Below are 56,750 nucleotides of genomic sequence, written 5' to 3' on the forward strand. Positions count from 1 at the left end.
GTCGAAGTGGTCATCTGATCGCGATACGGTAACGTTCCGCGCGATGCGGCGGCATTCGAACAGCCCCCGCACAGCAAGAGGCGGGACGGGAGCCGAGCCGGAAGCCGCGTGACCGCCGCCTCGCGGCTCTAGGGGATCGATGACTGAGTATGGCCGGGGCCAAGGCTCCGAACCGTGGCATCCGGAGGACCCGTTGTACGGGGACGGCGGATGGGATGGACAGCAGGCCCATCAAGGTCAGCAGTCCGCCTACGACGGCCAGCCGCAGCACTACCCGCAGCAGCCGCAGCAGCCGCAGTACGGCGACTGGGGCACCGGTGAGCAGGCCGGTTACGGTCACCCGCAGCAGCAGTACCCGTACGACCAGCAGCAGTACGCGGCACAGCCCCACGGCCATCAGCAGTACCCCGGGCAGCAGGGCCACGGGCAGCCGCACGACCAGGGCTACCACCAGCAGCAGTACGGCGACGGCGGCTGGTCCGACGATCCCCACCAGCAGGTCTCCTACCCCGGCGACCCGTCGGACCCCTACGGCCAGCAGCAGGCCGGAGCGTACGGCGGGGGCCAGCAGGACTACTACGGGACCCCCGAGGCCTATCCGCCGCCGGAGCCGCCCGGCCGCCGGCAGGCCGAGCCCGAGCCGGAGACCGACTGGGACCCCGGCCCCGACCAGGGCGAACACGCGTTCTTCGCGGGCGGCGACGACGAGGACGAGGAGCCGCCGAGCCGCCGCGGGCGCGACGACCAGCGGGGGCGCGGCGGCAAACCCAAGAAGCGCCGCAACGGCATGGCCTGCCTGCTGGTCGTCCTGGTCCTCGGCGGCGGCCTGGCGGGCGTGAGCTACGTCGGCTACCAGTTCTACCAGGATCGTTTCGGCGACGCCCCGGACTTCGCGGGCGACGGCAGCGGCCAGGAGGTGTCCGTCGAGATCCCCGAGGGCTCCGACGGCTATGCCATCGGCCGGGCGCTCAAGGCCGCCGGGGTCGTCAAGAGCGTCGACGCCTTCGTCTCGGCCCAGGCCGGCAACCCCGACGGCCGGAACATCCAGGCCGGCGTGTACACGCTGCAGAAGCAAATGTCGGCCGAGAGCGCGGTCGAACTGATGCTCAGCCCCGAGAGCCGCGACAACCTGATCATCGCCGAGGGCAAGCGCAACGTCGACATCTACCGCCTCATCGACAAGCGGCTGAAGGTCAAGGAGGGCACCACCGCCGCCGTCGCCGAGAAGGACCACGACAAGCTCGGACTGCCCGAGTGGGCCCAGGACCACCCGGACGTCAAGGACCCGCTGGAAGGCTTCCTCTTCCCCTCCAGCTACGGCGTCAGCGAGGGCCAGAAGCCCGAGGACGTCCTCAAGCAGATGGTCCAGCGGGCGACGCGTACGTACGAGAAGCTCGGCGTGGAGAAGAAGGCCCAGAGCCTCGGCTTGGAGAACCCCTGGCAGCTGATCACCGCCGCCAGCCTCGTCCAGGCCGAGGGCACCAGCCACAGCGACTTCCGCAAGATGGCCGAGGTCGTCTACAACCGCATGAAGCCCGGCAATCCGCAGACCAACGGCATGCTGGAGTTCGACTCCACGTACAACTACATCAAGAACCAGAGCAAGATCGACCTGAGCCTGAGCGAGCTGCGGAACTACGACAACCCGTACAACACGTACTTCCACAAGGGCCTGCCGCCGGGTCCGATCGACAACCCGGGCGAGGACGCCCTCAAGGGCGCCCTGAACCCGACGGACGACGGCTGGTACTACTTCATCTCGCTCGACGGCAAGACGAGCAAGTTCACGAAGACGAACGCGGAACACCAGAAGCTGGTCGACCAGTTCAACGCCTCGCGGAACAACTGAGGAACCCTTCGATGGCCACATCACGCCGTGCCGCCGTACTCGGCTCCCCGATCGCCCACTCGCTCTCCCCGGTCCTGCACCGCACGGCCTACCGGGAACTGGGACTGGACGGCTGGAGCTACGACCGGTTCGAGGTCGACGAGGCCGGACTGCCCGGCTTCTTCGACACGCTCGGCTCCGAGTGGGCGGGGCTGTCGCTGACCATGCCGCTGAAGCGGGCCGTGATCCCACTGCTCGACGGCATCAGCGAGACCGCGGCGTCGGTCGACGCCGTCAACACGGTCGTCTTCACCGAGGACGGCCGCCGGACCGGCGACAACACCGACATCCCCGGCATGGTCGCGGCGCTGCGCGAGCACGGCATCGACAAGGTCGAGGCCGCCGCGATCCTCGGCGCGGGCGCGACCGCCTCGTCCGCGCTGGCCGCGCTCGCCCGGGTCTGCCCCGGTGAGATCGCCGTGTACGTGCGCAGCGAGGCCCGCGCCGCCGAGATGCGCCGCTGGGCCGAGCGGCTGGACGTGACGGTGCGCATCGCCGACTGGGCGGACGCCGAGCAGGCCCTGCGCGCCCCGCTGGTGATCAGCACCACGCCGGCCGGAGTCACCGACGCCCTCGCCCGGTCCGTGCCGGACCGCCCGGCGGCCCTCTTCGACGTGCTCTACGACCCCTGGCCCACGGTCCTCGCCGCCCGCTGGTCGGCGTACGGCGGCGCCGTCGTCAGCGGCCTCGACCTGCTGGTGCACCAGGCCGTGCTCCAGGTCGAGCAGATGACGGGGCTGGCCCCGGCGCCGCTGGACGCCATGCGAAAAGCGGGGGAGCGCGCTCTCGCGGACCGCTAAGATCCGCTCTCGGTTCCGCAGGGGGCGGAACAGGGGAGGGGTCACCGCATCATGTCCGCAGGCCTGCCACAGGCGTCCGTCAAGTCCCAGATATTCGAGTCCGTGCTGGGCTTCCTGCCCGACTGGGTGCAGATCACGGTGCTCGCCCTGATCGTGCTCGCCGTCGTCGCGTCCTGGGTCGTGAAGATCAAGCGGAAGATCGCCTATCGGCGGGCCGTCCGCACCGGGCAGCCCGTACACGCCGCGGCGCAGTACGGGCAGGGCAGGGGCGCCGACCACCTGGGCGCCTACGCCCCGCAGCAGGCGCAACCCGCCGCCGGGCCGAGCGGGGCGGACTTCCTCGGGGCGTACGCCCCGCAGCAGCGACGGACCGACGGTCCGTCCACGGGCTCGTCCGCCTGATGGACCGGCGGCCGGACACCCGGCCCGGACGTGGGAGGATCGGAGACGGCGGACCGGGGCCGCGCACCCGGTCGGGCCGTCGCCGTACGCGAGGACGTGCGTACGCAGGGCAGTACCGGGGCGCGAGCATGGAGGAGCACCGTTGAGCAGGTTGCGCTGGCTGACCGCGGGTGAGTCCCACGGTCCCGCACTCGTGGCGACGCTGGAGGGTCTTCCCGCCGGCGTGCCGATCACCACGGACATGGTGGCGGACCATCTCGCGAGGCGGCGGCTGGGCTATGGCCGCGGTGCCCGGATGAAGTTCGAGCGGGACGAGGTCACTTTCCTGGGCGGGGTCCGGCACGGCCTCACCCTCGGTTCCCCGGTGGCGATCATGGTGGGCAACACCGAGTGGCCCAAGTGGGAGCAGGTCATGGCGGCCGATCCGGTCGATGCGGAGGTGCTGGCGGGTCTGGCCCGCAATGCCCCGCTGACCCGTCCGCGGCCCGGGCACGCCGATCTGGCGGGCATGCAGAAGTACGGCTTCGACGAGGCCCGGCCGATCCTGGAGCGGGCCTCGGCGCGGGAGACGGCGGCCCGGGTGGCGCTGGGGGCGGTGGCCCGCTCCTACCTGAAGGAGACCACCGGTGTCGAGATCGTCTCCCACGTCGTCGAGCTGGCGTCGGCGAAGGCACCCAAGGGCGTGTACCCGAGGCCGGGGGACGTGGAGCGGCTGGACGCGGATCCGGTGCGCTGTCTGGACGCGGACGCCTCGAAGGCGATGGTCGCCGAGATCGACCAGGCCCACAAGGACGGCGACACCCTGGGTGGTGTGGTGGAGGTCCTGGCCTACGGTGTGCCGGTGGGGCTGGGTTCGCACGTGCACTGGGACCGCAAGCTCGACGCCCGCCTCGCGGGCGCGCTCATGGGCATCCAGGCGATCAAGGGCGTCGAGATCGGCGACGGCTTCGAACTGGCCCGCGTTCCCGGGTCCAAGGCGCACGACGAGATCGTGAAGACCGACGAGGGCATCCGCCGCACCTCCGGCCGCTCCGGCGGCACCGAGGGCGGTCTGACCACCGGCGAACTGCTCCGCGTGCGCGCCGCGATGAAGCCCATCGCCACCGTCCCGCGTGCCCTGCAGACCGTCGACGTCACCACCGGTGAGGCCGCACAGGCCCACCACCAGCGCTCCGACGTCTCCGCGGTCCCGGCCGCCGGGATCGTGGCGGAGGCGATGGTGGCGCTGGTGCTGGCGGACGCGGTGGCGGAGAAGTTCGGTGGTGACAGCGTGGCCGAGACCCGCCGGAACGTCACCTCGTACCTCGACCACCTCGCCGTGCGATGAGCGGCCCGCTGGTCGTGCTGGTGGGCCCGATGGGCGTGGGCAAGTCCACCGTCGGACGGCTGCTGGCCGAGCGGCTCGGCGTGGCCTACCGGGACACCGACGACGACATCGTCGCCGCACAGGGCCGGACCATCGCCGAGATCTTCGTCGACGAGGGCGAGGACGCCTTCCGGACCGTCGAGAAGGCGGCCGTGCACAAGGCGCTCGCCGAGCACGACGGTGTGCTCGCCCTCGGCGGCGGCGCGATCCTCGACGCCGGCACACGCGCCCTGCTCGCCGGGCAGCGGGTGGCGTACCTGTCGATGGACGTCGAGGAGGCGGTCAAGCGCACCGGCCTCAACGCGGCCCGCCCGCTGCTCGCGGTCAACCCGCGCAAGCAGTGGCGCGAGCTGATGGAGGCCCGCCGGCACCTCTACGAGGAGGTCGCCACGGTCGTCGTCGCCACCGACGGCCGCACGCCCGAAGAGGTGACCCAAGTCGCCCTCGACGCACTGGAGTTGAAGGAAGCATGAGCGAGGCAGTGACGCGGATCCAGGTCGGCGGCACCGCGGGCACCGACCCCTACGAGGTCCTGGTGGGCCGCCGGCTCCTGGGCGAGCTCGGCGGACTGATCGGGGACAGGGCCAAGCGGGTCGCGATCGTCCACCCCGAGGCCCTGGCCGAGACCGGCGAGGCGCTCCGCGCCGACCTGGCCGAGCAGGGCTTCGAGGCCGTCGCCATCCAGGTGCCCAACGCGGAGGAGGCCAAGACCGCCGAGGTCGCCGCCTACTGCTGGAAGGCGCTCGGCCAGTCCGGCTTCACGCGCACCGACGTCATCGTCGGCGTCGGCGGCGGCGCCACCACGGACCTCGCCGGCTTCGTGGCCGCGACCTGGCTGCGCGGCGTGCGCTGGATCGCCATCCCGACCACCGTGCTCGCCATGGTGGACGCGGCCGTCGGCGGCAAGACCGGCATCAACACCGCCGAGGGCAAGAACCTCGTCGGCGCGTTCCACCCGCCCGCCGGTGTGCTCTGCGACCTGGCCGCGCTGGACTCCCTCCCGGTCAACGACTACGTCTCCGGGCTCGCCGAGGTCATCAAGGCCGGCTTCATCGCCGACCCGGTCATCCTCGACCTCATCGAGTCCGACCCGCAGGCCGCCCGCAGCCCGGAGGGCCCGCACACCGCCGAGCTCGTCGAGCGCTCCATCCGGGTCAAGGCCGACGTCGTGTCGTCGGACCTGAAGGAATCGGGCCTGCGCGAGATCCTCAACTACGGCCACACCCTCGGCCACGCCATCGAGAAGAACGAGCGCTACAAGTGGCGCCACGGCGCGGCGGTCTCGGTCGGCATGCACTTCGCCGCCGAACTCGGCCGCCTGGCGGGCCGGCTGGACGACGCCACGGCCGACCGCCACCGCACCATCCTCGAATCGGTCGGGCTGCCCCTGCACTACCGCCACGACCAGTGGCCCAAACTGCTGGAGACCATGAAGGTCGACAAGAAGTCCCGCGGCGACCTGCTGCGCTTCATCGTCCTCGACGGTCTGGCCAGGCCCACCGTCCTGGAGGGACCCGACCCGGCCGTGCTGCTCGCCGCGTACGGCGAAGTCGGCCAGTAAGTACCCCGGCGCGCCTTCCGCCCGAAATCGCCTTACGGGGCCGGGCACTTCGGACCGCCCCCGGCCGTTCACACATCGACGACCGGGGGCGGTACCGTTCGGTAGCAGCGGGTTCCGCCCCCGCTGTCAGCGCCCATCGCCTGTACGAGACGGAGTGGCACCGGATGCAGCACGCAGTGGGTTCTCCGCTGCCGCCGCCCCCTCAGCCGGGGCACGGACCGGCCGGCGGCTGGTCACCGGCCGCACACCACCCGGGCCCGCACCCCCCGGGCGCACACCAGGGCTCCGCGCCCGTGCCCCCGCCGCCCCCGGCGCCGGGGTATCCCGTGCCCCCGCCCGGCCCGGTCGCGCACCCGCCCGCCCCGGTCGCGCCGTCGCCGGGCCCCGCCGCGCCGCCGGCGCAGGCCTCCGTCCCGCCGCCGGACACCACCGGCCATGTGCCCCTGCCGCCGGGCGGCCCGGTCGCCATGCCGAGCGTGCCCCCGGCCGCCGCGGCACCCGACCCCTCCGGTACGACGCTCGCCGTGCTGCTCATCGGCCCCGCCGGCGCGGGCAAGACCAGCGTCGCCAAGTACTGGGCGGACCATCGCCGCGTGCCCACGGCGCACATCAGCCTCGACGACGTGCGCGAGTGGGTCCGCTCCGGGTTCGCCGACCCGCAGTCCGGGTGGAACGACAACTCGGAGGCGCAGTACCGCCTGGCCCGCCGCACGTGTGGCTTCGCCGCGCGGAACTTCCTGGCCAACGGCATCTCGTGCATCCTCGACGACGCGGTCTTCCCCGACCGGCCGGTCGTCGGCCTCGGCGGCTGGAAGCGCCACGTGGGGCCCGGCCTGCTGCCGGTCGTGCTCCTGCCCGGGCTGGACATCGTCCTCGAACGCAACGCGGAGCGCTCGGGGAACCGGCGGCTGTCGGACGAGGAGGTCGCCCGCATCCACGGCCGTATGGCCGGCTGGTACGGATCCGGCCTGCCGATCATCGACAACTCCCACATGGACGTCCCCGAGACGGCGCGCATCCTGGACGACGTCCTGGCCCGCTCCATCGCCAGCCCACCCCAGTGGTGAGCGCCCCGTAGGGCCGCGGGGAACTGACGCGACAAACCCCCGTGCAGGCGCGGACGGCACGCAACCCGGAACGACACCCCCCGGACATCTGGGGCACCGCCCACTCAGACGCCCTCGACCGGCGCCGAACCGGCGGAGCTCATAGGCTCGGGTCATGTCAGAGGTGTACGCGGCCCGCCGGACGCGTCTGAAGGAATACTGCAACGCGGGCGGCAGCGCGGCGGCGCTGGTCTCCCGCCCCGCCAACGTGCGCTATCTCGCGGGCGCCGCCCCGCCCGGCGCCGTCCTGCTGCTCGGCAGGACCGAGGATCTCCTGGTGTGCGGCCCGTCCGCGGACCGCCCGCCGCAGGAGCGCCCGGACGAGGCCCTGCGCGTCCAGACCCTGCCCGGAGCCGCCGGCGGCGACCCGGCCGTCGCGGCAGCCGACCTCGCCCAGGGCCAGGGCGCCGATTCCCTCGCCATCGAGGAGCACCACCTCACCGTGGCCCGGCACAGAGCCCTCGGCTCCGTCGCCCCCCGGCTCCGCCTCGCCAACCTCGGCGGCGCGGTCGAGCAGCTCAGGGTCGTCAAGGACGAGGAGGAGATCTCCTGCATGCGCATCGGCGCGGAGATCACCGACCAGGCCCTCGGCGAGCTGCTGGAATCCATCCTCGTCGGCCGCACCGAGCGCCACCTCGCCCTGGAGCTGGAGAGACGCCTGGTCGACCACGGAGCCGACGGACCGGCCTTCCCGACCTCCGTCGCCACCGGGCCGAACGCCGGGCGCCCCGGCCACCGCCCCACCGACCGCCGCGTCGAGGAGGGCGACTTCCTCTCCGTCTGCCTCGGCGCGACCTACCGCGGCTACCGCTGCGAGATCGGCCGCACGTTCGTCATCGGCACCGCTCCGGCGGACTGGCAGATCGAGCTGTACGACCTGGTCTTCGCCGCCCAGCGGGCCGGGCGTGAGAGCCTGGTGCCCGGCGCCGCCTGCCGGGACGTCGACCGTGCCGCCCGCCAGGTCCTGGACTCCGCGGGGTACACGGAGGGCCTCACGGCCCTGACCGGACACGGGGTCGGGCTCGAAATCGACGAGGACCCTCAGTTGAGTCCCGCGGCCATGGGTAAACTGGACGCTTGCGTGCCGGTCACCGTCGAACCGGGGGTCCACCTCCCGGGCCGGGGCGGTGTCCGGATCGATGACACGCTCGTCGTCCGCCCCGAGGCGGACGGCGGACCCGAGCTACTCACCATCACGACCAAGGAGCTGCTCGCCCTCTAGGAAGGTGCGTGCACCGGGGTCGTACGTCAGTCCAGGAGATTCCGCAACCGTGGCTTCCACGAACGACCTCAAGAACGGCATGGTGCTCAAGCTCGAAGGCGGCCAGCTCTGGTCCGTCGTCGAGTTCCAGCACGTCAAGCCCGGCAAGGGCCCGGCCTTCGTGCGCACCAAGCTCAAGAACGTGCTCTCCGGCAAGGTCGTCGACAAGACCTTCAACGCCGGCGTCAAGGTCGAAACGGCCACCGTCGACAAGCGCGACATGCAGTTCTCCTACATGGACGGCGAGTACTTCGTCTTCATGGACATGGAGACCTACGACCAGCTCATGGTCGACCGCAAGGCCGTCGGCGACGCCGCCAACTTCCTGATCGAGGGCTTCACCGCCACCGTCGCCCAGCACGAGGGCGAGGTGCTCTTCGTCGAGCTGCCCGCCGCCGTCGAGCTCGTCGTCCAGGAGACCGAGCCGGGCGTCCAGGGCGACCGCTCCACCGGTGGCACCAAGCCCGCCACGCTGGAGACCGGCCACCAGATCCAGGTCCCGCTCTTCATCACCACCGGTGAGAAGATCAAGGTCGACACGCGCACCAGCGACTACCTCGGCCGGGTGAACAGCTAACCGTGGCTGCCCGCAACACGGCCCGCAAGCGCGCCTTCCAGATCCTCTTCGAGGGGGACCAGCGCGGCGCCGAGGTCCTGACGGTCCTCGCGGACTGGGTCCGGCTCTCCCGGACGGACACCCGGCAGCCGCCGGTCAGCGAGTACACGATGGAGCTGGTCGAGGGCTACGCGAAGCACGCGAAGCGCATCGACGAGCTGATCGCCCAGTACTCGGTCGGCTGGACGCTGGACCGGATGCCGGTGGTCGACCGCAACATCCTGCGGCTCGGCGCGTACGAGCTGATCTGGGTCGACGGCACCCCGGACGCGGTCGTCCTGGACGAGATGGTGCAGCTGGCCAAGGAGTTCTCCACGGACGAGTCGCCCGCCTTCGTGAACGGCCTGCTCGGCCGGCTGAAGGAGCTCAAGCCCTCGCTGCGCCGCGACGAGGCCTGAGAGACCGAACAGACGGAACGCCGGAGGGCCCGCAGCGGGAGCGCTGCGGGCCCTCCGGCGTTCAGGTGCACCGGCGAGGGCCGCCCGCCTCCCGGAACGCCGCCGGGGGTGGCTGGAACCGTCTGGTTCCAGCCACCCCCGGCGGCACGTTTCTGCTGGCTCCGCGGGCGGTCCCGCGGAGCGGTCAGCCCTCCTCGTGGGAGGCCACCGCGCGGCGCGCGTCCGCGTCCAGGACACCCCAGCTGATCAGCTGCTCGGTGAGCACCGAGGGCGACTGGTCGTAGATGACGGCCAGTGTGCGCAGGTCGTCCTGGCGGATCGAGAGCACCTTGCCGTTGTAGTCACCGCGCTGCGACTGGATCGTGGCCGCGTAGCGCTGCAGGGGGCCCGCCTTCTCGGCCGGCACCGTGGCCAGGCGCTCCAGGTCCAGGACCAGCTTCGGCGGCGGCTCGGCGGCGCCGCCCGGGGTCGTGCCCGGGAGCAGCTCCTGCACCGGAACGCCGTAGAAATCCGCCAGCTCGGCAAGGCGCTGCACGGTCACGGCACGGTCGCCGCGCTCGTACGAACCGACCACGACCGCCTTCCAGCGTCCCTGGGACTTCTCCTCGACACCGTGGAGGGAAAGGCCCTGCTGGGTGCGGATCGCCCGGAGCTTGGCCCCGAGCTGTTTGGCGTATTCGCTGGACATATAGCTCCCCGGCACTGTGTCGACGCGTCTGGCGTGGGTGCCAGCCCGCGCGGCTGGTAACTCACTGTGAGGTTACGCAGCGTTACTCTGCCGCGTCAAGCCGAATGGTCCGCACCGACTCTTCCGTGGTATCGGCACCCCGTTGGGCCGAATAGGTGATCCGAGGGGGCCGTCCGGGCGATCCCGAGGGCCTGCTACCGTGGATGGCGCAATCCCGACGTCCTTTAAGGTCCGTCCCGTGAGGCGGAGAAGGAGGTCCGTTTCGTATGGACACGCACGACGCACCGTCCGATGCCCGGCCCGTTCTCGAAGGGCCCGACATCGCGCGGGTACTGACCCGCATCGCCCACGAGATCGTCGAACGCGCCAAGGGCGCCGACGACGTGGTGCTCCTCGGCATCCCGACCCGGGGCGTCTTCCTCGCCCGGCGGATCGCCGACAAGCTGGAGCAGATCACCGAGCGCAAGGTCCCCTGCGGCTCGCTCGACATCACCATGTACCGCGACGACCTGCGCATGCACCCGCCGCGTGCGCTGGCCCGCACCGAGATCCCCGGTGACGGCATCGACGGCAAGCTGGTCGTCCTCGTCGACGACGTGCTCTTCTCCGGCCGCACCATCCGCGCCGCCCTCGACGCCCTGAACGACATCGGGCGCCCCCGCGCGGTGCAGCTCGCCGTGCTCGTCGACCGCGGCCACCGCGAACTGCCCATTCGCGCCGACTACGTCGGCAAGAACCTCCCCACGTCGTTGCGGGAGACGGTCAAGGTCCAGCTCGCCGAGGAGGACGGTCGCGACACCGTGCTGCTCGGCGCCAAGCCGGACGCCCAGTAGCGCCTCGGGCGTACGCCGCTGTCGTACGCCGGCTCAGTGCGCGCGCCTGCGCGCCCGTCTGCCCCGAATCTCCCGTTTGAACTGCCTTACGGAGCCTGACAGATGCAGCGTCATCTCATCTCGGCCGCCGACCTCACCCGCGACGACGCCGTCCTGATCCTCGACACCGCCGAGGAGATGGCCCGGGTCGCCGACCGGCCGATCAAGAAGCTGCCGACCCTGCGCGGCCGCACGATCGTCAACCTCTTCTTCGAGGACTCCACCCGCACCCGGATCTCCTTCGAGGCCGCCGAGAAGCGGCTCTCCGCGGACGTCATCAACTTCTCCGCCAAGGGCTCCAGCGTCTCCAAGGGCGAATCCCTGAAGGACACCGCCCAGACCCTGGAGGCCATGGGCGTCGACGCCGTGGTCATCCGGCACGGTGCCTCGGGCGCCCCGTACCGGCTGGCGAACTCCGGCTGGATCGACGCGGTCGTGGTCAACGCCGGTGACGGCACCCACCAGCACCCCACCCAGGCCCTGCTGGACGCCTTCACCATGCGCCGCCGTCTGATCGGCCCGGACGCCGGACTCGGCCAGGACCTCGAAGGCCGGCGCATCACGATCGTCGGCGACGTGCTGCACAGCAGGGTCGCCCGCTCCAACGTGGACCTGCTGCACACCCTGGGGGCCGAGGTCACCCTCGTCGCCCCGCCGACCCTGCTGCCCGTCGGCATCGAGACCTGGCCCTGCGAGGTCTCCTACGACCTCGACAGCACCCTGACCAAGTCGGACGCGGTGATGATGCTGCGCGTGCAGCGCGAGCGGATGAACGCCGCGTTCTTCCCGACCGAGCGCGAGTACTCCCGCCGCTACGGCCTCGACGGCGACCGCATGGCGCGGATGCCCGAGCACGCCGTCGTGATGCACCCCGGCCCGATGGTCCGCGGCATGGAGATCACCGCCGAGGTCGCCGACTCCGACCGCTGCACCGTCGTCGAGCAGGTCGCCAACGGCGTGTCCATCCGGATGGCCGTGCTGTACCTGCTGCTCGGTGGAAACGAGCCCGCCGTCACCCACCCCCGTACCGAGGAGAAGTAAGACAGATGAGCAAGACCCTGATCCGTGGTGCGAAGGTGCTCGGCGGCGAGCCGCAGGACGTGCTGATCGACGGCGGGACCATCGCCGAGGTGGGTGGCGGGCTCTCCGCCGAGGGCGCGGAGGTCGTCGAGGCCGAGGGCAAGGTGCTGCTGCCGGGCCTGGTCGACCTGCACACCCATCTGCGCGAGCCCGGCCGGGAGGACTCCGAGACCGTCCTCACCGGCACCCGGGCCGCGGCCTCCGGCGGCTACACCACCGTCTTCGCCATGGCCAACACCTTCCCGGTGGCCGACACGGCCGGCGTCGTCGAGCAGGTCTGGCGGCTCGGCAAGGAGCACGGCTACTGCGACGTCCAGCCGATCGGCGCCGTCACCGTCGGCCTCGACGGCAGGAAGCTCGCCGAGCTGGGCGCCATGCACGAGTCGGCCGCCGGCGTCACCGTCTTCTCCGACGACGGCAAGTGCGTCCACGACGCCGTGATCATGCGCCGGGCCCTGGAGTACGTGAAGGCCTTCGGCGGTGTCGTCGCGCAGCACGCGCAGGAGCCGCGGCTCACCGAGGGCGCCCAGATGAACGAGGGCGTCGTCTCCGCCGAGCTGGGACTCGGCGGCTGGCCCGCGGTGGCCGAAGAATCGATCATCGCCCGGGATGTCCTGCTCGCCGAGCACGTCGGCTCCCGCGTCCACATCTGCCACCTGTCGACCGCCGGCTCCGTCGAGATCGTCCGCTGGGCCAAGTCCCGCGGCATCGCCGTGACCGCCGAGGTCACCCCGCACCACCTGCTCCTCACCGACGAGCTGGTCCGCACGTACAACCCGGTCTTCAAGGTCAACCCGCCGCTGCGCACCGAGCGGGACGTGATGGCCCTGCGCGAGGCGCTCGCCGACGGCACGATCGACATCGTCGCCACCGACCACGCCCCGCACCCGCACGAGGACAAGGACTGCGAGTGGGCCGCGGCCGCCATGGGCATGGTCGGCCTGGAGACCGCGCTGTCGGTGGTGCAGGAGACCATGGTCGACACGGGCCTGCTGGACTGGGCCGGCGTCGCCGACCGGATGTCCGTCAAGCCCGCGCAGATCGGACAGGCCACGGGCCACGGCCGTCCCGTCTCGGCAGGTGAGCCCGCCAACCTCACCCTGGTCGACACGGCATACCGTGGGCTGGTGGAACCCGCGGGCTTCGCCTCGCGCAGCCGCAACACCCCCTACGAGGGCCGCGAGCTGCCGGGCCGTGTGACGCACACGTGGCTGCGGGGCAAGGCCACGCTCGTCGACGGGAAGCTCACGTGACACCTGTACTCCTGCTGGCCGCCGAGAAGGAATCGGCGGAAGTGACCGACTGGGCCGCCCGCATCGGCTGGGTCGTCGGCCTCGCCCTGTTCGTCGCGCTCGTCTACTGGCTGATGCGCGAGGGCTGGAAGTGGCGCGGCACCCTCCAGGGCGACCTGCCCGAGCTGCCCGTCACCCCGGACGACCCGGGCCCGGCGCGCCTGAGCATGAGCGGCCGGTACCACGGCTCCACCACCGCCGGGCAGTGGCTCGACCGCATCGTCGCCCACGGCCTGGGCACCCGCAGCCGCGCCGAGCTCACGCTGACCGACGCCGGCCTGGACGTCGTACGCCCAGGGGCGAGCGACTTCTTCGTGCCGGTGGCGCAGCTGCGTGAGGCCCGGCTCGACAAGGGCATCGCCGGCAAGGTGCTCACCGAGGGCGGCCTGCTGGTCGTCACGTGGGCGCACGGCGAGCGGCTGATCGACTCCGGCTTCCGCTCGGACCACGCGGCCGAGCACACCGAGTGGGTCGACACCATCAATTCCATGATCGAGAAGAACACCAGGGAAGGCGCCGAACGATGACCACCTCCACCAGGGGAGCCGCCAAAACTCCCGCCGTACTCGTCCTGGAGGACGGCCGGGTCTTCCGCGGCCGCGCCTACGGGGCCGTGGGGGAGACCTTCGGCGAAGCGGTGTTCTCCACCGGCATGACCGGCTACCAGGAGACCCTCACCGACCCCTCGTACCACCGCCAGGTCGTGGTGATGACGGCCCCGCACGTCGGCAACACCGGCGTCAACGACGAGGACATGGAGTCCAAGCGCATCTGGGTCTCCGGCTACGTCGTGCGCGACCCCGCGCGCGTGCCCTCCAGCTGGCGCTCCCGGCGCACGCTGGACGAGGAGCTGGCCGCGCAGGGCGTCGTCGGGATCTCCGGCATCGACACCCGCGCCCTCACCCGCCATCTGCGCGAGCGCGGCGCCATGCGCGTCGGCATCTTCAGCGGCGACGCCGTCCAGGACGACGCCGCTCTCCTGGCGCGCGTGCAGGAAGCGCCGCAGATGAAGGGCGCGAACCTCTCCGCCGAGGTCGCCACCACAGAGCCGTACGTCGTGCCCGCGATCGGCGAGAAGAAGTTCACCGTCGCCGCCGTCGACCTCGGCATCAAGGGCATGACCCCGCACCGCATGGCCGAGCGCGGCATCGAGGTGCACGTGCTCCCGGCCACCGCCACCGTCGAGGACGTCTACGCGGTGAACCCGGACGGCGTGTTCTTCTCCAACGGACCGGGCGACCCGGCCACCGCCGACCACGCCGTCTCCGTCATGCAGGGCGTCCTGGAGCGGAGCACGCCGCTGTTCGGCATCTGCTTCGGCAACCAGATCCTCGGCCGCGCCCTCGGCTTCGGCACCTACAAGCTGAAGTACGGCCACCGCGGCATCAACCAGCCGGTGCAGGACCGCACGACCGGCAAGGTCGAGGTCACCGCGCACAACCACGGCTTCGCCGTCGACGCCCCGCTCGACGAGGTCTCCGACACCCCGTTCGGCCGCGCCGAGGTGTCGCACGTCTGCCTGAACGACAACGTGGTGGAGGGGCTCCAGCTCCTCGACCGCCCCGCCTTCAGCGTCCAGTACCACCCCGAAGCGGCAGCGGGCCCGCACGACGCCGCCTACCTGTTCGACCGCTTCGTTTCCCTGATGGAGGGCCAGCGTGCCTAAGCGCACCGATATCCAGTCCGTCCTGGTCATCGGCTCCGGCCCGATCGTCATCGGCCAGGCCGCCGAGTTCGACTACTCCGGCACCCAGGCGTGCCGCGTGCTGAAGTCCGAGGGCCTCAGGGTCGTCCTCGTGAACTCCAACCCGGCGACGATCATGACCGACCCGGAGATCGCCGACGCCACCTACGTCGAGCCGATCACCCCCGAGTTCGTCGAGAAGATCATCGCCAAGGAGCGCCCCGACGCGCTGCTGCCCACCCTGGGCGGCCAGACGGCCCTGAACACCGCCATCTCGCTGCACGAGAACGGCGTCCTCGACAAGTACGGCGTCGAGCTGATCGGCGCCAACGTGGAGGCGATCCACAAGGGCGAGGACCGCGACCTGTTCAAGGAGGTCGTGGAGGAGGTCCGCAAGAAGATCGGGCACGGCGAGTCCGCCCGGTCCTACATCTGCCACTCCATGGACGACGTCCTCAAGGGCGTCGAGGAGCTCGGCGGCTACCCGGTCGTGGTCCGCCCGTCCTTCACCATGGGCGGCGCCGGCTCCGGCTTCGCCCACGACGAGGAGGAGCTGCGCCGCATCGCCGGCCAGGGCCTCACCCTCTCGCCGACCACCGAGGTGCTCCTGGAGGAGTCCATCCTCGGCTGGAAGGAGTACGAGCTGGAGCTGATGCGCGACAAGCACGACAACGTCGTGGTCGTCTGCTCCATCGAGAACTTCGACCCCATGGGCGTGCACACCGGCGACTCGATCACCGTGGCGCCCGCGATGACGCTGACCGACCGCGAGTACCAGGTGCTGCGCGACGTCGGCATCGCGATCATCCGCGAGGTCGGCGTCGACACCGGCGGCTGCAACATCCAGTTCGCGGTGAACCCCGAGGACGGCCGGGTCATCGTCATCGAGATGAACCCGCGCGTCTCCCGCTCCTCGGCCCTGGCCTCCAAGGCGACCGGCTTCCCGATCGCCAAGATCGCCGCCAAGCTGGCCGTCGGCTACACGCTGGACGAGATCCCGAACGACATCACCCAGGAGACCCCGGCCTCCTTCGAGCCGACGCTCGACTACGTGGTCGTGAAGGCCCCGCGTTTCGCCTTCGAGAAGTTCCCGAGCGCCGACTCCACCCTCACCACCACCATGAAGTCGGTCGGCGAGGCCATGGCCATCGGCCGGAACTTCACCGAGGCCTTCCAGAAGGCGCTGCGCTCGCTGGAGAAGAAGGGCAGCCAGTTCACCTTCGTCGGCGAGCCGGGCGACAAGACGCAGCTGCTGGAGCAGGCCGTCCGCCCCACCGACGGCCGCATCAACACCGTCATGCAGGCCATCCGCGCCGGCGCCACGCCCCAGGAGGTCTTCGACTACACGAAGATCGACCCCTGGTTCGTCGACCAGCTCTTCCTGATCAAGGAGATCGCCGACGAACTGGCCGAGGCACCCGAGCTGACGACCGACCTGCTCGCCGAGGCCAAGCGGCACGGCTTCTCCGACCAGCAGATCGGCGAGATCCGCGGCCTGCGCGAGGACGTCGTCCGCGAGGTCCGGCACGCCCTCGGCATCCGCCCCGTCTACAAGACGGTCGACACCTGCGCCGCCGAGTTCGCCGCCAAGACGCCGTACTTCTACTCCTCATACGACGAGGAGACCGAGGTCGCGCCCCGGACCAAGCCGGCCGTCATCATCCTGGGCTCCGGCCCGAACCGCATCGGCCAGGGCATCGAGTTCGACTACTCCTGCGTCCACGCCTCCTTCGCGCTGAGCGACGCGGGCTACGAGACGGTGATGGTCAACTGCAACCCGGAGACCGTCTCCACGGACTACGACACCTCCGACCGCCTCTACTTCGAGCCGCTGACGCTGGAGGACGTGCTGGAGATCGTGCACGCCGAGCAGCAGGCGGGACCGGTCGCGGGCGTCGTCGTGCAGCTCGGCGGGCAGACCCCGCTGGGCCTGTCGCAGGCGCTGAAGGACAACGGCGTGCCGATCGTCGGCACCTCCCCGGAGGCCATCCACGCCGCCGAGGACCGCGGCGCCTTCGGTCAGGTCCTCAAGGAGGCCGGCCTGCCGGCCCCCAAGCACGGCACCGCCACCACCTTCGCCGAGGCCAAGGCCATCGCCGACGAGATCGGCTACCCGGTCCTGGTGCGCCCCTCCTACGTCCTCGGCGGACGCGGCATGGAGATCGTCTACGACGAGACCCGGCTGGAGTCCTACATCGCCGAGTCCACCGAGATCAGCCCCTCCCGGCCGGTCCTGGTCGACCGCTTCCTCGACGACGCCATCGAGATCGACGTCGACGCCCTCTACGACGGCGAGGAGCTGTACCTCGGCGGCGTCATGGAGCACATCGAGGAGGCCGGCATCCACTCCGGCGACTCGGCGTGCGCCCTGCCCCCGATCACCCTCGGCGGCTTCGACATCAAGCGGCTGCGCGCCTCCACGGAGGGCATCGCCAAGGGCGTCGGCGTGCGCGGCCTGATCAACATCCAGTTCGCGCTCGCGGGCGACATCCTCTACGTCCTGGAGGCCAACCCGCGCGCCTCCCGGACCGTCCCCTTCACCTCGAAGGCGACGGCGGTGCCGCTGGCCAAGGCCGCCGCCCGGATCTCGCTGGGCGCGACCATCGCCGAACTGCGCGAGGAGGGCCTGCTGCCGAGGAACGGCGACGGCGGCGAGCTCCCGCTCGACGCGCCGATCTCCGTCAAGGAGGCCGTCATGCCGTGGTCGCGCTTCCGCGACATCCACGGCCGCGGCGTCGACACGGTTCTCGGCCCGGAGATGCGCTCCACGGGCGAGGTCATGGGCATCGACTCCGTCTTCGGCACGGCGTACGCCAAGTCGCAGGCGGGCGCCTACGGGCCGCTGCCCACCAAGGGCCGCGCGTTCATCTCGGTCGCCAACCGCGACAAGCGCTCGATGATCTTCCCGGCCCGTGAGCTGGTCGCGCACGGCTTCGAGCTGCTGGCCACCTCCGGCACGGCCGAGGTCCTCAAGCGCAACGGCATCAACGCCACGGTCGTGCGCAAGCAGTCCGAGGGCGTGGGCCCGAACGGCGAGAAGACCATCGTCCAGCTCATCCACGACGGCGAGGTCGACCTCATCGTCAACACCCCGTACGGCACCGGCGGCCGCCTCGACGGCTACGACATCCGGACGGCGGCCGTGGCGCGCTCCGTGCCCTGCCTGACGACGGTCCAGGCGCTCGCCGCCGCGGTCCAGGGCATCGACGCCCTCAACCGCGGCGACGTGAGCGTCCGCTCGCTCCAGGAACACGCGGAACACCTGACCGCGGCCCGCGACTAGCAGCCCCGAGGGGGACACCGGAAACGGTGTCCCCCTCTTCGTGAGGACACCACGTCCTCGTGAGGACACCATGTACAAGATCTTCTTCCGTCTCGTCTTCAAACGGCTGGACCCCGAGCAGGCCCACCACCTGGCCTTCCGCTGGATCCGCCTGGCCGCCCGGGTGCCCGTGCTGCGCACCTTCCTCGCCGCCGCCCTCGCGCCCCGCCACAAGGAGCTGCGCACCGAGGCCCTCGGCCTGCGCATGCACGGCCCCTTCGGACTCGCGGCCGGCTTCGACAAGAACGCCGTCGGCATCGACGGCATGGCCATGCTCGGCTTCGACCACGTCGAGATCGGCACGGTCACCGGCGAACCGCAGCCCGGCAACCCCAAGCAGCGGCTGTTCCGCCTGGTCCAGGACCGGGCACTGATCAACCGCATGGGCTTCAACAACGACGGCTCCCTGCGCGTCGCCGCCCGCCTGGCCTCCCGTACGCCGGTCTTCAAGACGGTCGTCGGCGTCAACATCGGCAAGACCAAGGTCGTACCCGAGGAGGAGGCCGTCGCCGACTACGTGAAGTCCGCCGAGCGCCTCGCGCCGTACGCCGACTACCTGGTCGTCAACGTCTCCTCCCCGAACACGCCCGGCCTGCGCAACCTCCAGGCCGCCGAGGCGCTGCGCCCGCTGCTGAGCGCGGTCCGCGAGGCCGCCGACCGCACGGTGTCCGCGCGACGCGTGCCGCTCCTGGTCAAGATCGCGCCGGACCTCGCCGACGAGGACGTCGACGCCGTCGCCGACCTCGCCGTGGAGCTCGGTCTGGACGGGATCATCGCCACGAACACCACCATCGCGCGCGAGGGACTCGGCCTGAGGTCCGACCCGGCGCTGGTCAAGGAGACCGGCGGTCTGTCCGGCGCACCTCTGAAGGACCGCTCCCTGGAGGTCCTGCGCCGCCTCTACGCGCGCGTGGGCGACCGGATCACCCTGGTGGGCGTCGGCGGCGTCGAGAACGCCGAGGACGCCTGGCAGCGCATCCTGGCCGGCGCCACCTTGGTCCAGGGCTACAGCGCCTTCGTCTACGAAGGACCCTTCTACGCCCGCGCGATCCACAAGGGGCTCGCCGCGCGCCTGCGCACCAGCCCGTACGCCACGCTCGCCGACGCGGTGGGCGCCGACGTGAGGAAGACGGCATGAGTGGACTCGAACCCTTCGGCGCGCGCCTGCGCCGGGCCATGGACGAGCGCGGCCCGCTGTGCGTCGGCATCGACCCGCACGCCTCCCTGCTCGCCGAGTGGGGCCTCAACGACGACGTGGCGGGTCTGGAGCGGTTCAGCCGCACGGTCGTCGAGGCGGTCGCCGAGCGGGTCGCCGTGCTCAAGCCGCAGAGCGCGTTCTTCGAGCGCTTCGGCTCGCGCGGCGTCGCGGTGCTGGAGAAGTCCGTCGCCGAGGCCCGGGCGGCGGGCGCGCTGGTCGTGATGGACGCCAAGCGGGGCGACATCGGCTCCACCATGGCCGCCTACGCGGAGTCCTTCCTGCACAAGGACGCGCCGCTGTTCTCCGACGCGCTGACCGTCTCGCCCTACCTCGGCTACGGCTCGCTCGCCCCGGCGGTCGCGCTGGCCCGGGAGAACGGCGCCGGCCTGTTCGTGCTGGCGCTGACGTCCAACCCGGAGGGCGGCGAGGTGCAGCACGCGGTGCGCCCCGACGGGCGGAACGTCGGAGCGACGATGCTGGCGCACCTGGCCGCCGAGAACGCGGGGGAGGGGCCCCTGGGCTCCTTCGGAGCGGTCGTCGGCGCCACCCTCGGTGACCTCTCGACGTACGACCTCGCCATCGACGGCCCGCTCCTCGCGCCCGGCATCGGCGCTCAGGGGGCGACGCCGGCGGATCTTCCGCGGGTCTTCGGGCCGGTCGTGGGCAACGTCGTGCCCAACGTCAGCCGGGGCGTGCTGCGGCACGGTCCCGACACGGTCGCTCTGCGTGACGCCGCGGCACGCTTCGCGGACGACATCCGGCAGGCCGTGACGTCCTCCTGAGGCGGTCCAGACCATACCGCGAGACCTCGGCTGCGTGGTCCGGGGGGCCTCTGAGTCTGAATACATCCTCAAATCCGGGGCAGTATGTCCTAAATGTCCGTTCAGGTGAAGGCTGACCAGGACTTTTCCGCTGTTCTCGCTGACTCTGGCGCACTTGCCCGCTAGTCTCCGACGAGAGAGCGGGCAAGCGTGTGTTGCTCGTGGCTCCCCAGGTGTGGGGCGACTAGGTTCCTCACCGGTCCGTATCCGACAGTTCGACATCCGAGGTGACGTAGGCGTGGCTCTTCCGCCCCTTACCCCTGAACAGCGCGCAGCCGCGCTCGAAAAGGCCGCCGCGGCTCGCCGGGAGCGGGCCGAGGTCAAGAATCGACTCAAGCACTCCGGCGCCTCCCTCCACGAGGTCATCAAGCAGGGCCAGGAGAACGACGTCATCGGCAAGATGAAGGTCTCCGCCCTGCTGGAGTCCCTGCCGGGCGTGGGCAAGGTCCGCGCCAAGCAGATCATGGAGCGACTGGGCATCTCCGAGAGCCGCCGCGTGCGGGGTCTCGGGTCCAACCAGATCGCCTCCCTGGAGCGTGAGTTCGGCAGCACCGGTTCCTGAACCGGTCACTCCGGGGAAGCGAGTAACGGGCACTCCGGGATTGCTGGATAATCGCTGCATGGCTGCAACACCCCGGGGGACGACCCCCGTGCCCCCGGACGTACGTCCGCGGCTGACCGTGCTCTCCGGCCCCTCCGGGGTCGGCAAGAGCACGGTCGTCGCTCATATGCGCAAGGAACACCCCGAGGTCTGGCTCTCGGTGTCGGCGACGACCCGCAAGCCGCGCCCCGGCGAGCAGCACGGCGTCCACTACTTCTTCGTCACGGACGACGAGATGGACAAGCTGATCGCCAACGGCGAGCTGCTGGAGTGGGCCGAGTTCGCCGGCAACCGCTACGGCACGCCGCGTGCGGCCGTGGCGGAGCGCCTGGAGAAGGGCGAGGCCGTCCTGCTGGAGATCGACCTGCAGGGCGCCCGACTGGTCCGCGAGTCGATGCCCGAGGCCCAGCTGGTGTTCCTGGCCCCTCCCTCCTGGGAGGAGCTCGTGCGCAGGCTCACCGGGCGGGGCACCGAACCGCCCGAGGTGATCGAGCGCAGGCTGGACGCCGCCAAGATCGAGCTGGCCGCCGAACCGGAGTTCGACACGACGCTGGTCAACACCTCCGTCGAGGACGTGGCGCGCGAGCTGCTAGCCTTGATGAACGTCGTGTGACCATCGCTGGCCGTTCCGGTCCTCGCTGATCAACCCGACAGAATCTTTCCCATCCATCGGAAGGTAGAGCGTGTCCTCTTCCATCTCCGCGCCCGAGGGCATCATCAACCCGCCGATCGACGAGCTCCTCGAGGCCACCGACTCGAAGTACAGCCTCGTGATCTACGCGGCCAAGCGGGCCCGCCAGATCAACGCGTACTACTCGCAGCTCGGCGAGGGTCTCCTCGAGTACGTCGGTCCTCTCGTCGACACCCACGTCCACGAGAAGCCGCTCTCGATCGCCCTTCGCGAGATCAACGCGGGGCTGCTCACGTCCGAGGCCGTCGAAGGCCCGGCGCAGTAAGTAGTATTTGCAGCTTGACGCTGACTTTTCCACAGGCCCGGCAGGCCGACTGCCGGGCCTGTGGTGTGTCATGGAGTCGTACGGTGAGCCGGTCGCCGAGGTCCGGGGAGAGACGGGGAGAGACGTGGACAAGCCGAAGGTCGTTCTGGGGGTCAGTGGCGGCATCGCCGCGTACAAGGCCTGTGAGCTGCTGCGGCGGCTGACGGAGTCGGGCCATGACGTGCGCGTGGTGCCCACCGCGTCCGCGCTGCACTTCGTCGGCGCCGCGACCTGGTCCGCGCTCTCCGGCAAGCCGGTCTCCACCGAGGTCTGGGACGACGTCCACGAGGTGCCGCACGTGCGCATCGGGCAGCACGCCGACCTGGTCGTCGTCGCCCCGGCCACCACGGACCTGCTCGCCAAGGCGGCCCACGGCCTCGCCGACGACCTCCTCACCAACACCCTGCTCACCGCCCGCTGCCCGGTCGTCTTCGCCCCCGCCATGCACACCGAGATGTGGGAGCACCCGGCCACCCAGGAGAACGTGGCGACGCTGCGCCGCCGCGGCGCCGTCGTCATCGAGCCCGCCGTCGGCCGCCTCACCGGCGTGGACACCGGCAAGGGCCGGCTGCCCGACCCGGCCGAGATCTTCGAGGTGTGCCGTCGCATGCTCGCCCGGGGCGTCCGCGAGCCGGACCTCACCGGCCGGCACGTCGTCGTCAGCGCCGGCGGCACCCGTGAGCCCCTGGACCCCGTCCGCTTCCTCGGCAACCGCTCCTCCGGCAAGCAGGGCTACGCCCTCGCCCGCACCGCCGCCGCCCGGGGTGCCCGCGTCACGCTGGTCGCGGCCAACAGCGCCCTGCCGGACCCGGCCGGGGTGGACGTCGTCTCCGTCGGCACGGCCGTCCAGCTGCGTGAAGCGGTGCTGAAGGCCGCCGCCGACGCCGACGCCGTGGTCATGGCGGCGGCGGTCGCCGACTTCCGCCCGGCGGCCTACGCGGCCGGGAAGATCAAGAAGAAGGACGACCGGGAGCCGGAGCCGATCGTCCTCGTGCGAAATCCGGACATCCTCGCCGAGATCTCCGCGGAGCGGGCCCGCGCCGGGCAGGTCGTCGTCGGCTTCGCCGCGGAGACCGACGACGTCCTCGCCAACGGCCGGGCCAAGCTGAAGCGCAAGGGCTGCGATCTGCTCGTGGTGAACGAGGTGGGGGAGCGCAAGACGTTCGGCTCCGAGGAGAACGAGGCCGTCGTGCTCGGTGCCGACGGCAGCGAGACACCCGTGGCGCACGGACCGAAGGAAGCCCTGGCCGACACGGTGTGGGACCTGGTCGCCGAGCGCCTGCGCTGATGTTTCCGGAGCTTCGCGGCCCTGTGAAACCCGGCCAGTCGGGGCGTGGCGCCTCTGGTCAACGTCGCTCGGCATTGGGCAGAATGCCCGTGCCGCAGGTCACAGCACTCCCGAGTGGCGAGACGGGGGGACCGTGTCCGAAGCGTGACCGATAAACTGTTCCACGGACGGCGCCGGGTGCAGCCCCCGCCGTCCGCCAATGATCAGCCAGCAGCCGCTGCAACCCCAGGGAGCGTTGTGTCCCGTCGTCTGTTCACCTCGGAGTCCGTGACCGAGGGTCACCCCGACAAGATCGCTGACCAGATCAGCGACACCATTCTCGACGCGCTCCTGCGTGAGGACCCGACCTCCCGGGTCGCCGTCGAGACTCTGATCACGACCGGCCTGGTGCACGTGGCCGGCGAGGTCACCACCAAGACGTACGCGGACATCGCGACGCTGGTCCGGAGCAAGATCCTCGAAATCGGCTACGACTCCTCGAAGAAGGGCTTCGACGGCGCCTCCTGCGGCGTCTCGGTGTCCATCGGCGCCCAGTCGCCGGACATCGCCCAGGGCGTGGACACGGCGTACGAGTCCCGCGTCGAGGGCGACGAGGACGAACTCGACAAGCAGGGCGCGGGCGACCAGGGCCTGATGTTCGGCTACGCGACGGACGAGACGCCGACGCTCATGCCGCTGCCGATCTTCCTGGCGCACCGCCTGTCCAAGCGCCTGTCCGACGTGCGCAAGAACGGCACCATCCCCTACCTGCGCCCGGACGGCAAGACGCAGGTCACCATCGAGTACGACGGCGACAAGGCGGTCCGCCTGGACACCGTCGTCGTCTCCTCGCAGCACGCCTCCGACATCGACCTGGACTCGCTGCTGGCTCCCGACATCAAGGAGTTCGTCGTCGAGCCGGAGCTGAAGGCGCTCCTGGACGAGGGCATCAAGCTCGACACGGAGAACTACCGGCTGCTGGTCAACCCCACCGGCCGCTTCGAGATCGGCGGCCCCATGGGTGACGCCGGGCTCACCGGCCGCAAGATCATCATCGACACCTACGGCGGCATGGCCCGCCACGGCGGCGGCGCCTTCTCCGGCAAGGACCCCTCCAAGGTCGACCGCTCCGCCGCGTACGCGATGCGCTGGGTCGCGAAGAACGTGGTCGCCGCGGGCCTCGCCACCCGCTGCGAGGTCCAGGTCGCGTACGCGATCGGCAAGGCCGAGCCGGTCGGTCTGTTCGTCGAGACCTTCGGTACCGCCAAGGTCGACACGGACCGGATCGAGAAGGCGATCGACGAGGTCTTCGACCTCCGTCCGGCCGCCATCATCCGCGACCTCGACCTGCTCCGGCCGATCTACTCCCAGACGGCGGCGTACGGCCACTTCGGCCGTGAGCTGCCCGACTTCACCTGGGAGCGCACGGACCGCGTGGACGCGCTGCGCAAGGCGGCCGGGCTGTAACGAGCCCCGAGGCCTGAGGCCCGGTTCCCCTCGGGGGGCCGGGCCTTCGCCGTTCCCGGGTCCTCCCGGGCGCCGCCGGATGTCAGTGGTCTTTGGTAAGAATGCAAGCGTGAGCAGCGAGAACGGACAGGCGGACGGCGGTGCGGAGGGCGCGCCGCCCGAGCAGCTCGCGCTCATCCGGGACAGCGTGCGCAAGGCGCGGACGCCGCGGGCCAAGCCGCGGACATGGCGGGGCGCCGCGCTCGCCAAGGACCTCCCCGTCGCCCGGGTGCTCGTCGACAAGGGCGTGCTCCACCTCGACCGGTACTTCGACTACGCGGTCCCCGAGGAGCTGGACGAACAGGCCCAGCCGGGCGTCCGCGTGCGGGTGCGGTTCGGAGCCGGGCGGCACCGGGTGCGGGAGGGACGCCGTGAGGGCGGCGGGCTGATCGACGGGTTCCTCGTCGAGCGGCTGCCCGAGTCCGACTACTCCGGGCCGCTGGCCGCCCTCGCCCAGGTCGTGTCGCCCGAGCCGGTGCTGAGCGAGGAGCTGCTCGGGCTGGCCCGGGCGGTCGCCGACCGGTACGCGGGCAGCCTCGCCGACGTCCTGCAGCTCGCCGTGCCCCCGCGCAACGCACGGGCCGAGCAGCGCGCCTCCCCCGAGCCGCTGCCACCGCCCCCGGCGCCCGACGCCGGATCCTGGCAGCGCTACGAGCGAGGAGCGGCCTTCCTGGAGTCGCTGGCCTCCGGCGGTGCCCCCCGGGCCGTGTGGAACGCGCTGCCGGGCCCGGAGTGGAGCGAGGAGCTGGCACGGGCCGTGGCGGCGACGCTGGCCTCCGGCCGCGGGGCGCTCGTCGTCCTGCCCGACGGGCGGGCCGTCGCCCGGGTCGACGCCGCGCTGACGGCCCTGCTGGGGGAGGGGCGGCACGCGGTGCTCACGGCCGACGCCGGCCCCGAGAAACGGTACGCGCAGTGGCTGGCGGTGCGGCGAGGCTCCGTACGGGCCGTGATCGGCACCCGCGCCGCGATGTTCGCCCCCGTCCGGGACCTCGGGCTGGTCGCCCTGTGGGACGACGGAGACGACAGCCACAGCGAGCAGCACGCCCCGCAACCGCACGCCCGCGAGGTGCTCCTGCTGCGGGCCGCCCAGGACAAGTGCGGTTTCCTGCTGGGCAGCTGGGCCTGCACGGTGGAGGCGGCGCAGCTCGTCGAGAGCGGCTGGGCGCGGCCGCTCGTCGCCGGGCGGGACCAGGTGCGCGCAGCCGCCCCCCTCGTACGGACCGTCGGGGACGGCGACCTCGCGCGGGACGAGGCCGCGCGGGCCGCTCGGCTGCCCACCCTGGCCTGGCAGGCCGTCCGGGAGGGCCTGCGGCAGGGGCCGGTGCTGGTCCAGGTGCCCCGGCGGGGCTATGTGCCGCGCATGGCCTGCGCCGGCTGCCGGGCCCCAGCGCGGTGCCGGCACTGCTCGGGGCCGTTGGAGGCGCGGGACGGCGGTGCCCTGTGCTGTGCCTGGTGCGGCCGCGCGGAGGAGAGCTGGCACTGTCCGGAGTGCGGGGCCTTCCGGCTGCGCGCCTCGGTGGTGGGGGCCCGGCGGACCGCCGAGGAGCTCGGCCGGGCCTTCCCCGCGGTGCCGGTGCGCACCTCGGGGCGCGAGCACGTGCTGGACACGGTGCCCGGGGCGCCCGCGCTGGTGGTGAGCACGCCGGGCGCCGAACCCGTCGCCGAGGGCGGCTACGCGGCGGCGCTGCTGCTCGACGGGTGGGCCATGCTCGGACGGCCCGATCTGCGGGCCGGCGAGGACGCCCTGCGGCGGTGGATCGCTGCGGCCTCGCTGGTCCGGCCGCAGTCCGCGGGCGGCACGGTGGTGGTCGTGGCCGAGCCGACCCTGCGGCCGGTGCAGGCGCTGGTGCGGTGGGACCCGGTCGGGCACGCGGTGCGCGAACTGGCCGAGCGGGCCGAACTGGGCTTCCCCCCGGTGTCCCGGATGGCGGCGGTGTCGGGTCCGGCTCAGGCCGTCGCCGACTTCCTCCGCACGGCCGACCTGCCCTCGGAGGCCGAGGTGCTGGGGCCGGTGCCGCTGCCCGTCACGGCGGCCGGGCGTCCCCGCCGGACCGGGGCCCCACCGCCGGGGGAGCAGTGGGAGCGGGCCCTGGTGCGGGTGCCGCCGGGGCGAGGAGCGGCACTGGCCGCCTCGCTGAAGGCCGCGCAGGCCGCGCGGATGGCCCGGGGGAGTGCGGGCGGCAGCGGTGCGGGAGCCGGCGTCTGGGTGCGGATCGATCCGGCCGACATCGGCTGACCGGGCTGTCCGGGAGCGGGGTTCTGGGCGGTATCGGTTGAGCGGATCGTCCGGGGGCCGGGCTCCGGGGGCATCGGCTGACCAGCATCGGCCGACGGACGTCGGGGGCATCGGCTGGGGGAGCGCCGGGGGTCGGGTTGCGCTCGGCATCGGCCGGCGGTGCGCCGGGAACCAGGGTTCCGGTCGGCTCCGCCGGCTCGCCGGCGGAGCGTCGGGAGCCGGGTTGCGTCGGGCCGGACACGCGGCTGCCCTCCCGGGTGCGGTCCGGGAGGGCAGGGCAGTGGGGCGGTCAGCTGTCGCGTGGGGGTGTCAGCCGTTGCGCGGGCCCGGGAAGGCCGTCGGCCTCGCCTCGTCACGCAGGGCCGGGCTGCCCGCGGTGGGCTGCGTCGGCATGGAGCGGGCCGCGGGGACCGTCGGGACGGTGGGCAGGCCGGTGGTCACGTTGACCGTGCGGCTGCCGGACGGCTCCGGCGTGCGCTCCGGCTCCGCCGTCGCGGTCTGCGCCGTGGCCCGGCGTGCGCCGTAACGGCGGTGGACCGCCTGCTTGGTGACTCCGAGCGCGGAGCCCACCGCGTCCCACGAGAAGCCGAGTGAGCGGTCGAAGTCCACGGCCGCCGTGACCAGCGTCTCGACACTGTCCCGCAGCTCCTGGGCGAGACGTACGGTCGGGGCGGGGGCGCGTCCGTAGACGACGAAGCCCGTGGAGGGGCCGGAGCGGCGCGGGCGGTAGACGTTGCCCAGCTGGGCGGTGAGGGTGCGCAGTGCGTCCACCTGCCGGCGGACCCGCTCGATGTCCCGCACCAGCAAGTGCAGGCTGGCCCGAGCCTGGGCGTCGTGGGTTGCGTGGTCGGCCATGAACAAGCCTCTCGAACCGGCGTTGAAAGGAATGGGCCGCGATCGCGGCCCGTTGTGGTCAACTCTGTCTTGACCAACGCGGATTCGCTCCGCTGGTCACGGTGTGGGGGCGTGGGGGCATATGCGTGCGCCCGTTTGCGCGGGGCGTGCGCCTCGGCTTCGGCCGTGAGCGGGCGTCTCCCGGCCGCGCACCGCCCGTGGCTGTCCGTGCGCCGACGCGGCTCCCTGTGGGGGTGGGCCGCCGTCGGCGGCGATCCGTTCCCGCCTCATAGACTTGGGCGTTGCCGATGATCGCCCCCACCGAGAGGCCGCCACCACCCCATGAAGCTCGTCTTCGCCGGTACCCCCGAGGTCGCCGTTCCCGCTCTGGACGCTCTGCTCGCCTCCGGGCGGCACGAGGTGGCCGCCGTCGTCACCCGGCCCGACGCGCCGGCCGGGCGCGGGCGCAGGCTCGTCGCGTCGCCCGTCGCCGAGCGGGCGGAGGAGGCCGGGATCGAGGTGCTGAAGCCGGTGAAGCCGAAGGACCCCGAGTTCCTTGAGCAGCTGCGCGAGATCGGCCCCGACTGCTGCCCCGTCGTCGCCTACGGGGCGCTGCTGCCCCGGGTCGCCCTCGACATCCCCGCGCACGGCTGGGTCAATCTGCACTTCTCGCTGCTGCCGGCCTGGCGGGGTGCGGCGCCCGTGCAGCACGCCATCATGGCCGGGGACGAGATCACCGGCGCCTCCACCTTCCTGATCGAGGAAGGGCTCGACTCGGGGCCGGTGTACGGCACGGTGACCGAGGAGATCCGGGCCACCGACACCAGCGGGGACCTGCTCACCCGGCTCGCCTTCGCGGGTGCCGGGCTGCTCGCGGCGACCATGGACGGCATCGAGGACGGCACGCTGAAGGCCGTACCGCAGCCGGCCGACGGGGTCAGCCTGGCCCCCAAGGTCAACGTCGAGGACGCCCACCTCGACTGGAACGCGCCCGCGCTGCGCGTGGACCGGGTGGTGCGGGGCTGCACGCCGGCGCCCGGCGCCTGGACCACGTTCCGCGGTGAGCGGCTCAAGCTCATCCAGGCCGTCCCCGTGCCCGAGCGGACGGACCTCGCCCCGGGGCAGATCGCGGCCGGGAAGAACAACGTGTACGTCGGCACGGGCTCCTACGGGGTCGAGCTGCTGTGGGTGCAGGCGCAGGGCAAGAAGCCGATGCGGGCGGCGGACTGGGCGCGCGGCGTGCGCATCACCGAGGGGGAGCGGCTCGGGAGCTGACCGGCGGGACCGCCCGGCGGGTGGCCGTCGCCGCTCGCCCGGCGCGTCCTGTCTCCTGTCGTCCCGCCCGTTTCGATCCCCGTGCACCTCACCCCGGCCCGCACCCCGTCGCGGCGTAGGCTGGAGCGCGCACTTCCTCTCACACCCGGAGCACCTTTTTCGTGAGCGACCAGCCCCGTCGGCCCCGCCCGTCCGGCAAGCCCTACCGCCGGCCTCAGAAGGACCCCGTCCGCATCCTCGCCTTCGAGGCGCTGAGGGCCGTGGACGAGCGGGACGCCTACGCCAACCTCGTCCTGCCGCCGCTGCTGCGCAAGGCACGGGACAAGGGTGACTTCGACGCCCGGGACGCGGCGCTCGCCACCGAGCTGGTGTACGGGACGCTGCGGCGGCAGGGCACGTACGACGCGATCATCGCGACCTGCGTCGACCGGCCGCTCGGCGAGGTCGACCCGCCGGTGCTGGACGTGCTCAGCCTCGGCGCGCACCAGCTGCTGGGCACGCGCATCCCGACCCACGCGGCCGTGTCTGCCACGGTCGAGCTCGCCCGGGTCGTGCTGGGCGACGGCCGGGCCAAGTTCGTCAACGCCGTGCTGCGCAAGGTCGCCCGGGACGACCTGGACGGCTGGCTGGAGCGGGTCGCGCCGCCGTACGACGAGGATCCCGAGGACCATCTCGCCGTCGTGCACTCGCATCCCCGGTGGGTCGTCTCCGCGCTGTGGGACTCCCTGGGCGGCGGGCGCACCGGCATCGAGGAACTGCTGCGGGCCGACAACGAGCGGCCCGAGGTGACGCTCGTGGCGCGGCCTGGCCGGGCCACCGCCGAGGAACTGATGGCCGAGGACGCCGCCGTGCCCGGGCGCTGGTCACCGTACGCGGTGCGGCTGAGCGAGGGCGGTGAGCCGGGCGCCGTACCGGCCGTGCGGGACGGGCGCGCCGGTGTGCAGGACGAGGGCAGCCAGCTGGTGGCGGTCGCGCTGGCCAACGCCCCGGTGGAAGGTGCCGACCGGCGGTGGCTGGACGGGTGTGCCGGCCCCGGTGGCAAGGCCGCGCTGCTCGGTGCCCTGGCCGCCGAGCGCGGTGCCCTGCTCGTCGCCTCCGAGAAGCAGACCCACCGTGCCGGGCTCGTGGCCAGGGCGCTGGACGGCAACCCGGGGCCCTACCAGGTCATCGCCGCCGACGGGACCCGGCCCGCGTGGCGGCCCGGCAGCTTCGACCGGGTGCTGGTCGACGTGCCGTGCACCGGCCTCGGCGCCCTGCGCCGCCGCCCGGAGGCACGCTGGCGGCGCCGCCCCGAGGACCTGGAGGGCTTCGCGCCGCTGCAGCGCGGTCTGCTGCGCACGGCGCTGGAGTCCGTGCGGGTCGGCGGTGTCGTGGGCTACGCGACCTGCTCGCCGCACCTCGCCGAGACCCGGGCCGTCGTCGCCGACGTCCTCAAGCAGCACCCGGAGACCGAGCTGATCGACGCCCGGCCCCTGCTGCCCGGCGTGCCCGACCTGGGTGACGGGCCCGACGTGCAGCTGTGGCCGCATCTGCACGGGACCGACGCGATGTACCTGGCGCTCATTCGCCGGACCGGCTGACTCCCGCCCCGACGCTTTCCCGGGCCGCCGCACCGCCGTCCTCCCGGGCCAGCCGGTGCGGCCACCACACCTTCGGGCCCACGTCCATGAACAGGGACGTCACCAGGACCGACCGCACGATGAAGGTGTCGATGAGGACGCCGAGCGCGACCGCGAAGCCGATCTCGGCGAAGCCGACCATCGGGAGGGTGCCGAGGGCGGCGAAGGTGCCGGCCAGGACCAGTCCGGCGGAGGTGATGACCGCTCCGGTGGCGGCCAGACCGGTGACCACGCCGGTCCTGGTGCCCTGACGGGCCGCCTCCTCGCGGATGCGGGTGGTCAGGAAGATGTTGTAGTCGATGCCGAGGGCCACCAGGAAGACGAACACGAACAGCGGGAAGTCGGTCGCCTCGCCCGCGTAGTCGAAGACGTACCGGAACGCGAGCGCGCTGATGCCGAGCGCCGCCGCGAACGACAGGATCACCGTCCCGATCAGCAGCAGCGGGGCGATCAGCGCCCGCAGCAGGACGCCGAGGATCAGCAGGACGACGAGCAGCACCAGCGGGATGATCAGCACGTTGTCGTGCGTGGTCGCCCGGTCCATGTCGAGCAGGGCCGCCGTACCGCCGCCCACCTGGGCATCGGCGTCCGGCACCGCGTGCACGGCGTCGCGGACCCGCTCCACCGTCTGCTTGGCGGCCTCGCTGTCGGCCGGGGCGGTCATCGTGGCCTCGAACAGGACCCTGCCCTCGAAGGACGGTCTCGTGCCGGGCGGCAGGCCGAGGGACTGGGGGACCACCCCCGGCGTCGCTGCGACCGCGCGGCCCACCTGCACGGCCTGCGCCTGGTTGCTGATGATCACCAGGGGATCACCGCTGCCCGCCGGGAAGTAGCGTGCCGAGACCTCCTGCCCGGTGATCGAGTCCGGTTTCCCGGTGAAGGCGTCCGCGTTGCCGATGCCTTCCGCGCGCAGCTGGATCAGGCCCAGCGAGCACACCGCCAGGGCCAGGGCCGTCCCGGCCCAGATCATCCGGGGGCGGCGCGCGATCCGGCGCCCGGTGCGCGCCCAGATGCCGTGCTCGGTCGGGTCGGAGTCGCCGTGGTGCGGGATCACCGGCCAGAAGATCCACCGGCCGACGACCACGAGCAGCGCCGGGAACAGGCTCATCATCGCGAGCAGGGCGACGGCGACGCCGATCGCGGCGACCGGGCCGAGGCCCCTGGTCGAGTTCATCTCGGCGGCCAGCAGCACCAGCATGCTCAGCACGACCGTCGCGCCGGAGGCGAGCACGGCGGGGCCGGCGCGGTGCAGGGCCAGGGCCATCGCCTCGTGCCGGTCCTCGTGCCGGCGCAGCTCCTCCCGGTAGCGGGCGACCAGCAGCAGCGCGTAGTCCGTGCCCGCGCCGAAGACGAGCACCGTGAGGATGCCGGCGCTCTGTCCGTTGACGGTCAGGCCCGCGTGCTCGGCCAGCAGGTAGATCAGCGCCTGCGAGGCGAACAGCGCGCACACCACCGCGATCAGGGGCACCAGCAGCAGGGTCAGGCTGCGATAGGTGATCAGCAGCATGACGATGACCACCGCCATCGCCGAGAACAGCAGCGTCGAGTCGATGCCTTCGAAGGCCTCGGCGAAGTCCGCGGAGGTGCCGCCCGGGCCCGTGATGTGCACGGCCAGTCCACCGCCGCCCTCGCCGACATCGTCCCGGATGGAGTCGACGGCCGGGGCGATCCGCTCCCAGCCCTTCTCGTCCATCGTGATCGGCACGAAGACCTGCGCCGCACGCGGATCGGCCTGCCGGTCGAAGACCGGGCCCCGGGTCCGCTCGCCCATGATGCCGTGGTCCCGCAGCTGCTTCAGCTGCCGGACGTCCTCGGCGATCTCGGCCCGGTCCTGCGCGGTCAGCCCGCCGTCGCGCGCGTAGATCACGATCGCCGGGATCTGCTCCGGCCGGAAGTCCTCCGACGCCTCCAGCACCTGCGTCGACTCCGCGGACCCCGGCAGCCACGACGCCGCGTCGTTGTCCTGCGCGTCGGTGAGCTTCATGGCGAACGGCGCGGCCACGAACAGGACCACCAGCCACAGCGCCACCACGAGCCACTTGGCCCGCCGCCCGCAGACGAGATGCGCAACGCCCTGTCTCATGGCCGTCCCCTCCGCGGAAGGGCCCGGCGAGGCGCGCGGGGAACCGTGCGGCGGGCCTCGGCCGGCCCGCACCCAACAGACCACCTGGGACCGATGCCCGCAACCCCCGCGGGGCATGGCAGTCTTAGGACATGGCCGTGCAGATCAATCCCAGCATCCTGTCCGCCGACTTCGCCCGCCTCGCGGACGAGGCGAAGGCCGTGGAGGGAGCCGACTGGCTCCACGTCGACGTCATGGACAACCATTTCGTCCCGAACCTCACGCTCGGTGTGCCGGTCGTAGAGTCGCTCGCCCGTGCGACGGACACCCCGCTGGACTGCCATCTGATGATCGAGGCCCCCGATCGCTGGGCGCCCCAGTACGTGGAGGCGGGGGCCGGTTCCGTCACCTTCCACGTGGAGGCCGCCGCCGCCCCGGTCCGGCTCGCGCGGGAGATCCGGGCCAAGGGCGCCCGCGCCTCCATGGCGCTGAAGCCCGCGACCCCCATCGAGCCGTACGAGGACCTGCTCCCCGAGCTCGACATGCTGCTGATCATGACGGTCGAACCGGGCTTCGGGGGACAGGCCTTCCTCGACATCATGCTTCCGAAGATTCGCCGTACCCGCGAGTTGATCAGCAAGCACGGACTTGAGCTCTGGCTCCAGGTCGACGGCGGAGTTTCCGCGTCCACCATCGAGCGCTGCGCCGACGCCGGAGCGGACGTCTTCGTGGCCGGATCGGCGGTCTACGGGGCAAACGACCCGGCAGAGGCGGTACGTGCACTGCGCAGCCAGGCCGAGGCGACGACGGCGAAGGCCTCCTGGGCCTGCGACCACTGAGCCACAGCAAAGTGAACGGCTCTCATCAGGGCTGATCATCCGCGCCGGATCTGCAAGGATGAACGGCGAATCCAGAGTGTGAACAGCAGTGAGGAGATCGCCGTGTCGGGTATGTCGGCGGGCCGGTCAGCCATGCGGATGGGACCCGCTGAGCTGGTGCAGGCGGCGGCCATGGCCCGCCGCTTCTACCTCGAGGGCAAGTCCAAGATCCAGATCGCGGAGGAGTTCGGCGTCAGCCGCTTCAAGGTGGCCCGGGTCCTGGAGACCGCCCTCGAACGGGACCTCGTACGAATCGAGATCCGTGTGCCTGCGGAGCTGGACGCCGAGCGCTCGGACGCGCTGCGCGCCCGCTACGGCCTCAGGCACGCCGTCGTGGTCGAATCCCCGGCCGAGGCCGAGGAGACGCCCGACCCCGAGAACCTGGGAGAGGTGGCCGCCGACCTGCTCGGCGAGCTGGTCGACGAAGGTGATGTGCTGGGCCTGGCCTGGGGCCGCTCCACCATCCACATGGCGGCGGCGCTCGACCGGCTGCCGCCGTGCACGGTGGTGCAGCTGACCGGGGTGTACGACGCCGGGACCGCCGAACGCGGCTCGGTCGAGGCCGTGCGCCGCGCCGCCCAGGTGGCCGGCGGGGACGCCCACCCCATCTACGCGCCCATGCTGCTGCCCGACGCGGCCACGGCCGCGGCGCTGCGCAACCAGACGGGCATCGCCCGGGCCTTCGAGCACTTCGACAAGGTCACCGTCGCCTGTGTCTCCATCGGGTCCTGGGAGCCGGGCATCTCCACGGTGCACGACATGCTCAGCGACGAGGAGCGGGCGCACTACGCCTCCCTCGGGGTCGCCGCCGAGATGTCCGCGCACCTCTTCGACGCCGAGGGCCGTCGCGTCGGGCGGGACCTGGGCGAGCGGTGCATCACCGTCAAGGCCGACCAGCTGCGGCGCATCCCCGAGGTCGTCGCGATCGCGGGCGGGCAGCGCAAGGGACCCGCGATCGACGCGGTGCTGCGCTCCGGGCTCGTCACCAGCCTGGTGACGGACACGTCGGCGGCCGACTACCTCATGACGGCGGGCCCGGCCCCCAAGCCCGCGCTCAACCGGGCCGACCCGGACGGGGTCTGACGGGTGACGGACCAGGCGCACGCGGTACCGCACGACCCGGCCGGGCGGATCGTCCTCGTCCTGGACCTCGACGGGGTCACGGACAAGGCGGGCCTCATGGACCGCTGCGCCCGTGACCTGTCCCTGCCCGAGTGGTTCGGCCGCAACTGGGACGCCCTCGCCGACTGCCTGTCCGACCCCGCGCTCTGGCCCGAGGGCGCGGGGGAGCGGGGCCTGCTGGTCGTCGTCACGGGCTGGCGGGGCTACGCCGAGGCACGGCCCGAGGAGTGGCAGGTCGCCGAGGAGATCTTCGCCGAGGCGACGGACCGGGGCCCGGGGCTCTTCGTGACCCTGGGCTCCTGAAGGCGCACTTGGAGAAACCTCCGAACGGCCCCCTGACCAGCCTGGACGATCTGTCGGGGGTTGTTCGCACGTCCGGCATGGGAGAATGAAGTACGTGCTCTTTTCCCCCTGGCCGGCCGGTCGGGGGGTCACCTCTGATCGACTGGGATGTGCAGCACGTGCGTTTCCTCAATGACATCCAGCCCGGGTACGACCTGACGTACGACGACGTCTTCATGGTGCCGAGCCGCTCCTCGGTGGGCTCCCGGCAGGCCGTCGACCTCAGCTCCCCGGACGGCACGGGCACCACCATCCCGCTCGTCGTCGCCAACATGACCGCCATCGCCGGGCGCCGCATGGCCGAGACGGTGGCCCGCCGCGGCGGCCTGGTGGTGATACCGCAGGACATCCCGATCGACGTCGTCACCGACGTCGTCTCCTGGGTGAAGAGCCGCCACCTCGTGCTGGACACCCCGATCATCCTGTCCCCGCACCAGACCGTCGCCGACGCCCTCTCGCTGCTGCCCAAGCGGGCGCACAACGCCGCTGTCGTCGTCGACGAGGACCACAAGCCGGTCGGCGTGGTCACCGACTCCGACCTGTCCGGCGTCGACCGCTTCACGCAGCTCTCCGAGGTCATGTCCCGCGACCTGCTGCTCATCGACGCGGACATGGACCCGGGCGAGGCCTTCGGCACCCTCGACCACGCCAACCGCCGCTACGCCCCCGCGGTCCACGAGGACGGCACGCTCGCCGGCATCCTCACCCGCAAGGGCGCCCTGCGGGCCACGCTGTACACCCCGGCCACCGACGCGCGGGGCCGGCTGCGCATCGCCGCCGCCGTCGGCATCAACGGCGACGTCGCGGGCAAGGCCGAGCAGCTGCTGGACGCGGGCGTCGACGCACTCGTCATCGACACCGCGCACGGCCACCAGGAGTCGATGATCAGCGCCCTGAAGCTGGTGCGCGACCTCGACCCGCAGGTGCCCGTCGTCGCGGGCAACGTCGTGGCCGCCGCGGGCGTGCGCGACCTCATCGAGGCGGGCGCGGACATCGTCAAGGTCGGTGTCGGCCCGGGCGCCATGTGCACCACGCGCATGATGACCGGCGTCGGCCGGCCGCAGTTCTCCGCCGTGCTGGAGTGCGCCGCCGAGGCGAGGAAGTACGGCAAGCACGTGTGGGCCGACGGCGGTGTCCGCCACCCCCGCGACGTGGCCATGGCGCTCGCCGCGGGCGCGTCCAACGTCATGATCGGCTCCTGGTTCGCGGGCACCTACGAATCCCCGGGCGACCTCCAGCACGACGCCCAGGGCCGCGCCTACAAGGAGTCCTTCGGCATGGCGTCCGCCCGAGCCGTGCGCAACCGCACCTCCGAGGAGTCGGCCTACGACCGGGCCCGCAAGGCGCTGTTCGAGGAGGGCATCTCCACCTCCCGCATGTTCCTCGACCCGGCCCGCCCCGGCGTCGAGGACCTGATCGACTCGATCATCGCGGGCGTCCGCTCCTCCTGCACGTACGCCGGCGCCGGCTCCCTGGAGGAGTTCGCCGAGAAGGCCATCGTCGGCATCCAGAGCGCCGCCGGCTACGCCGAGGGCAAGCCGCTGCACGCCAGCTGGAGCTGACCGGCCCCAACTGCCGTCCGTACGGCCCCCGTTCGACCTGCCCGGCAGGGAGAGGCGGGGGCCGTTCGCGTGCCCCCGCGCAACGGTCGAAAGCGGCGATGCAACGAACCTCCGGTCAGCCCCCAGGTACGCAATGATCTTGCGTGGATGCGCAAGGTTGCTGCATTTCGACAGCAACGCCCCTCCTCATAGGCTGTCGCCTCGTACGTGGCGTGGCGGGGACTCCGCTCGACGGGTCCCTGCTCAAGGGTGCCCGCGGTCCCCGCCGCCCTGACCGGCAGCGATGAAGGAGCCAGCGCGTGCTCGACCAAGGCGCACCCCCGCAGAACCCAGGCCGGCCGGCCGCCCCCTCGTCCCCGGGAACCGGCGCGCGCCTCATGCGCCGCAAGCCCGTGGAACGCCTGGTCGCGGAGGGTGGCCAGGGCGAGGGAGGGTCGCTGCGGCGCACCCTCGGGCTGTGGCAGCTCACCATGATCAGCATCGGCGCCACCCTCGGCACCGGCATCTTCGTGGTCCTCGGCGAAGCCGTCCCGAAGGCGGGCCCGGCCGTCACGCTCTCCTTCGTCATCGCCGGTCTCACCGCCCTGTTCTCGGCCCTGTCCTACGCCGAACTGGCCGGCACCATCCCGGTCTCCGGCTCCTCCTACTCGTATGCGTACGCAACGATGGGCGAGCTGATCGCCTGGATCTGCGGCTGGTGCCTGGTCCTGGAGTACGGCGTGTCCGTCGCCGCCGTCGCGGTCGGCTGGGGCGAGTACCTCAACGAACTGCTCGACGGGACCATAGGCGTCACCATCCCGGCCGCCCTGTCCGCACCGCCCGGCGACGGCGGCGTGTTCAACCTGCCCGCGCTGATCGTCGTCCTGCTCGCGATGGCGTTCCTGCTGGGCGGCGCCCGTGAGTCCGCCCGCGCCAACACGATCATGGTCGTCGTGAAGATCGGCGCGCTGGTGCTGTTCTGCGCCATCGGCGTCCAGGGCTTCCGCTCCGGCAACTACGAGAACTTCATGCCGCTCGGCATGGCCGGGGTCAGCGCCGCCGGTGCCACGCTGTTCTTCTCCTACATCGGCTTCGACGCCGCCTCCACCGCCGGCGAGGAGGCCAGGAACGCCCAGCGCGACCTGCCCCGCGCGATCATGCTGTCGCTCGTCATCGTCACCGCGCTGTACGTCCTCGTCGCCGCCGTCGCCGTCGGCGCCAAGCCCTGGCGGAACTTCACCGACTCCGAGGCCGCCCTCGCCCAGATCATGCGCGAGGTCACCGGGCAGACCTTCTGGGGCACGCTGCTGGCCTTCTGCGCCGTCATCGCCATCGCGAGCGTCGTGCTGACCGTGCTCTACGGCCAGACCCGCATCCTGTTCGCCATGTCCCGCGACGGCCTGGTGCCCAAGGTGTTCGCGCGGGTCCACCCGAAGACCGGCACGCCCCGCGCCAACACTCTGATCGTCTCCCTGTTCTGCGGTGTGCTGGCCGCCGCGATCCCGCTCGGGCAGCTCGCCGACGCCACCAGCATCGGCACCCTGTTCGCCTTCGCGCTGGTCAATGTGGCCGTCGTGGTGCTGCGCCGGACCAAGCCGGACCTGCCGCGCACCTTCCGCGTGCCGCTCTCGCCGGTCCTGCCCGCGCTGGGCTTCGCCTTCTGCGTGTGGATGATGGGCAGCCTGTCGACCGTCACCTGGGTGGTCTTCGGTGTCTGGATGGCCGCCGGGCTCGTGTTCTACTTCGTGTACGGCTACCGCCGTTCCCGACTGGCACCATCCGAGAAGTGAACGACCCACAGTGCTGAACGATCTCGACGAACGCATCGTGCACGCCCTCGCCGAGGACGCCCGCCGCTCCTACGCCGACATCGGCCAACTCGTCGGCCTGTCCGCGCCCGCCGTGAAACGGCGCGTGGACCGGCTGCGGGCCACCGGAGCCATCACCGGCTTCACCGTCCGTGTGGACCCGGGCGCCCTCGGCTGGGAGACCGAGGGGTTCGTCGAGATCTACTGCCGCGGCAACACCTCCCCGGAGACCATCCAGCGCGGCCTGGAGCGCTACCAGGAGGTCGTGGCCGCCTCCACCGTCACCGGGGACGCGGACGCGATCGCCCAGGTCTTCGCCTCCGACATGCGGCACTTCGAACGGGTCCTGGAGCGCATCGCCGGGGAGCCGTTCGTCGAGCGGACCAAGTCCGTGCTCGTCCTGTCGCCGCTGCTGCGGCGCTTCTCGTCGGGGTCACCCACGTAAAGCACGGGCCGATCCGCACGACAGGCCCTAGCATCGGTGCCATGACCTGGCGACATTGATCCCCCCGCCGTGCCTCCCGAGGACCACCCCGGCCGCCGTACCTCCGGCGTCCGATCGGTCCTGACGGGAAGGCCCCATGACACTCTCACCCGCACGCGTGCCCGCCACCGGCGTCCGGCGGCTGACGACCACGCTGTACGGCTACGCGTTCCTCGACGACTTCGTCCTGCTCTACCCGGTGTACGCGCTGCTGTTCGCCGACACCGGCCTGTCGCTCTGGCAGATCTCCTCCCTGTTCGCCCTCTGGTCGATCACCGCGGTGGCGCTCGAAGTGCCCTCCGGTGCCTGGGCCGACGCCGTCTCGCGCCGCAGGCTGCTGTGGATCGGCCCGCTGCTCACCGCCGCCGGCTTCGCGCTGTGGGTGGCCGTCCCGTCGTACGGGGCCTTCGCGGCCGGTTTCGTCCTGTGGGGCGCCGGCGGCGCGCTCGGCTCGGGGGCGCTGGAGGCCCTCGTCCACGACGAGCTGGACCACCTCGGCGCCGCCGGAGGGTACGCGCGGGTCATGGGCCGGGCCCGGGCCGCGCGGCTGACGGGCACCGTGGCCTCCCTCGGCCTCGCGGGGCCCGTGTTCGCCCAGGGCGGGTACGCGGCCGTCGGCGCCGCCAGCGTCCTGGCCTGTGTACTGACCGCCCTCACCGCGACCCGGTTCCCCGAGCACCGGAAGCGCCCGGGGACCACGGGCGAGAGCTGGGCGGCGACCCTGCGCACCGGACTCGTCCAGGTCCGCCGGGACCGTGCGGTGCGCGGCGCCCTGCTGCTGGTCCCGGCCGTCGCCGCGGTGTGGGGCGCGCTCGACGAGTACACGCCGCTGCTCGTCCGGGACACCGGCGTCGCGGAGGCGACCGTGCCCTACCTGATCATGCTGATCTGGGCGGGCGTCACCGTCGGCAGCCTCCTGGCCGGACCGGCCGAGCGTCTCGGCACCGCCGGGTTCGCGGCCCTGCTCGCCGGCGGAGCGCTCGCCCTGGCCGTCGGCGCCGCCTCCCGCTCACCGGCCGGCGTCGCCCTCGTCGGCCTGGCCTTCGCGGCGTTCCAGCTGGCGGAGGTACTGGCCGACGTCCGCCTGCAGCACCGCATCGAGGAGTCCCGGCGGGCCACGCTCACCTCGGTGGCGAGCCTGGGCACCGAGCTGGCCACGGTCGCCGCGTTCGGCGGGTACGCGCTGCTCGGTGCCGGCCTGTCCCACGGCACCGTCTTCGCGGTGCTGGCGGTGCCCTACCTGGTGACGGCCCTGGTGCTGGTCAGAACTCGGGCTGCCAGGGCACGACCGTGAAGTCGCCCGTCCCCTTCGCGACCTTCTCGAAGGGGGCGGAGCTCACGCACTTGGGCAGCCCGTCCATCTCCGCGGGGGTGCCCGTGGCGGCCCAGCTGTAGCCGAGCCGGTCGTGGCGTCCGAGGTCGTGGACGGTGACCCCGACCCGCTTGCCCTCGACGCCCGGCAGGTCGGACTCGGTGACGATGCCCGAGACGACGGCGACCTTGCCGCCGGTCAGCAGGCAGTCGACGGCGACCTCGGCCCGGGCCCCGTTGCCGTTCTGGTAGTGGCTGAACGCGAAGGTGCCGGTGGCCTTCATCGGGTCGGCCTTGTCCTGCGCGGCCAGGTGCGCGTCGAAGGAGAAGGTGATGTCGTCGCCGGCCGAGCGGTGCAGCTTGGCGGTGCCGGTGAGGGCCGCCGCCTCGCGCGGCCGGTCCGCCTCCGACGCCGCCGCCTCGCGCGGCCGGGGTGTCTCCGACGCGGTCGCGGCCGAGGCCGCCCCGGCGGTGAGCAGCAGCGCGGAGCCGAGCACGACGATCTTGGTACGGCGCTTCATTTCGGTCCCTTTCCGCAGGTCGTGTGGACATCCCTCACTCTCCCGGCCCGGCGCGGACGGGACATCGCGCCGCGGACGGGACCCTGCCTCCGCCGTGCGGCGGGGAAGAGGGGGCCGGGGCCCGCTCCCAGGAGGAGCGGGGCTAGGCCCGAAGTCGCGCAACGAATCGCCGCCGGCCCCCCGAAGCACGCAACGAACCGTCCACCGGCGCGCAACGGCTCCCGCTTGTCCGCCCTGGTCAGCCGCCCGTACCGTCTACGTGGCCCCTCCAATGACCCTGTGGGCCCTTCGACCCCCTTCCGCCCGGTGAGGAACACGCATGCGCACCGCCCTGCTCCAGAGCTCCGGCCGCCCCGGCTCGACCGTCGAGAACCTCAAGGTCCTCGACGAGGCCGCGGGCCGGGCCGCCGCCGCGGGCGCCGGGCTGCTGCTCACGCCGGAGATGTTCCTGACCGGATACGCGATCGGCGACGACATCGCCCGGCTCGCCGAGCCAGCCGACGGCGACTGCGCGGACGCGATCGCCGAGATCGCCACGAGCCACGGCCTGGCGATCGCCTACGGCTACCCCGAGCGGGACGGCGAGACGGTGTTCAACTCCGCCCAGCTGATCTCCGCCGACGGCACCCGGCTGGCGAACTACCGCAAGACCCACCTCTTCGGCTGCTTCGAACGCGACCACTTCACGCCCGGTGAGCAGCAGGTCGTCCAGGCCGAGATCGACGGCCTGCGCGTCGGCATCCTCATCTGCTACGACGTGGAGTTCCCGGAGAACGTCCGCGCCCACGCCCTGGCCGGCACGGACCTGCTGGTCGTCCCGACCGCGCAGATGCACCCGTTCCAGTTCGTCGCCGAGTCGATGATCCCGGTGCGGGCCTTCGAAAGCCAGATGTACGTCGCGTACGTCAACCGGGTCGGCCAGGAGGGCGAGTTCGAGTTCGTGGGCCTGTCCACGCTCGCCGGGCCCGACGGCATCGCCCGGACCCGGGCCGGGCGGGGCGAGGACCTCGTCCTGGCCGATGTCGACCCGGCCTTCCTCGCCGCGTCGCGCGAGAACAACCCGTATCTGCGGGACCGGCGCCCCGGCCTGTACGGGTCGCTCGTCTGAAACCCCCTGAACCGCCCGTTCGTTTCTGTGCAAGGAGTCCGTACCCCATGACGTCCACCGTGCCCAACGCCGTCGAGCACGCAGACGCGCAGCAGCCGCCGATCACCATGTTCGGCCCGGACTTCCCGTACGCCTACGACGACTTCCTCGCCCACCCGGCGGGCCTCGGCCAGATACCCGCGACCGAGCACGGCACGGAGGTCGCGGTCATCGGCGGCGGCCTGTCGGGCATCGTCGCCGCGTACGAGCTGATGAAGATGGGCCTCAAGCCGGTCGTCTACGAGGCCGACCAGATCGGCGGGCGGCTGCGCACGGTCGGTTTCGAGGGCTGTGACGACTCCCTGACCGCCGAGATGGGCGCGATGCGCTTCCCGCCGTCCTCCACGGCCCTGCAGCACTACATCGACCTCGTGGGCCTGCAGACGCGGCCGTTCCCCAACCCCCTCGCGGAGGCGACCCCGTCGACCGTCGTCGACCTCAAGGGCGAGTCGCACTACGCCGAGACGATCGACGACCTGCCGCAGGTGTACCGGGACGTGGCCGAGGCCTGGGGCCGGTGCCTGGAGGAGGGCGCCGACTTCTCCGACATGAACCGCGCCCTGCGCGAGCGGGACGTCCCGCGCATCCGCGAGATCTGGTCCAGGCTCGTCGAGAAGCTCGACAACCAGACCTTCTACGGCTTCCTGTGCGACTCCGAGGCGTTCAAGTCCTTCCGGCACCGGGAGATCTTCGGCCAGGTCGGCTTCGGCACCGGCGGCTGGGACACCGACTTCCCGAACTCCATCCTCGAGATCCTGCGCGTCGTCTACACCGAGGCCGACGACCACCACCGCGGCATCGTCGGCGGCTCCCAGCAGCTGCCGCTGCGCCTGTGGGAGCGCGAGCCGCAGAAGATCGTCCACTGGCCCCTGGGGACCTCGCTGGCGAGCCTGCACGAGGGCCGCGAGCCCCGCCCGGCCGTGACCCGGCTGCACCGCACGGCCGGCAACCGCATCACGGTGACCGACGCGCGCGGCGACATCCGTACCTACCAGGCGGCGATCTTCACCGCCCAGTCCTGGATGCTGCTGTCGAAGATCCAGTGCGACGACTCGCTCTTCCCGATCGACCACTGGACCGCGATCGAGCGCACCCACTACATGGAGAGCTCCAAGCTGTTCGTGCCGGTGGACCGCCCGTTCTGGCTGGACAAGGACGAGGAGACCGGCCGGGACGTCATGTCGATGACGCTCACCGACCGCATGACCCGCGGCACCTACCTGCTGGACGACGGCCCGGACAAGCCCGCCGTCATCTGTCTGTCCTACACCTGGTGCGACGACAGCCTGAAGTGGCTCCCGCTGTCCGCCAACGAGCGGATGGAGGTCATGCTGAAGTCGCTGGGCGAGATCTATCCCAAGGTCGACATCCGCAAGCACATCATCGGCAACCCGGTGACCGTCTCCTGGGAGAACGAGCCCTACTTCATGGGCGCGTTCAAGGCGAACCTGCCCGGCCACTACCGCTACCAGCGGCGCCTGTTCACGCACTTCATGCAGGACCGGCTGCCCGAGGACAAGCGCGGCATCTTCCTCGCCGGCGACGACATCTCCTGGACGGCCGGCTGGGCCGAGGGCGCGATCCAGACCGCCCTCAACGCGGTCTGGGGCGTCATGCACCACCTCGGCGGCACCACCGACCCGACGAACCCGGGCCCGGGCGACGTGTACGACGAGATCGCGCCGGTCGAGCTGCCGGAGGACTAGTCCCGGAGCGGCGGTGCGGCCAGGGGCGTGAGCAGCATGCGCCCCGCGAGGCCCACCGCCGTGTCCAGGCGTTCGGTGAACTCCCCGGCGATGTCCGGGAGTCCGCGCAGGGCCCACAGGGCGCGGGCCGCCGTCCAGGCCGCGTCGCGGGCGCGCTCCAGGCTCCAGGCGCCCAGCAGGTGGGTCAGCGGGTCGGCGATCTGCAGGAGGTCGGGGCCGGGCATCAGATCTTCGCGGATGCGCTCCTCCAGCGACACGAGGAGATCGCCCACGGTGTCGAACTCGTCCTCCAGCTCGGCCGGAGCGCAGTCGAGCGTACGGCAGGTGTCCACGACGGCCAGCGCAAGATCGTGCCCGATGTGCGCGTTGATGCCCGCCAGCGCGAACTGCAACGGGCGTACTCCTGGATGGCGGCGGAACTGGAACAGCGGCCGCCAGCAGGCCGGCGCGCGCCCGTCCCGCGCCGCCGCCGCGACGGCGTCCAGGTACCGCCCCGCGAAGCGCACGTCCAGCGTGATCGCGGCGCGCCGGTCCGCGAACCGACCGGTGTCGACGTACCGGTCCACCGTCTCCGTCACGGTGAGGTAGACGCGGTTGAAGACCGCGACCCCGTCCCGCGGGTGCAGGGCCGCGTCGAGGGCGCGCAGACGGCGGACGACCCCGTCGACCGGTGTGTCCACGGCTGAGGGGACTTGTTCGCATCGCGGCATGCGGGCAGAGTCCCAGCTCTAGGCTGGCGGGAGTACCGGCGGGCCCGGCGCTTCCCCGAAACGGGGGAACACCGCCCGCCGCAGGGGGAGGGGGAGCAGCAGCGTGTCAGGCTCGCGTGCGCAGCGCCTGGCCGCCCGCAGGGCCGCGCGCAGGCGCGCCGCCCGGCGCGGCGCGATGGTCGCCGCGGCCGCCGTCGTGGCCGTGGCGGGGGTGGTCGCCGGGACGCTCTCCGCGCTGGACGGCGGACCACGCGGTTCCGACCGGGCCGGCACCCCCGGGGTGACCGCCTCCCCACGTCTGGCGCCGCTGCCCGCGGTGCCGTCGCCCTCCCCGTCCGCGACCGAGTCCTCGGCCTCCGCGTCCGCGAGCGCGCGCCCCTCGCCCTCGCCGTCCCCGTCGAGGAGCAGGGCCGTGCGGCACCAGCGCGGCGCCCCGGTGACCGGCCGGCTCTACCGCCATCCCGACTCCCAGGTGCTCGACTGGGTCCGCACGCACTCCGGCGACCCCCGGCTCGCGGTCATCGCGTCCCGTATCGCCGAGCAGCCGGCCGCGGTCTGGTTCGCCGAGTACGCGCCCGGCACCATCACCGCCCGGGTCGCCGCCGTCACCTCGGGCGGTGCCGCCCAGGGCCGGGTGCCGGTCCTCGTGCCGTACGCCATCCCCGCCCGGGACTGCGGTGGCCACTCCCAGGGCGGGGCGCCCGACCTGGACGCCTACGACGCGTGGATCGACCGGTTCGCCGCCGGGCTGGGCTCCGGCGAGGTCATCGTCGTCCTGGAGCCGGACTCGGTCGCCCAGGCCGAGTGCCTGGCGGCCGGTGCGCGCGCGGACCGCTTCGCTTCCCTCGCCCGGGCCGGACGCGTTCTGAAGGACGCCAACCCCCGGGCCCGCGTGTACTTCGACGCGGGGCACTCGGGCTGGCACGCGCCCGGCAAGCAGGCCGCCTGGCTGCGGCAGGCCGGCGCCGCCTCACCCGACTCCTCCGACGGCGTCTTCAGCAACGTCTCCAACTTCCACACCACCGCCGACGAGATCGCCTACGACCGGCGGGTCCTGGACGCGCTCGGCGGCCCGCCGGACCTCGGCGCCGTCATCGACACCAGCCGCAACGGCAACGGCGCCCCGGCCGACGGCGAGTGGTGCGACCCCGCGGGCCGCAGTCTCGGCCGCACCCCGACCCTGAGCACCGGTGAGCCCCGGATCGACGCCTACCTGTGGGTCAAGCTGCCGGGGGAGTCGGACGGCTGCAAGGGCAGGCCGGGGACCTTCACCGCCTCCTACGCCTACGACTTGGCGTCGTCGTAGGAGGAGGTGCCCTCGTCCAGCAGCGGTGTCTGCGTCTTCAAGTGGGCCGGGGCGAAGGCGCGCAGCGCGTGGTAGCCGGTGATGACCACCACCGTGCCGAGCGCGATGCCGCTGAGCGAGAAGGTGTCGGTGAACTCCAGCGACACGTTGCCGACGCCGATGATGATGCCCGCCGCCGCCGGGACCAGGTTCAGCGGATTGCGCAGGTCCACCTCGGCGTTGATCCAGATCTGCGCACCGAGCAGGCCGATCATGCCGTACAGGATGACGGTGATGCCGCCGAGGACTCCGCCCGGGATCGCCGCGACGACCGCGCCGAACTTCGGGCACAGGCCGAAGAGCAGGGCGAAGCCGGCCGCTGCCCAGTAGGCGGCCGTGGAGTAGACGCGGGTCGCGGCCATCACGCCGATGTTCTCGGAGTACGTGGTGTTGGGCGGGCCGCCGACCGCGGTGGACAGCATCGAGCCGACGCCGTCGGCCGCGATCGCCGTGCCGAGCTTGTCGTCCAGCGAGTCGCCGGTCATCTCGCCGACCGCCTTCACGTGCCCGGCGTTCTCCGCGACCAGCGCGATGACGACCGGCAGGGCGACCAGGATCGCCGACCACTCGAAGGACGGGCCGTGCAGCGTCGGCAGCCCGATCCAGTCGGCCTGGCCCACGCCGGACAGGTCCAGCCGCCAGTGGTCGGTGACCTTGCCGCTGCCGTCCGCCGAGTGGATCTTCCCGAAGACCAGGTCGAAGACCCAGGAGATGCCGTACCCGAAGACCAGCCCCAGGAAGATCGCGATCCGGGACCAGAATCCACGCAGACAGACCACGGCCAGACCGGTGAACAGCATCACCAGCAGGGCCGTCCACTGGTCCTGCGGCCAGTACGTGGTGGCCGTCACCGGCGCCAGGTTGAAGCCGATCAGCATCACCACCGCGCCGGTCACGATCGGCGGCATCGCGGCGTGGATGATCCGCGCCCCGAACCGCCGCACGGCGAGACCCACCAGGAACAGCGCGGCACCGACGACGAGGACCGCGCCGGTGACGGTGGCGCTGCTGCCGCCCTGCGCGCGGATCACGGCCGCCACCCCGACGAAGGAGAGCGAGCAGCCCAGGTAGCTGGGCACCCGGCCGCGGGTGGCCAGCAGGAACACCACGGTCGCGACGCCCGACATCATGATCGCCAGGTTCGGGTCCAGCCCCATCAGGACCGGCGCCACGAAGGAAGCCCCGAACATGGCCACCACGTGCTGGGCGCCGAGCCCGGCCGTACGGGGCCAGGAGAGCCGCTCATCGGGCCGGACCACCGCACCGGGCGCCGGAACGCGTCCGTCGCCGTGCAGTTTCCAGCGGACGCCGAGATCCATGGGGGTGTCGCTTTCGTCGTACGGGCAGCTGAGTCCGGACCATTGTCCGGGCTCGCGGGGCATGCTCCGTACACGTGAGCGGACGCTTAGGATGGCGGTCGCTGTAGTGACCACCGATCCGCACGCCCAGGAGCCCCGCCCGTGACCGCCGAAGCCCTGACCAGCCCCGCCCTGTCCTACGGCCGGCTGGTCCCCGTCACCGTCCACTTCGACGACCTGGACGCGCTGGGCCTGCTGCACAACGCCCGCTACCCGCTCATGGCCGAGCGGGCCTGGGCCGAGCTGTGGCAGGAACGGGGCATCCGCTTCGAGGGCGACTGGGCGGCGGCGGGCGACGCCTGCAACGCGGTGAAGGAGCTGACGATCACGTACGAGGCTCCGGTGACCCGGCCGGGCCCGTACGCCGTCCACCTCTGGCTGGAGCGGCTCGGCACGACCGGGCTGACGTACGGCTTCCGGTTCTGCTCGGCGGACGGCGGCACCACCTACGCCCGGGGGACGCGGGTGCTGGTCCGGCTGGACGCCGCCACCTTGCGCCCCGCCCCCTGGAGCGAGGAGTTCAGGGCCGCGGGTCGGGAACTGCTGCGTCCGGGCGGCTGATCTTCACCCGGTCGCCGGGGCGCAGCACCCGCGCGAAGGCGACCAGGCCGCCGGAGAGCAGCGTCACCAGGCAGAACGACACCATCAGGCTGGTCGCCTGGGCCAGCATCCCGATCGCGCTCGGCGCGATGAGGCCCGAGGTGTAGGTGATGGTGGCGACGCCGGCGATGGCCAGACTCGGGTTGGAGCCGCTGCGGCCCGCCGCGGCGAAGCACAGCGGCACGACGACGGCGATGCCCAGTCCCATCAGCGCGAACCCGGTCATGGCCATCGCCGGATGCTCCGCGAGGACGATCAGCAGCCCGCCGAGGACGGCGAACACCCCGCTCGCCCGCACGGTGCGCACGGCGCCGAAGCGGTCCACCACCCTGTCGCCGGCGATCCGCGCGACGGCCATGGTGAGGGTGAAGCCCGTCGTACAGGCCGCCGCCAGACCGGCCGAGGTCTCCAACTGCTCCCGCAGGTACACCGCCGACCAGTCGAGGCTCGCGCCCTCCGCGAAGACCGCGCAGAAGCCGATCGCGCCGATGAGCAGCGCCGACCGGGGCGGCAGTGCGAACCGCGGCGGCGGCTCCTCGTCCTCGGCGGGCTGCAGGTCGAGCACCCACTGGCAGGACAGCACGCCGACGACGGTGAGGACCGCGGCGGCCAGGACGTGGTGCAGCCGGGCGTCCGAGCCGAGGTGCGCGGCGAGCGTGCCGGCCGCCGAGCCGACCAGGGCGCCCGCGCTCCACATGCCGTGCAGCCCGGACATGATCGACCGGTCGAGACGGTTCTCGACCTCCACGCCCAGCGCGTTCATCGCCACGTCCGCCATGCCCGCCGTCGCGCCGTACACGAACAGGGCCAGGCAGAGCGTGAGCAGGTTGGGCGCGAGGGCCGGCAGCACCAGCGACAGCGTCCACAGGGCGATCAGCCCGCGCAGCGCATTACGGGCGCCGAACCGGTGGCTGACACTGCCGGCGAGCGGCATGGCGAGGGACGCCCCGAGCGCGGGGAACGCCAGGGCGATGCCCAACTGCCCGGCGCTCACGCCCGCGTGGTCCTGGATCCAGGGCACCCGGGTGGCGAACGAGCCGGTCACGGCGCCGTGCACCGCGAAGACGGCGGCCACGGCGTACCGCGACCGCTTCACCTCGCGCTGTTCGTCGACCACGTTGCCCATTCTGCGGCCCCCTCCTGCTCGCTCCCGTGTGCACCACGTCGTGCCGCCGTAAACTATCAGGAACCCTGCCTGATAATAAGAGGGTCTCCCTGCCGGGCCACGGCGGAAAGGGCCCGGCGATCTGGAAGGATCCCGGCATGCCCGCATCCCCGAGCACCGCCCGGGCCATCAACGACCGGCTCGCCCTGCGTCTGCTCCAGCAGGAGGGCCCGCTGACGGCAGGGCAGTTGAAGCAGCTGACCGGTCTGTCCCGGCCGACCGTCGCCGACCTCGTCGACCGTCTCACCGCCGCCGGCCTGATCGCGGTCGTCGGCGAGGCGGGGGAGCAGCGGCGCGGACCCAACGCCAAGGTGTACGGCATCGTCGCCGACCGGGCGCACCTGGCCGCGCTGGACGTCCGCACCGAGGGGGTGGCCGTCGCCGTCGCCGACCTGGTGGGGCGGGTGCTGGCCGAGGCGTCCGTGCCGATCGGCGGCGAAACGGGCACGGGCCCCGCCGTGGAACAGGCCGTCGCGCTGGTCGAGCGCGCGGCCAAGGAAGCCGGAGCGGACCGGCTGCACACCGTCGGCATCGGAGCGCCCGGGCTGATCGACCCTGCCACCGGCGAACTGCGTGACTCCTCCGGGCTGCCGGAATGGCACCGCCGGCTGGTCGCGGCCCTCCAGGAGCGGCTGCCCGAGGCGCGGGTGAGCGTGGAGAACGAGACCAACCTCGCGGCCGTGGCGGAGCAGCGCGACGGTGCCGCCCGGGATCGCGACACCTTCGTCCTGCTGTGGCTGGGCCACGGCACGGGAGCGGCGGTGGTCCTCGACGGCGCGCTGCGCCGCGGCGCCTCCGGCGGTACCGGCGAGATCGGCTTCCTGCCCGTCCCGGGCACCGCTGCCCTGCCCACCGCGACCGACTGCGAGGGCGGCTTCCACTCCCTGGCCTCGGCGGCGGCGGTGGTGGAACTCGCGGCCCGCTGCGGTGTGCGACCGGCCGCCGGCCAGGAACCGTCGACCGTGGGCGTGTTGCGGGCAGCCACCGCACTGGTCGCGGAGGCGACGGCCCGGGTGGCCGCGCCCGTGCCGACCGGGGATGTCGCGCCCACACCGGTCGGCGAGGTGGCAGCCGGGGAGGCGGCGGCCCCAGGGGGCACGCCCGCGCCGGTCGGGGAGATGGCGGCCCGAGACGCCGCACCTGCACCAGCCGGGGAAGCGGCAGCCGGGAAGGTGGCGGCCTCGGAAGGCATGCCCGCACCGGTCGAGGTGGCGGCGGCCCGTCAGGCGACGCTCGCACCAGCCGGGGAAGCGGCGGCCCGGGAGGGTGCGTCCGTGCCGGTCGACGCGCCCGCCGCCGCCTTTCTGGACGCTCTCGCCGACCGGCTGGCCGTCGGGGTCGCCTCGGTCGTCGCGATCCTCGACCCCGGGTGCGTGGTGCTGGGTGGTGAGGTCGGGCGGGCCGGTGGCGCGGAGCTCGCCGCGCGGGTGCGGGAGCGCCTCGCCCGGATGACCCCGCTGCCCACCGAGGTGCGGGCCACCACCCTGGGCGGCGGTGCGGTCCTGCGTGGTGCGCTGCTGACCGCGCGGGACCGTGCGCAGGACGAGCTGTTCCCGCGCGGCGGGACGACGCCGCGCCGGTAGCGCCCGCGATGCGCCCGCGGGGACGCGCGTCCGCGCCTGGGAGGCCCGACGGCGGGCAAGGGCCGTCGTCACCGCCGCCGGGCCGGTCGTGGGGGGTGGGGAAGTGCCGACCCTGGCGCAGACCCTAGAAAGGACTAGACCACAGCGTCAATAGGTGCGGACCAAGCCGAGTCCCCGGCCGGACGCGGGAGTTGGCCGAGCCGTCGCACTCGGGAAGGGGGAGGCCACGTTCTGTGAGGCACCCCACACCGTTCGCCCGTATGGACCTCGACCGGGCGTGGCACACTGGCCGTGTACCAACAGCAGCGCACTCCGGGGTCGGTGAAAGTCCGAACCGGCGGTTACAGTCCGCGACCCGGTCGCCTCCAGCGGCCGGTTGACCAGGTGAAATTCCTGGACCGACGGTTAAAGTCCGGATGGGAGGCAGTGCGCGGCGAGCGGGCATCCGTGCGTGCCGCCCGAGCGGTCCGTCCTGAGGGCGGACCCCGTCCGGCGTCGTCCCCGGTGTTCCCGTTCGTGTCATCTGTCGTCATCGGCAGCCCCGGAGTCCGTGCCCGAAGAGGCAGGAGGACCCGGGAAGTGTTCACCGGAATCGTCGAAGAGCTGGGCGAGGTCACCGCCGTCGAGAACCTCGACGACGCCTGTCGCTTCCGCCTGCGCGGCCCCGTCGTCACCCAGGGCGCGAAACACGGGGACTCCATCGCCGTCAACGGCGTCTGCCTCACGGTCGTGGACCACGAGGGCGAGGAGTTCACCGCCGACGTCATGGCCGAGACCCTGAACCGCTCCAGCCTCGGTGCCCTGAAGCCCGGCTCCCGCGTGAATCTGGAACGCCCCATGGCCGTGGGTGACCGTCTCGGCGGGCACATCGTGCAGGGCCACGTCGACGGCACCGGCGAGATCCTGGAGCGCCAGCCCTCGGAGAACTGGGAGATCGTGAAGATCTCCCTGCCCGCGGACCTGACGCGGTACGTGGTCGAGAAGGGCTCCATCACCGTCGACGGCATCAGCCTCACCGTCGTCGACGCCGGCCCCGACCACTTCACGGTCAGCCTCATCCCGACCACCCTCGACCTGACCACGCTCGGCCACAAGCAGCCCGGCGACCCGGTCAACCTCGAAGTGGACGTCATCGCCAAGTACGTCGAGCGCATGCTGGGCGACCGCGCGCAGGGGGCGGTCCGGTGAACACGCTGAACTCCGAGGCCTTCACCCTCTTCGGCCAGCACATCAAGTGGGCCGACATGATCGGCAACCTCTTCGGCCTCGCCGCCCTCGCGCTCGGCTGGCGGCGCTCCATCTGGACCTGGCCCGTGCAGTTCCTGGCCGGCCTCATCCTCTTCGGCGCCTTCTTCGGCCACCTCACCGGCAGCGCCGGCAAGCAGGCGGTCGTCATGATCGTCGCCCTGTACGGCTGGTGGCAGTGGCAGCGCGGCAAGGGACAGGGCGAGGACGGCCACATCGCCGTCCGGTTCGCCACCTGGCGCGAACGCGCCGCGATGGCCGCGGCGGCCGCCGCCGGCACGGTCGCGGTGGCGCTGCTGTTCACGGCCTACCCGAAGCTGTCCTGGGACCCCTGGCCGGACGCCTACATCTTCGTCGGCACCGTCGTCGCCATGTACGCCCAGGCCCGCGGCATGGTCGAGTTCTGGTTCGCCTGGCTGCTCGTCGACCTCGTCGGCGTGCCCCTCAACTTCGCCAACGGCTACGCCTTCTCCGGCTTCGTCTACGTCATCTACGGAGCGCTCGTCCTGTGGGGCCTGCGCGACTGGTGGCTGCGCTCGCGTCAGGCCGCGCGGCCCACCCTGGAAGGAGCGCCGGCATGAGTGCCGCACCGATCCTGTACAGCACCGACGGTGAGTTCGAGGACCTCGTGCTCGACCCCGTCGAGCAGGCCGTCGCCGACATCGCCGCCGGCCGCCCCGTCGTGGTCGTCGACGACGAGGACCGGGAGAACGAGGGCGACCTCGTCATCGCCGCCGAGAAGGCCACCCCCGAGATCGTCGCCTTCATGATGAGCGAGTGCCGCGGCCTGATCTGCGCCCCCATGGAGGGCGACGAACTGGACCGGCTGAACCTGCCGCAGATGGTCGACGACAACACCGAGTCGATGAAGACCGCCTTCACCGTCTCCGTCGACGCCTCCGCCGCGCACGGCGTGAGCACCGGCATCTCCGCCGCCGACCGCGCCACCACCCTCCAACTGCTCGCCGACGGCGTGTCCGGACCCGGCGACTTCGTCCGCCCCGGCCACATCTTCCCCCTGCGCGCCTGCCCCGGCGGCGTCCTGACCCGCAACGGCCACACCGAGGCCGCCGTCGACCTCGCCCGCCTCGCCGGTCTGCGCCCGGCCGGCGCCATCGTCGAGATCGCCGGCGAGGACGGGCGCATGCTGCGCCTGCCCGAGCTGGTCCCCTTCGCCCGCAAGCACGGCCTGACGATCATCTCCATCGAGGACCTGATCGCCTACCGCCGCAGCAGCGAACCCACCGTCCGCCGCGAGGCCACCACCCACCTGCCCACCGCCCACGGCACCTTCACCGCCCACGGCTACCGCTCCACCGTCGACGGCGTCGAACACGTCGCCCTGGTGCACGGCGACATCGGCGACGGCAGAAACGTCCTGGTACGCGTCCACTCCGAATGCCTCACCGGCGACGTCTTCGGATCCGCCCGCTGCGACTGCGGACCCCAGCTCGACGCCTCCCTGGCCCGCATCCAGCAAGAGGGCCGCGGCGTGCTGGTCTACCTGCGCGGACACGAGGGCCGCGGCATCGGCCTGATGTCCAAGCTGCGCGCCTACGAACTCCAGGAACGCGGCCGTGACACCCTCGACGCCAACCTCGAACTCGGCCTGCCCGCCGACGCCCGCGACTACGGGGCCGGCGCGCGGATCCTCGCCGACCTCGGGGTGCGCAGCGTGCGGCTGCTGACCAACAACCCCGACAAGACCGACGCCCTCACCCGGCACGGCATCACGGTCGAGGCCCGTGTGCCGATGCCGGTCAGCGCCGGCGAGCACAACCTCCGCTACCTGCGCACCAAGCGGGACCGGATGGGCCACGACCTGCCCTGGCTCGACACGACCACCGTGCCGGCCTGCGGCAACCAGTAACAGAGCACACAGGGAGCAACGTGAGCGGCAAGGGTGCACCGGAACTGTCCGTACGCAACGTGGGTGACCTGCGGGTCGCCGTCATCGCGGCGCAGTGGCACGAGAAGGTGATGGACGGACTGGTGGACGGCGCCCTGCGCGCCCTGCACGACCTGGGCATCGACGAGCCGACCCTGCTTCGGGTCCCCGGCAGCTGGGAGCTCCCGGTCGTCGCCAAGGTCCTCGCGGGCCGCGGCTACGACGCGATCGTCGCCCTCGGCGTCGTCATCCGCGGCGGAACCCCCCACTTCGACTACGTGTGCCAGGGCGTCACCCAGGGCCTGACCCAGGTCTCCGTGGACACCGGCGTCCCCGTCGGCTTCGGCGTGCTGACCTGCGACACCGAGGAGCAGGCCCTGGACCGCGCCGGCATCGACGGCTCCAGCGAGGACAAGGGACACGAGGCGGTGACCGCCGCGGTGGCCACCGCGGCCACGCTCCGCTCAGTATCCGAACCCTGGCGCTGACGAAAGACGTATGTGGCATAGGCTGAGCGTCACCATGTCCAAGAAGACGTTCGAGGAGCTCTTCACCGAGCTCCAGCACAAGGCCGCCCACGGCGACCCCGCCTCTTCCCGCACCGCAGAACTGGTCGGGAAGGGCGTCCACGCCATCGGCAAGAAGGTCGTCGAGGAGGCCGCCGAAGTGTGGATGGCCGCCGAGTACGAGGGCAAGGAAGCGGCAGCCGAGGAGATCTCCCAGCTGCTGTACCACGTCCAGGTGATGATGGTCGCCCGCGGCATCTCCCTCGACGACGTCTACGCCCACCTGTAAGCCGCATCCGTCCCCGCACCACACCCACGCAAAGGAAGCCGACCTCATGCTGCGCATCGCCGTCCCCAACAAGGGTTCCCTCTCAGGCCCTGCGGCGGAGATGCTGCATGAGGCCGGCTACCGGCAGCGCAGGGAGTCCAAGGAACTGCGGATCGTCGACCCGACCAACGAGGTCGAGTTCTTCTACCTGCGCCCCCGCGACATTGCGATCTACGTCGCCTCCGGTCAGCTCGACATCGGCCTCACCGGCCGCGACCTGCTGATCGATTCGGGCGCCGACGCCGAGGAGATCCTCCCGCTCGGCTTCGCCCGCTCCACGTTCCGCTACGCCGGCAAGCCCGGCACCATCGGCGGCCTGGCCGACCTGGCGGGCAAGACCGTCGCCACCTCCTACGAGGGCATCGTCGCCGGTCACCTCGCCGAACACGGCATCGAGGCCTCCGTCGTCCACCTCGACGGCGCCGTCGAGACCGCCATCCAGCTCGGCGTCGCCCAGGTCATCGCCGACGTCGTCGAGACCGGCACCTCCCTGCGCAACGCAGGCCTGGAGGTCGTCGGCGAGCCGATCATGCAGTCCGAGGCCGTCGTGATCCGCCGCACCGGCGCCGACCCCGACGACCCCAAGGTCCAGCAGTTCCTGCGCCGCCTCCAGGGCGTCCTGGTCGCCCGGACCTACGTGATGATGGACTACGACTGCCGCGTCGAGCAGCTGGAGAAGGCCGTCGCCCTCACCCCCGGCCTGGAGTCGCCGACCGTCTCCCCGCTGCACAACGAGGGCTGGGTCGCCGTCCGCGCGATGGTCCCCGCCAAGGAGGCGCAGCGGATCATGGACGACCTGTACGACATCGGCGCCCGGGCCATCCTGACCACGGCCATCCACGCCTGCCGTCTCTGAAGGGCGTACCGCGATGTCCGACCTGCCCACCCTCCCCGTCACCTTCCGGCCGGGCAGCACCCGCGCGGTGCTGCTCACCGCCGCCGTCGCCATCTTCGTGGTGATCACGGCCGTCGCCATGATGCTGGAGCAGCTCAGCCCCGCCGAGCGCCTCAGCTTCGTCGTCACCGCCCTGCTGCTGGACGCCGTGCTGCTCCTGCTGGCGCGGCCCAAGGTCGTCGCCGACGAGGACGGTGTCACCGTGGTGAACCTCACCAACAAGCGCCGGCTGGAGTGGGCCGAGATCCTCCAGGTGACCCTCCGGCCCGGCGACGCCTGGGTGTTCCTCAACCTCAGCGACGGCACCAGCCTGCCCGCCCTGGGCATCCAGCCCGGCATCGCCAAACAGCGTGCCATCGCCGACGCCCGGGCCCTGCGGGCGCTCGTCGAGGCCCGTTCCGTAGCGGACCCCGAGCGGCGCCGGAGCTGAGGCGTGGCAAGCCGCACGGCGGCCGCCACTGCCGCTCCGGGCGGTGTCTTGATTAACCTGTTGGCGAAGGCGCGACGGACGCGCCTTCGCCGCTGCTGCCCCGCCCGGTGCGCAGAGGCTTCCTGCTGACAGAGGAGTGACCCCCTCCGGCGATGGACGGATCGTCCTGCAGTACCTGCGCCGCCCCCTGCCGACATAGCGCGGACCTCGTCCGCGACCGTGGCGAGGCGGCGGCATCATGACCACCCCCCTGCTGCTTCTGGCAGCCGCGTTCCTGCTGATTCTCGCCAACGGATTCTTCGTGGCGGCCGAGTTCGGACTCGTGACGGTCGAGCGGCCCGAGGCCGAGAAGGCCGCCGCCGAGGGCGACCGGCGCGCCCAGCGCGTCGTCGAATCACTCAAGGAACTGTCCTTCCAGCTCTCCGGCACCCAGCTCGGCATCACCATCACCTCCCTCGTCGTCGGCATGCTCGCGGAGCCGGCGCTCGCGGAGCTGCTGCACGGCCCGTTCACCTCGATCGGCGTCCCCGAGGGCGCCGTCTCCGGTGTCACGGTCGTCGTCGGCATGCTGGTGGCCTCCGCCGTGCAGATGGTGATCGGCGAGCTGCTCCCCAAGAACTGGGCCGTGTCCAGGCCGCTGCAGGTCGCGCGTTTCGTCGCGGCGCCGCAGCACGTCTTCGCGCGGCTGTTCCGGCCGGTCATCGCGGGCCTCAACGCCGTCGCGAACCGGCTCGTACGCGCCCTGGGCTTCGAGCCCGCCGAGGAACTGGCCTCCGCCCGCACCCCCGGCGAGCTCGTCTCCCTGGCACGCCACTCGGCCCTGGCCGGCGCCCTCGAACAGGACACGGCCGACCTCTTCGTGCGGACCCTGTCCCTGGGCGAGCTGACCGCGCAGCACGTGATGACGCCGCGCGTGAAGGTCAGCGCCCTGCAGTCCTCGGCCACCGCCGAGGACGTGGTCAACCTGACCCGGGCCACCGGCCTGTCCCGCTTCCCCGTCTACCGGGAGCGGATCGACGAGGTCGTCGGCATGGCTCACCTCAAGGACGCCCTGGCCGTGCCCGTCCAGGACCGGCTGCGCACGCCC

General features: G+C 72.1%; 54 protein-coding genes and 1 riboswitch (2 of these 55 running past the window's edge). Of the genes, 47 read left to right on the forward strand and 7 right to left on the reverse strand.

Annotation, left to right across the window (positions count from 1 at the left end):
• From ruvX to nusB, 11 genes are all read left to right on the forward strand, one after another.
• Window positions 1-18, forward strand: the 3' end of a protein-coding gene (ruvX, locus tag ACIGAQ_RS34270; RefSeq protein WP_311684366.1) for a Holliday junction resolvase RuvX. The gene continues 447 nt to the left of window position 1, outside the view; the window shows 18 of its 465 coding nt (coding positions 448-465); the start codon falls outside the window, past its left edge; its stop codon occupies window positions 16-18.
• Window positions 19-139: 121 nt separating this feature from the next.
• The gene (gene mltG / locus ACIGAQ_RS34275) at window positions 140-1,849 is read left to right on the forward strand and encodes an endolytic transglycosylase MltG (protein ID WP_311684368.1); all 1,710 of its coding nucleotides are present in this window, start codon (window positions 140-142) and stop codon (window positions 1,847-1,849) included.
• A gap of 11 nt (window positions 1,850-1,860) precedes the next feature.
• Entirely contained in the window at window positions 1,861-2,688 is an 828-nt protein-coding gene (locus ACIGAQ_RS34280) for a shikimate dehydrogenase (protein ID WP_399789918.1), read from the forward strand.
• Between the two features lie 51 nt (window positions 2,689-2,739).
• Window positions 2,740-3,090, forward strand: coding sequence for a hypothetical protein (locus ACIGAQ_RS34285; protein WP_399789921.1), 351 nt, complete (start codon window positions 2,740-2,742; stop codon window positions 3,088-3,090).
• Between the two features lie 142 nt (window positions 3,091-3,232).
• The gene (aroC, locus tag ACIGAQ_RS34290; RefSeq protein ID WP_399789924.1) at window positions 3,233-4,417 is read left to right on the forward strand and encodes a chorismate synthase; all 1,185 of its coding nucleotides are present in this window, start codon (window positions 3,233-3,235) and stop codon (window positions 4,415-4,417) included.
• Complete coding sequence (locus tag ACIGAQ_RS34295; protein WP_399789927.1) at window positions 4,414-4,929, forward strand: shikimate kinase; 516 nt, start codon at window positions 4,414-4,416, stop codon at window positions 4,927-4,929. The genes aroC and ACIGAQ_RS34295 overlap by 4 nt, the downstream gene beginning before the upstream one ends.
• Window positions 4,926-6,017: a 3-dehydroquinate synthase gene (aroB, locus tag ACIGAQ_RS34300; protein WP_399789930.1), complete on the forward strand. Its 1,092-nt coding sequence runs from the start codon at window positions 4,926-4,928 to the stop codon at window positions 6,015-6,017. Before ACIGAQ_RS34295 ends, aroB begins: the two co-directional genes overlap by 4 nt.
• 164 nt (window positions 6,018-6,181) lie before the next feature.
• Window positions 6,182-7,084, forward strand: a complete 903-nt coding sequence (locus ACIGAQ_RS34305; protein ID WP_399789933.1) for a Pro-rich N-terminal domain-containing protein — start codon at window positions 6,182-6,184, stop codon at window positions 7,082-7,084.
• Between the two features lie 154 nt (window positions 7,085-7,238).
• Window positions 7,239-8,345, forward strand: a complete 1,107-nt coding sequence (locus ACIGAQ_RS34310) for an aminopeptidase P family protein (RefSeq protein ID WP_399789936.1) — start codon at window positions 7,239-7,241, stop codon at window positions 8,343-8,345.
• Window positions 8,346-8,394: 49 nt separating this feature from the next.
• On the forward strand, window positions 8,395-8,961 hold the full coding sequence (efp, locus tag ACIGAQ_RS34315; RefSeq protein WP_031486831.1) for an elongation factor P: 567 nt from the start codon (window positions 8,395-8,397) through the stop codon (window positions 8,959-8,961).
• 2 nt (window positions 8,962-8,963) lie between these two features.
• Window positions 8,964-9,398 (forward strand): transcription antitermination factor NusB, encoded by a 435-nt coding sequence (gene nusB, locus ACIGAQ_RS34320; RefSeq protein WP_311687771.1) that lies wholly within the window; start codon window positions 8,964-8,966, stop codon window positions 9,396-9,398.
• Between the two features lie 184 nt (window positions 9,399-9,582).
• Here the strand turns inward: nusB and bldD are convergent, their stop codons facing one another.
• Complete coding sequence (bldD, locus tag ACIGAQ_RS34325) at window positions 9,583-10,086, reverse strand: transcriptional regulator BldD (protein ID WP_030166512.1); 504 nt, start codon at window positions 10,084-10,086, stop codon at window positions 9,583-9,585.
• Between the two features lie 266 nt (window positions 10,087-10,352).
• Here bldD and pyrR point away from each other — a divergent pair, with 266 nt between their 5' ends.
• The 14 genes from pyrR (at window position 10,353) to ACIGAQ_RS34395 (ending at window position 26,960) form a co-directional block, all read left to right on the forward strand.
• Window positions 10,353-10,919, forward strand: coding sequence for a bifunctional pyr operon transcriptional regulator/uracil phosphoribosyltransferase PyrR (pyrR, locus tag ACIGAQ_RS34330; protein WP_094056325.1), 567 nt, complete (start codon window positions 10,353-10,355; stop codon window positions 10,917-10,919).
• A 102-nt stretch (window positions 10,920-11,021) separates the two neighbouring features.
• On the forward strand, window positions 11,022-11,999 hold the full coding sequence (locus ACIGAQ_RS34335) for an aspartate carbamoyltransferase catalytic subunit (protein ID WP_311687775.1): 978 nt from the start codon (window positions 11,022-11,024) through the stop codon (window positions 11,997-11,999).
• A gap of 5 nt (window positions 12,000-12,004) precedes the next feature.
• Entirely contained in the window at window positions 12,005-13,291 is a 1,287-nt protein-coding gene (locus tag ACIGAQ_RS34340) for a dihydroorotase (protein ID WP_399789941.1), read from the forward strand.
• Window positions 13,288-13,857, forward strand: coding sequence for a hypothetical protein (locus ACIGAQ_RS34345; RefSeq protein WP_399789944.1), 570 nt, complete (start codon window positions 13,288-13,290; stop codon window positions 13,855-13,857). Before ACIGAQ_RS34340 ends, ACIGAQ_RS34345 begins: the two co-directional genes overlap by 4 nt.
• Window positions 13,854-14,996: a glutamine-hydrolyzing carbamoyl-phosphate synthase small subunit gene (gene carA, locus ACIGAQ_RS34350; RefSeq protein ID WP_311687781.1), complete on the forward strand. Its 1,143-nt coding sequence runs from the start codon at window positions 13,854-13,856 to the stop codon at window positions 14,994-14,996. The genes ACIGAQ_RS34345 and carA overlap by 4 nt, the downstream gene beginning before the upstream one ends.
• Window positions 14,989-18,297: a carbamoyl-phosphate synthase large subunit gene (gene carB, locus ACIGAQ_RS34355; protein WP_362284040.1), complete on the forward strand. Its 3,309-nt coding sequence runs from the start codon at window positions 14,989-14,991 to the stop codon at window positions 18,295-18,297. Before carA ends, carB begins: the two co-directional genes overlap by 8 nt.
• Before the next feature lie 70 nt (window positions 18,298-18,367).
• Window positions 18,368-19,474, forward strand: a complete 1,107-nt coding sequence (locus tag ACIGAQ_RS34360) for a quinone-dependent dihydroorotate dehydrogenase (RefSeq protein ID WP_399789948.1) — start codon at window positions 18,368-18,370, stop codon at window positions 19,472-19,474.
• Window positions 19,471-20,316 (forward strand): orotidine-5'-phosphate decarboxylase, encoded by an 846-nt coding sequence (pyrF, locus tag ACIGAQ_RS34365; RefSeq protein ID WP_362284034.1) that lies wholly within the window; start codon window positions 19,471-19,473, stop codon window positions 20,314-20,316. The genes ACIGAQ_RS34360 and pyrF overlap by 4 nt, the downstream gene beginning before the upstream one ends.
• A gap of 277 nt (window positions 20,317-20,593) precedes the next feature.
• Window positions 20,594-20,917 carry an integration host factor gene (locus ACIGAQ_RS34370; protein WP_003977346.1) on the forward strand — a complete coding sequence of 108 codons (324 nt, stop codon included), beginning with the start codon at window positions 20,594-20,596 and terminating at the stop codon, window positions 20,915-20,917.
• A 58-nt stretch (window positions 20,918-20,975) separates the two neighbouring features.
• On the forward strand, window positions 20,976-21,569 hold the full coding sequence (gene gmk, locus ACIGAQ_RS34375) for a guanylate kinase (RefSeq protein WP_311687789.1): 594 nt from the start codon (window positions 20,976-20,978) through the stop codon (window positions 21,567-21,569).
• A 70-nt stretch (window positions 21,570-21,639) separates the two neighbouring features.
• On the forward strand, window positions 21,640-21,912 hold the full coding sequence (gene rpoZ, locus ACIGAQ_RS34380) for a DNA-directed RNA polymerase subunit omega (RefSeq protein WP_003988945.1): 273 nt from the start codon (window positions 21,640-21,642) through the stop codon (window positions 21,910-21,912).
• Between the two features lie 124 nt (window positions 21,913-22,036).
• The gene (gene coaBC, locus ACIGAQ_RS34385; protein WP_399790142.1) at window positions 22,037-23,239 is read left to right on the forward strand and encodes a bifunctional phosphopantothenoylcysteine decarboxylase/phosphopantothenate--cysteine ligase CoaBC; all 1,203 of its coding nucleotides are present in this window, start codon (window positions 22,037-22,039) and stop codon (window positions 23,237-23,239) included.
• A 237-nt stretch (window positions 23,240-23,476) separates the two neighbouring features.
• Window positions 23,477-24,685: a methionine adenosyltransferase gene (gene metK, locus ACIGAQ_RS34390; protein WP_094056334.1), complete on the forward strand. Its 1,209-nt coding sequence runs from the start codon at window positions 23,477-23,479 to the stop codon at window positions 24,683-24,685.
• A 109-nt stretch (window positions 24,686-24,794) separates the two neighbouring features.
• Complete coding sequence (locus ACIGAQ_RS34395; protein ID WP_399789953.1) at window positions 24,795-26,960, forward strand: primosomal protein N'; 2,166 nt, start codon at window positions 24,795-24,797, stop codon at window positions 26,958-26,960.
• 309 nt (window positions 26,961-27,269) lie between these two features.
• On the opposite strand, the gene ACIGAQ_RS34400 is transcribed toward ACIGAQ_RS34395, so the two are convergent.
• On the reverse strand, window positions 27,270-27,815 hold the full coding sequence (locus ACIGAQ_RS34400) for a hypothetical protein (protein ID WP_311687793.1): 546 nt from the start codon (window positions 27,813-27,815) through the stop codon (window positions 27,270-27,272).
• Between the two features lie 321 nt (window positions 27,816-28,136).
• Here ACIGAQ_RS34400 and fmt point away from each other — a divergent pair, with 321 nt between their 5' ends.
• Together fmt and ACIGAQ_RS34410 are read left to right on the forward strand one after the other, a co-directional pair.
• Entirely contained in the window at window positions 28,137-29,069 is a 933-nt protein-coding gene (gene fmt / locus ACIGAQ_RS34405; RefSeq protein WP_399789956.1) for a methionyl-tRNA formyltransferase, read from the forward strand.
• Between the two features lie 161 nt (window positions 29,070-29,230).
• Entirely contained in the window at window positions 29,231-30,649 is a 1,419-nt protein-coding gene (locus tag ACIGAQ_RS34410; RefSeq protein WP_311687795.1) for a transcription antitermination factor NusB, read from the forward strand.
• Here ACIGAQ_RS34410 and ACIGAQ_RS34415 read toward each other — a convergent pair.
• The gene (locus ACIGAQ_RS34415; RefSeq protein ID WP_399789959.1) at window positions 30,630-32,771 is read right to left on the reverse strand and encodes an MMPL family transporter; all 2,142 of its coding nucleotides are present in this window, start codon (window positions 32,769-32,771) and stop codon (window positions 30,630-30,632) included. The genes ACIGAQ_RS34410 and ACIGAQ_RS34415 overlap by 20 nt on opposite strands.
• A 131-nt stretch (window positions 32,772-32,902) precedes the next feature.
• Between ACIGAQ_RS34415 and rpe the strand changes: the two genes are divergently transcribed.
• From rpe to ACIGAQ_RS34450, 7 genes are all read left to right on the forward strand, one after another.
• On the forward strand, window positions 32,903-33,589 hold the full coding sequence (rpe, locus tag ACIGAQ_RS34420) for a ribulose-phosphate 3-epimerase (RefSeq protein WP_311687797.1): 687 nt from the start codon (window positions 32,903-32,905) through the stop codon (window positions 33,587-33,589).
• Window positions 33,590-33,667: 78 nt separating this feature from the next.
• The gene (locus tag ACIGAQ_RS34425; protein ID WP_311687798.1) at window positions 33,668-34,711 is read left to right on the forward strand and encodes a sugar-binding domain-containing protein; all 1,044 of its coding nucleotides are present in this window, start codon (window positions 33,668-33,670) and stop codon (window positions 34,709-34,711) included.
• Between the two features lie 3 nt (window positions 34,712-34,714).
• Entirely contained in the window at window positions 34,715-35,053 is a 339-nt protein-coding gene (locus ACIGAQ_RS34430) for a barstar family protein (protein ID WP_399789963.1), read from the forward strand.
• A gap of 158 nt (window positions 35,054-35,211) precedes the next feature.
• A complete protein-coding gene (locus tag ACIGAQ_RS34435; RefSeq protein ID WP_399789966.1) occupies window positions 35,212-36,654 on the forward strand; it encodes a GuaB1 family IMP dehydrogenase-related protein in 1,443 nt (480 codons plus the stop codon).
• 299 nt (window positions 36,655-36,953) lie between these two features.
• Window positions 36,954-38,423: an amino acid permease gene (locus ACIGAQ_RS34440; RefSeq protein ID WP_311687801.1), complete on the forward strand. Its 1,470-nt coding sequence runs from the start codon at window positions 36,954-36,956 to the stop codon at window positions 38,421-38,423.
• 10 nt (window positions 38,424-38,433) lie between these two features.
• Window positions 38,434-38,886, forward strand: a complete 453-nt coding sequence (locus ACIGAQ_RS34445; RefSeq protein WP_053668336.1) for an Lrp/AsnC family transcriptional regulator — start codon at window positions 38,434-38,436, stop codon at window positions 38,884-38,886.
• A gap of 136 nt (window positions 38,887-39,022) precedes the next feature.
• Window positions 39,023-40,219 carry an MFS transporter gene (locus ACIGAQ_RS34450; protein WP_399789970.1) on the forward strand — a complete coding sequence of 399 codons (1,197 nt, stop codon included), beginning with the start codon at window positions 39,023-39,025 and terminating at the stop codon, window positions 40,217-40,219.
• On the opposite strand, the gene ACIGAQ_RS34455 is transcribed toward ACIGAQ_RS34450, so the two are convergent.
• Window positions 40,188-40,757, reverse strand: coding sequence for a Repetin (locus ACIGAQ_RS34455; protein WP_311687803.1), 570 nt, complete (start codon window positions 40,755-40,757; stop codon window positions 40,188-40,190). The two genes, ACIGAQ_RS34450 and ACIGAQ_RS34455, sit on opposite strands and share 32 nt — an antisense overlap.
• A gap of 319 nt (window positions 40,758-41,076) precedes the next feature.
• Here ACIGAQ_RS34455 and ACIGAQ_RS34460 point away from each other — a divergent pair, with 319 nt between their 5' ends.
• Window positions 41,077-41,865: a carbon-nitrogen hydrolase family protein gene (locus ACIGAQ_RS34460; protein ID WP_362284010.1), complete on the forward strand. Its 789-nt coding sequence runs from the start codon at window positions 41,077-41,079 to the stop codon at window positions 41,863-41,865.
• Between the two features lie 47 nt (window positions 41,866-41,912).
• Entirely contained in the window at window positions 41,913-43,610 is a 1,698-nt protein-coding gene (locus ACIGAQ_RS34465) for a flavin monoamine oxidase family protein (protein WP_399789975.1), read from the forward strand.
• Here ACIGAQ_RS34465 and ACIGAQ_RS34470 read toward each other — a convergent pair.
• Window positions 43,607-44,320, reverse strand: a complete 714-nt coding sequence (locus tag ACIGAQ_RS34470) for a DUF5995 family protein (protein ID WP_399789978.1) — start codon at window positions 44,318-44,320, stop codon at window positions 43,607-43,609. The two genes, ACIGAQ_RS34465 and ACIGAQ_RS34470, sit on opposite strands and share 4 nt — an antisense overlap.
• Window positions 44,321-44,495: 175 nt before the next feature.
• On the opposite strand from ACIGAQ_RS34470, the gene ACIGAQ_RS34475 reads away from it, so the two are divergent.
• Window positions 44,496-45,626, forward strand: coding sequence for a glycoside hydrolase family 6 protein (locus ACIGAQ_RS34475; RefSeq protein WP_399790145.1), 1,131 nt, complete (start codon window positions 44,496-44,498; stop codon window positions 45,624-45,626).
• Here the strand turns inward: ACIGAQ_RS34475 and ACIGAQ_RS34480 are convergent.
• Window positions 45,605-46,984, reverse strand: coding sequence for a solute carrier family 23 protein (locus ACIGAQ_RS34480; RefSeq protein ID WP_311687807.1), 1,380 nt, complete (start codon window positions 46,982-46,984; stop codon window positions 45,605-45,607). The genes ACIGAQ_RS34475 and ACIGAQ_RS34480 overlap by 22 nt on opposite strands.
• 141 nt (window positions 46,985-47,125) lie before the next feature.
• On the opposite strand from ACIGAQ_RS34480, the gene ACIGAQ_RS34485 reads away from it, so the two are divergent.
• A complete protein-coding gene (locus ACIGAQ_RS34485; protein WP_311687808.1) occupies window positions 47,126-47,584 on the forward strand; it encodes a thioesterase family protein in 459 nt (152 codons plus the stop codon).
• On the opposite strand, the gene ACIGAQ_RS34490 is transcribed toward ACIGAQ_RS34485, so the two are convergent.
• Window positions 47,544-48,749 (reverse strand): MFS transporter, encoded by a 1,206-nt coding sequence (locus ACIGAQ_RS34490; RefSeq protein ID WP_399789982.1) that lies wholly within the window; start codon window positions 48,747-48,749, stop codon window positions 47,544-47,546. The two genes, ACIGAQ_RS34485 and ACIGAQ_RS34490, sit on opposite strands and share 41 nt — an antisense overlap.
• A 137-nt stretch (window positions 48,750-48,886) precedes the next feature.
• On the opposite strand from ACIGAQ_RS34490, the gene ACIGAQ_RS34495 reads away from it, so the two are divergent.
• The 9 genes from ACIGAQ_RS34495 to ACIGAQ_RS34535 form a co-directional block, all read left to right on the forward strand.
• Entirely contained in the window at window positions 48,887-50,371 is a 1,485-nt protein-coding gene (locus ACIGAQ_RS34495; protein ID WP_399789985.1) for an ROK family transcriptional regulator, read from the forward strand.
• Between the two features lie 303 nt (window positions 50,372-50,674).
• Window positions 50,675-50,805: riboswitch (FMN riboswitch) on the forward strand.
• Window positions 50,806-50,950: 145 nt separating this feature from the next.
• Window positions 50,951-51,559: a riboflavin synthase gene (locus tag ACIGAQ_RS34500; protein WP_399789988.1), complete on the forward strand. Its 609-nt coding sequence runs from the start codon at window positions 50,951-50,953 to the stop codon at window positions 51,557-51,559.
• Window positions 51,556-52,197: a nicotinamide mononucleotide transporter family protein gene (locus tag ACIGAQ_RS34505; RefSeq protein WP_311687812.1), complete on the forward strand. Its 642-nt coding sequence runs from the start codon at window positions 51,556-51,558 to the stop codon at window positions 52,195-52,197. Before ACIGAQ_RS34500 ends, ACIGAQ_RS34505 begins: the two co-directional genes overlap by 4 nt.
• On the forward strand, window positions 52,194-53,486 hold the full coding sequence (locus tag ACIGAQ_RS34510) for a bifunctional 3,4-dihydroxy-2-butanone-4-phosphate synthase/GTP cyclohydrolase II (protein WP_399789991.1): 1,293 nt from the start codon (window positions 52,194-52,196) through the stop codon (window positions 53,484-53,486). Before ACIGAQ_RS34505 ends, ACIGAQ_RS34510 begins: the two co-directional genes overlap by 4 nt.
• A gap of 20 nt (window positions 53,487-53,506) precedes the next feature.
• The gene (gene ribH, locus ACIGAQ_RS34515; protein WP_311687814.1) at window positions 53,507-53,992 is read left to right on the forward strand and encodes a 6,7-dimethyl-8-ribityllumazine synthase; all 486 of its coding nucleotides are present in this window, start codon (window positions 53,507-53,509) and stop codon (window positions 53,990-53,992) included.
• Between the two features lie 34 nt (window positions 53,993-54,026).
• Window positions 54,027-54,299, forward strand: a complete 273-nt coding sequence (locus ACIGAQ_RS34520) for a phosphoribosyl-ATP diphosphatase (RefSeq protein WP_028423093.1) — start codon at window positions 54,027-54,029, stop codon at window positions 54,297-54,299.
• 46 nt (window positions 54,300-54,345) lie between these two features.
• A complete protein-coding gene (hisG, locus tag ACIGAQ_RS34525) occupies window positions 54,346-55,194 on the forward strand; it encodes an ATP phosphoribosyltransferase (protein ID WP_362283987.1) in 849 nt (282 codons plus the stop codon).
• Window positions 55,195-55,207: 13 nt separating this feature from the next.
• Window positions 55,208-55,663 carry a PH domain-containing protein gene (locus ACIGAQ_RS34530; RefSeq protein ID WP_311687816.1) on the forward strand — a complete coding sequence of 152 codons (456 nt, stop codon included), beginning with the start codon at window positions 55,208-55,210 and terminating at the stop codon, window positions 55,661-55,663.
• 238 nt (window positions 55,664-55,901) lie between these two features.
• Window positions 55,902-56,750 carry the 5' portion of a hemolysin family protein gene (locus ACIGAQ_RS34535; protein WP_399789995.1) on the forward strand. The gene runs 486 nt beyond the window's last position, so 849 of the gene's 1,335 nt are visible here — the first part of the coding sequence; its start codon is at window positions 55,902-55,904; its stop codon lies beyond the right edge, outside the window.

Origin of the sequence: Streptomyces sp. NPDC085932 (assembly GCF_044540525.1) — a bacterium.
Lineage (GTDB): Bacteria > Actinomycetota > Actinomycetes > Streptomycetales > Streptomycetaceae > Streptomyces > Streptomyces levis.

Bases quoted from the DNA above. Each gene is read 5' to 3' on its own strand.
- mltG (WP_311684368.1), top strand. From the start codon at position 140: ATGACTGAGTATGGCCGGGGCCAAGGCTCCGAACCGTGGCATCCGGAG.
- ACIGAQ_RS34280 (WP_399789918.1), top strand. From the start codon at position 1,861: ATGGCCACATCACGCCGTGCCGCCGTACTCGGCTCCCCGATCGCCCAC.
- ACIGAQ_RS34285 (WP_399789921.1), top strand. From the start codon at position 2,740: ATGTCCGCAGGCCTGCCACAGGCGTCCGTCAAGTCCCAGATATTCGAG.
- ACIGAQ_RS34295 (WP_399789927.1), top strand. From the start codon at position 4,414: ATGAGCGGCCCGCTGGTCGTGCTGGTGGGCCCGATGGGCGTGGGCAAG.
- aroB (WP_399789930.1), top strand. From the start codon at position 4,926: ATGAGCGAGGCAGTGACGCGGATCCAGGTCGGCGGCACCGCGGGCACC.
- ACIGAQ_RS34305 (WP_399789933.1), top strand. From the start codon at position 6,182: ATGCAGCACGCAGTGGGTTCTCCGCTGCCGCCGCCCCCTCAGCCGGGG.
- ACIGAQ_RS34310 (WP_399789936.1), top strand. From the start codon at position 7,239: ATGTCAGAGGTGTACGCGGCCCGCCGGACGCGTCTGAAGGAATACTGC.
- bldD (WP_030166512.1), bottom strand. From the start codon at position 10,086: ATGTCCAGCGAATACGCCAAACAGCTCGGGGCCAAGCTCCGGGCGATC.
- pyrR (WP_094056325.1), top strand. From the start codon at position 10,353: ATGGACACGCACGACGCACCGTCCGATGCCCGGCCCGTTCTCGAAGGG.
- ACIGAQ_RS34335 (WP_311687775.1), top strand. From the start codon at position 11,022: ATGCAGCGTCATCTCATCTCGGCCGCCGACCTCACCCGCGACGACGCC.
- ACIGAQ_RS34340 (WP_399789941.1), top strand. From the start codon at position 12,005: ATGAGCAAGACCCTGATCCGTGGTGCGAAGGTGCTCGGCGGCGAGCCG.
- carA (WP_311687781.1), top strand. From the start codon at position 13,854: ATGACCACCTCCACCAGGGGAGCCGCCAAAACTCCCGCCGTACTCGTC.
- ACIGAQ_RS34360 (WP_399789948.1), top strand. From the start codon at position 18,368: ATGTACAAGATCTTCTTCCGTCTCGTCTTCAAACGGCTGGACCCCGAG.
- pyrF (WP_362284034.1), top strand. From the start codon at position 19,471: ATGAGTGGACTCGAACCCTTCGGCGCGCGCCTGCGCCGGGCCATGGAC.
- gmk (WP_311687789.1), top strand. From the start codon at position 20,976: ATGGCTGCAACACCCCGGGGGACGACCCCCGTGCCCCCGGACGTACGT.
- ACIGAQ_RS34400 (WP_311687793.1), bottom strand. From the start codon at position 27,815: ATGGCCGACCACGCAACCCACGACGCCCAGGCTCGGGCCAGCCTGCAC.
- fmt (WP_399789956.1), top strand. From the start codon at position 28,137: ATGAAGCTCGTCTTCGCCGGTACCCCCGAGGTCGCCGTTCCCGCTCTG.
- ACIGAQ_RS34415 (WP_399789959.1), bottom strand. From the start codon at position 32,771: ATGAGACAGGGCGTTGCGCATCTCGTCTGCGGGCGGCGGGCCAAGTGG.
- rpe (WP_311687797.1), top strand. From the start codon at position 32,903: ATGGCCGTGCAGATCAATCCCAGCATCCTGTCCGCCGACTTCGCCCGC.
- ACIGAQ_RS34450 (WP_399789970.1), top strand. From the start codon at position 39,023: ATGACACTCTCACCCGCACGCGTGCCCGCCACCGGCGTCCGGCGGCTG.
- ACIGAQ_RS34455 (WP_311687803.1), bottom strand. From the start codon at position 40,757: ATGAAGCGCCGTACCAAGATCGTCGTGCTCGGCTCCGCGCTGCTGCTC.
- ACIGAQ_RS34460 (WP_362284010.1), top strand. From the start codon at position 41,077: ATGCGCACCGCCCTGCTCCAGAGCTCCGGCCGCCCCGGCTCGACCGTC.
- ACIGAQ_RS34465 (WP_399789975.1), top strand. From the start codon at position 41,913: ATGACGTCCACCGTGCCCAACGCCGTCGAGCACGCAGACGCGCAGCAG.
- ACIGAQ_RS34470 (WP_399789978.1), bottom strand. From the start codon at position 44,320: ATGCCGCGATGCGAACAAGTCCCCTCAGCCGTGGACACACCGGTCGAC.
- ACIGAQ_RS34475 (WP_399790145.1), top strand. From the start codon at position 44,496: ATGGTCGCCGCGGCCGCCGTCGTGGCCGTGGCGGGGGTGGTCGCCGGG.
- ACIGAQ_RS34480 (WP_311687807.1), bottom strand. From the start codon at position 46,984: ATGGATCTCGGCGTCCGCTGGAAACTGCACGGCGACGGACGCGTTCCG.
- ACIGAQ_RS34490 (WP_399789982.1), bottom strand. From the start codon at position 48,749: ATGGGCAACGTGGTCGACGAACAGCGCGAGGTGAAGCGGTCGCGGTAC.
- ACIGAQ_RS34495 (WP_399789985.1), top strand. From the start codon at position 48,887: ATGCCCGCATCCCCGAGCACCGCCCGGGCCATCAACGACCGGCTCGCC.
- ACIGAQ_RS34510 (WP_399789991.1), top strand. From the start codon at position 52,194: ATGAGTGCCGCACCGATCCTGTACAGCACCGACGGTGAGTTCGAGGAC.
- ACIGAQ_RS34520 (WP_028423093.1), top strand. From the start codon at position 54,027: ATGTCCAAGAAGACGTTCGAGGAGCTCTTCACCGAGCTCCAGCACAAG.
- hisG (WP_362283987.1), top strand. From the start codon at position 54,346: ATGCTGCGCATCGCCGTCCCCAACAAGGGTTCCCTCTCAGGCCCTGCG.
- ACIGAQ_RS34530 (WP_311687816.1), top strand. From the start codon at position 55,208: ATGTCCGACCTGCCCACCCTCCCCGTCACCTTCCGGCCGGGCAGCACC.